The sequence below is a fragment of the Clostridium frigoris genome, from assembly GCF_018861865.1.
Lineage (GTDB): Bacteria > Bacillota > Clostridia > Clostridiales > Clostridiaceae > Clostridium_AD > Clostridium_AD frigoris.
This window is the reverse complement of sequence record NZ_JAHLDV010000020.1, coordinates 1-51,781: the sequence shown is the minus strand read 5'-3', so window position 1 is coordinate 51,781 and position 51,781 is coordinate 1. Positions and strand designations below refer to the sequence as shown.

The following is a 51,781-nucleotide window of genomic DNA, read 5'->3' as shown; positions in this document are numbered from 1 at the left end:
GAAACATATTTATTAAAACATTAATTTCTATTGAACCGCCGTGTACCGAACGGTACGCACGGTGGTGTGAGAGGTCGCTAAATAAACTAATTATTTAGCTCCTACTCGATTATAGAATAATAAAATAAGTACAGTATCATAGAAATAGTTAGGGCATAGTGATATTTAAACTATAATTGGTTTTTAGAAGGAGATATAAAAAAAAGCCTTAGTAAATCCATTACGATTTACTAAAACCCTTGCTATAACTGGTGCCGGAGGCGGGAATCGAACCCGCACGGTATTGCTACCACTGGATTTTGAGTCCAGCGCGTCTGCCAGTTCCACCACTTCGGCATGTCTGACAATAAATATTTTACCATATACATATGCATATTGCAATAGGTATATGTATATTTATTAAAATTAAATATAAAATTAATGATAAAGTTCCTTACTTTTAGGGTATATTATTGTTATAATACAATAGAAACTGTTTTAATACGGAATATAGCGTTATATATAAAGTTACAAACATAGTAGAAAGAAGGGATTTAAAATGTCTAAGGAAAGACTACTAATTTTAGATGGTCATAGTCTTATGTATAGGGCTTTTTATGCATTACCAGCCTTAACAAATTCGGATGGTATATACACTAATGCAGTTTATGGTTTTACAACTATGCTTTTAAAGATGAAAGAGGAGTTTGAGCCTGATTATATTGTCACAACATTTGATAGGAAGGCACCTACTTTTCGTCATGAAGAATATAAAGATTATAAGGCAGGTAGAAAAAAAATGCCTGATGAACTGCAAGGACAGTTTGCTATAGTTAGGGACCTTTTAGAGAAAATGGCTATAGATATATTTGAATTAGATGGGTTTGAAGCAGATGATTTAATAGGTACGTTATCAGTGTTTGCAGAGAAGCAAGGACTGGAAGTCTTTATAATAACAGGAGACAGAGATGCACTTCAACTTGCAACGGATAATGTAAAGGTAGTAATAAATAAAAAAGGAATGTCAGAAAAGGAAATATACGATAGAAACCGTATAACCACGGAATTCGGAGTAACTCCAACAGAATTTATAGATGTAAAAGGTCTGATGGGAGATGCTTCTGATAATATACCTGGTGTTCCAGGAATTGGTGAAAAAACTGCATATAAGCTTATTAAAGAATATAAGAGTATAGAAAATCTTCTTATGAATATTGATAAGGTTAGTGGTAAAAAGCTTGTTGAAAATTTAAACACATATAGTGAACAGGCTATTTTCAGTAAAAAATTAGCAACCATTATTACTTGTGTGCCTATGGAAATGGATCTAAATTCAATTAAATCAAAAGAAAATTATGATGTACGTGCTGTAAAAGATTTATTTTATAAATTACAGTTTAAGTCATTAATAGACAGAATATCTGTAGATGATGACTCTGTTCAGGAAATATTTTCTGCAGAATATGAAGTAATAGATAAGTTGCAGGAGCTTTCAGAGCTTACTGCGAAAATTAAGGATACTATCTATATAATTTTTGACATAGCGGACACAAATGTCTTTTCTAAAATGCGCTTAAATAACATATACATTAATTATAAAGAAAAAAACTATCTCCTTAAGCTTGATGATTTATTTAAAGAAGATGAAGAAAAAACTATAAGTTATTTAAAAACTATACTTGAGAGTAATGATATTAAAAAAGTAAGTTATGCTGTAAAAAATGCATATACTGCTCTTAATAAAAGAGGTATCAAATTACATGGAATACAATTTGATATAGAGCTTGCAGCTTATCTGCTAGACTCTGCAAAAAAGGAATACAGCCTAGAAACTCTTATGGATACAAATCTTAGAATTAGCATTACAGGCGAAGGTCATGCAAAGGAAATTAATAAAGTTGCATTACTAAAGGGGCTTTATGAGATATTAGAGCCTAAAATTAAAGAGTATGAAATGGAAGAACTTCTATATAAGGTTGAACAACCATTAACAGAGTCTATATCATATATGGAGGCCGAAGGATTCACAGTAGATAAAGCAAATTTGGATGAACTAGGAGTTAAATTTGCTGCAGATATAGCGAAACTTGAAAGTACTATTTTTGTTTTAGCTGGAGAAGAATTTAATATAAAATCACCAAAACAATTAGGAAAAATATTATTTGAAAAATTAGATTTACCTGTTATAAAAAAGACAAAAACAGGATACTCAACTAATGCAGAGGTTCTAGATGCACTAGTAGATAAGCACCCTATTATTGCAGAAGTTACAAAGTATAGACAAGTAACAAAGATCTTTTCTACATACATAGAGGGGTTAAAAGCTGTAATTGATACAGATTCAAGAATACATTCAAACTTTATGCAAACAGTTACGACAACAGGAAGATTATCTAGTACAGAACCTAATTTGCAAAATATTCCTATAAGGCATGAAATGGGTAGGGCTATTAGGAAAGCATTTATACCACACAATGATCAATGTGTTATATTATCTGCAGATTATTCACAAATAGAGCTTCGAGTACTCGCACATATTGCTGGGGATGATAATTTAATTCAAGCGTTCATTGATCACAGTGATATTCACACTAAAACAGCATCTGAGGTATTCAACGTACCAATGAACGAGGTTACAAAACTTATGAGAAGTAATGCAAAAGCTGTAAATTTTGGTATAGTATATGGTATTGGTGAGTTTAGCCTTGCAAATGATTTAAATATATCAAGAAAAGAAGCTAAAACATATATAGAAACTTATTTTGAAAGATACCCCAGTGTAAAGAAATACATGAAAGATATAGTTACCCAGGCTGAGGAAAATAATAGTGTAACTACAATTATGAATAGGCGTAGATTTATACCTGAAATAAATTCAGCGAACAAAATTGTAAAGGCTGCAGGTATAAGGCTAGCGATGAATACACCTATACAAGGAAGTGCAGCAGATATTATAAAACTTGCTATGGTTAACGTATTTGATAAATTAAAGGAAGCGGGATTAAAAAGTACTTTAATTCTACAAGTACATGATGAATTAATATTAAACGTATATAGAGATGAGCAAAAGCAAGTTGAATCTTTAGTTAAGGATCAGATGGAAAATGTTATTAAGCTTTTAGTTCCGCTTGAAGTAGAAATTAGCATTGGAGAAACATGGTATGAGGCTAAGTAGTTGAGATTATTGGGTATGAGTTAAGCCCATAATGTTATACATTCAATTTTTAGTTATAAAAAAGTAGGGGAGAAGATAATGCTAAAAGTTGGAATAACAGGTGGTATTGGTAGTGGAAAGAGTACAGTAACCAATATGTTAAAAGATGATGGGTTTTCTATTATCGATGCAGATATTGTAGCTAGAGAGGTTTTCATAATATATCCTGAGATAATGGAAAAAATCAAAGGTGAATTTGGATATGAATTTTTTGACAGTGAAGGTAAACTTAATAGAAAAGAGTTTGGAAATTATATATTTAAGAGTGATTTGCGTAGAAAAAAACTTGAAAATATAATGATACCTTTTATAACAAAAGAAATACGTCATAGAATAAAGATGTGTGAAGAAGATAACTGCAAATTATGTTTTTTAGATGCACCTACTTTAATAGAGAACAATCTCCATACTAGTATGGATATAACTATTTTAGTATGGGTATGTAGTGATATTCAAATACAAAGAGTTATGCTTCGTGATGATTTAAATTTAGATGAAACAATGGATAGAATAAAAGCCCAAATGCCTATAGATGAAAAGAGAAAATTTGCGGATTTTATTATTGATAATGGAACAAGTGTTGGAGACACAAAGTTGCAGCTAGATTTAATTATCTCACAGCTCGAAAGGTTAGATGTGAAGTTATGAAAATTTCAAAAATTATAAAATTATTAATATTAATTCTATTGGTTATTATAGTAATTAATATAAAAAGCATTTTAAAAACTTTTTACCCAATAAAGTATGAAAATCAAATAATTACATATTCGAAGAGGTATAATGTAGATCCTTATTTGGTTGCGGCTGTAATAAGAACAGAGAGCAATTTTGATGTAAAAGCTGTTTCTAGTACAGGGGCCTATGGACTTATGCAGATAATGCCTGATACTGCACTATGGATTGCTGGAAATATGAAATTAAAAGACTTTAATACTGAAAAATCTTTTGACTCTGAAATTAATATTGCTATGGGATGTTGGTATCTGGACGATTTAAACACTGAATTTAATGGTGATTTAGAATTAGTACTTGCAGCTTATAATGGTGGACGTGGAAATGTTAAAAAGTGGCTTCAAAATAAAGAATATTCTAGTGATGGTAAAACAATTAATAATATACCATTTGGAGAAACAGATAAATATGTAAAAAAGGTAAAGATAAATTACCGCATTTATACAAAGTTGTATGGTAATGAAATTGAACAAAATAAATAAAAACTATTGACAATTTGTACAAAACTAATATATAATTAATCTTATAGTTATTAGATTAACAAGTCTATATGACTATAAGATTTTATCCTTTACAGTAAAATATATTTGCGATAGTGGCGGAATGGCAGACGCGCACGTTTAAGGGACGTGTGGGAGACCATACGGGTTCAAGTCCCGTCTGTCGCACCATATGAGGTTAGTAATATCAACACTTACAATAGTGTTGATATTTTTTTTATTGAAAAAATAACTCCAAAACTTATAGATAAAAATTTTATAAGAAATGAATTATAATAAGAAATAAGGAAAAACTAAAAGTAGAAAGAGGTGTTGTTTATGAAAAATAAAAATAATAATGATAATGAAAATCAACAGAAATCAAACAAAAGTAAAGAAGAAAATCCTGTGATTATCAATGGAGATACTAATATGAGAAAGCCTGTACGTGGATTAAGTAAATAGTGGCATAAAGAGGATGTATTACATCCTCTTTATTTTTTTTATAAAACTAGTATCAAAACTTTACATTTGGCATAAATTGTTAATGTATTAATAATATTGGAATGGGAGGGTAATTATGAAAATAGAGGACAGCAGTAGTGAAGATATAGACATGAATGAAGAATATGACATGGTTCCACTACAATCTATGATGTATGGATATGACCAAATGAATATGATGTCAAATATGGGAGTGCCCATGGGATATATGCAGGATATGAATTCTAATATGGGGATGAACCAATACAGGCAGATAAATCCATGCATGGGTATGGATCAATTTAAGTATTCAAGGTCCATGAATGAACTTAATCAACTCAATAGAATGTATAGAAATGAAGCTATGGAAGATTATGAGGAGGCAAATACAAATCTAGGTCAGACTGATAAGTATCAGGATGCAGATCAATCTGATAGACCTAGTATGACGTCTACACCTAGTCTACAATGTAATGATGTAGATTCTATTGTAAAAAGAATTGAAAGATATAACCCTGCAATATTTAGACACTTGACTAGGTATGGAAATCCTTATATAGATGCAAGAGAACTAGTTACAAGAATTGTTAAAGTGTCGCTTATGTACAAAGATGAATAAAAATAATATTTATTCAACATAAAAACAAAATTCATTTTAACTATAACCCTATAGATTTATAGGGTTATTTTATTTATATTATATATATTTGTTTTTTCATTCTAAAATAAAGTTTTAAATAATAACATTATAAATAAGGACTTATTAAGTTAGGGGATGTTAAAGTGAGATATACAAGGTACAATTACAAACCACCTAAGAAAAATAATAGTTTCATGATTGTTATTACATTAACATTAATAGCTGCAATTGCTTTGGGTACTGTTTTTTCAAAGCTTATACCTAATAATAGTAAAATAGCGAGCACAGACAATAAAATCACTAAAATAAGTTTAGAAAAGGATACAAAAACAAATCCTGTTAGTACAGATGTTTCTAAAGATATATCTCAAAATAATATTAAAGATTATGTAGCATTACAATGTGGTGTTTTTACCAAAATGGAAAGTGCAGTGGTTCTCAAAAATAGTTTAGCGGAGTATGGTACACCATTTATTATTGTGGAAAATAAGTTGAATAAAGTTTTGCTCGGTGTATATCCTAAAGGTGTGGCTGATAGTATTATTAAAGAGCTTACGGCAAAAAAAATAACTTACGCGAAAATCAATTTTCAATTGGATGGTAAAGATTTAACAAGTGCACAAACTAACGAAATGATTAGTGCAGATATTAAAATATTAAATAAACTTTCGGAAAAAAATACTAAAGCATATACAACTGCGGAATTGAAAAAATGGGTGGGTGCTTTAGCTGGTGCAGATAAGACAAATAAAAATTATGCTTCAATGACTACGATAAAATCATATTTAACGACTTTGCCACCAGTATTAGAAAAAGACAAAGCAGAAGCTGGATATATATATATATATAAATTTATAAAGAAACAGATATAATTGTTAATTTATATGTTTATTTTACATACGAGTTTGCGAAAATTAATCAAAAATGATTAAGAATAGTCAAAAATAGTAAAATACAAATAGAGTACTAAATCTATTTGTATTTTTTATGTTCAGTTAATGGTGTAAATGTATCAATTAAATGAAAATAATTATAAATTTTTTTTGAATTATAATTTTATGCACTTGTGTATGAATTTATTAAATGTTAAAATGTATAAGATATATAAGTAAGGTGGGGGGTACAATTTGAAAAGTGCAGAAAGGAAAAATCCATATTTTGTTTTTTTTATAATTATAGGAGCTATTTCTGGAAGTTGCATAGGTGAACTATTAGGAGACAATGTGGTCGCACTTAAATTTTTGAAGAGTACATACACCATAGGTACGAGTAATCCTATGCTTATAGATTTTAGAGTATTTGCAGTAACTTTCGGTATAAATTTTAATATTAATATTATGACTATTATAGGAGTTATTTTGGCAATAATATTATATAGAAAATATTAGGAGTGATGTAGTGGATATTATTTTAGCTTCTGCCTCGCCGCGAAGGGCGGAACTCCTAAAAAAGATAACTAGTAATTTTGAGATAATGGCAAGTGACTTTGAAGAGAGTGACATATTATTTTCTGGAAATTGTGGGGAATACGTTATGACCTTAGCAAAAGGCAAGGCTATGGCTATTTGTAGTAGCGTGAAAAAACCAACTGCTATAATAGGTTGTGATACTGTTGTTTATTTTAAGGGTGAAGTGCTCGGAAAACCTAAAGATAATTACGAGGCTTTCAAAATGCTTAGTAATTTAAGTAACAATACTCATGAGGTATATACAGGAATTGCGGTAATAAACACAATGACTAAAGAAATCAATACTGAGTATGTTTGCACAAAAGTAAAATTTTCAAAGTTATCAATTAAAGAAATAAATAATTACATAAAAACAAAAGAACCGTTAGGTATGGCTGGAGCTTATGCGATACAAGGAGGAGCATCTTTATTTGTTAAAGAATTAAAGGGCTGTTACTATAGTGTGGTGGGGTTGCCAGTGAACAAATTATATTATATGCTAAGGGAGATGGGGGTCAATCTATAAAGGAGTTGTTTATGGGTATGACGTTCAAAATTATGGATTTGCCTCAAAATGAAAGACCAAGAGAAAAATTGTTAAGATACGGTGCTGAAACTTTATCCAACAATGAACTATTAGCTATAATACTTAGAACCGGATCGAAAAATGAAAATATTATAAGTCTTTGCAGTAGAATAATTTCGCAGTGTGGCGGATTAAATGGACTTTTTAGTTCAAGTGCAGAGGAATTTATGAATTTAAAAGGTGTTGGAAATGCCAAAGCAACACAACTTTTAGCACTTATAGAAATTTCCAAAAGATTTAGAAGTTTTAAATCAGGAGAAGAGTATAAAATTACATCACCAAAAGATATTGCAGAGTATCTTATGGAGGAGATGAGATACTTAAAAAAAGAGTATCTTAAATTAGTTATGCTTAATACAAAGAATGTAATTATTAGCATAAAAGATATCTCAATTGGTAATTTGAATACTTCAATAGTGCATCCAAGAGAAGTTTTTTACGAAGCTATAAAAAAGTGTAGTGCTTCCGTGGTTATTTGTCACAATCATCCTTCAGGAGACCCAACTCCTAGTAAGGAAGACATAAACATTACCATAAGACTTAAAGAATGTGGTAAATTACTAGGAATAGAGCTGCTTGATCATATAATTATTGGTAATGGGGTTTATACAAGTTTAAAAGAAAAAGGAATGCTTTAGATAAGAAAGGAGAAATTATAATGGGAATATTCGGAACGTCTCGTGATATGGGAATAGATTTAGGAACAGCAAATACATTAGTTTATTTGAAGGGGAAGGGAATTGTACTAAGAGAGCCTTCGGTTGTAGCTATAAATATAAATACTAATAAGGTTCTAGCCGTTGGTGAAGAAGCTAAACAAATGATAGGTAGAACTCCAGGTAATATAGTTGCAATTCGTCCTATGAAGGATGGAGTAATTGCAGATTTTGATATTACTGAAAAAATGCTTAGGCACTTTATAAACAAAGTTAGTCCAAAAGGATTTACAAGTCCAAGAATTGTAGTTGGATATCCGTCTGGTGTAACTGAAGTTGAAAAAAGAGCAATAGAGGGAGCAACTAAAAGTGCAGGAGCAAGGGACGCATATTTAATGGAAGAACCTTTTGCAGCAGCTATTGGAGCAGGACTTCCTGTAAATGAGCCAACTGGGAGTATGATAGTGGACATTGGAGGCGGAACTACAGAGGTTGCTATAATATCCCTAGGTGGAATTGTAACGTGTAAATCTTTAAGAGTTGCAGGTGATGAGTTCGATCAAGCTATAATAGCTTTTGTTAAGAAACAATATAGTCTTATGATAGGTGAGAGAACTTCGGAAAATATTAAAATGGAACTTGGATCAGTATACGAACAAGAAGATGACGATATGAGCATGGAGATAACAGGAAGAGATTTAATAACAGGACTTCCAAAAGTTATAGTAGTAACACAAAAAGAAGTAAGAGAAGCATTAAGCGAACCAGTACAATCAATAATTGAAGCAATAATAACAACCCTAGAGAAAACCCCACCAGAGCTTGCATCAGATATAATGGAAAAAGGAATTATGTTAACTGGCGGAGGAGCGCTTCTAAAAGGAATAGATGCACTTATCAACCGGGAAACACATATGCCTGTACACATAGCTGAAAACCCACTTGATTGTGTTGCTATTGGAGCAGGAAAAGCTCTCGATAATATAGATGTCATGAGTAAAAGAAGGTAAATATGAGATTTTTAAAAAACAAACTGGCAGTAGTTATTATATTACTGTCAGTTACCTTTTTATCACTAATTGGTTATAGTGTAAACCGAGATAAAATGTCTTTTGTAGAAAATGGTGTTGGGGTAACAATAAATTCAGTACAAGGTATAATTTTTAATGGCTTTTTTAAAATGAAAAATTCTTTTAAGTTTATAACGAATATATCAGATGTTAAGAAAGAAAACGAAGAACTTAAAAAGACGAACAGTGAGTTACAATCTAAACAATTAGAATATACTGCTTCAATAAAAGAAAATGTGAGATTAAGGAAAATGCTTAATTTTTCATCTCAAAAAGAGCAATACAATTACGTAGGTGCTGATATAAATGGATTATGTGGAAATAGTTTTTCAGATGGATTTACAATAAACAAGGGTGAAAATAAGGGTATAAAAAAAGGAATGGTTGCTATGACTGGAGATGGGCTTGTAGGTCAAGTTACATCAGTCGGTGATAATTGGTCGATAGTGCAATGTTTATCTAATGAAAATATTGCAGTGGCAGGTCTTGTTGATAGAACAAGAGATAATAATGGTATTGTTAAAGGATATACAGATGAGAAGAATAAATCACTTGCACAAATACAACGTCTTTCTTTAGATTCAAAAATAAAAAAAGGTGATGTAATAGTAACATCTGGACTTGGAGGCATATATCCAGCTGGAATAAGAATTGGAAGTGTTTTAAGTGTACACGAGGATAAAGGCGAAGTAATGAAGAGTGCCATAATAAAACCATATGTTGATTTTTCAAAAATTGAAGAAGTTTTTATTGTGGTACCTACAGATACAAAAGCTGGAGAAATAAAATATTAGGGGTTGGATTATGAAGAGGATATTAACAATAGTGCTTTTATGTATTCTATTTCTAATATTAGATAATACTTTAATGCCTTTACTTAAGATAAATGGTGCGTGTCCAAGCCTACTATTTATATTTGCACTGTGTTACTCTATTGTTAGTTCTCCAAGAGATGCACTGATAATTGGGGTTTTCACTGGTGCACTTCAGGATGTGTATTTCTTAAATGTGTTTGGAATCAATATGATAAGCAATATGCTTATGTGTTTTGTAGCTGCAAATATAGGTAAAAGCATATTTATTGAAAAATCATTTTTCCCAATAATATCATCTTTTGTGTTGAGTTTAGTAAAGGGGTTAATAGTATTTTCTATATTGTTTTTTATAAAACAATATATATATATGGGAGTAATAGTATATATAGCAATATACAATTTAGTAGTTTGTATTTTTATGTATAAGTTTACATATAAACTATCCCAAAAGGAATATATGAAACGTGAGTGGAAATTTTAATAAGACTATTTTAGTTGAATTAAAAGGTTGATATAATACTTAATAAATAAACTCTGACAAATTTGTTTGTTGGAGTTTATTTGGTTTAAGAAGCATGAATATAGATAAAAAAATATTAATATTAAAATTAAGCAGGAATTTACTTGCATTATGTTGAAATAATAAGATAAGTTATTTTATGTAACAGTTCAACTATGGAGTAAAATAATTTATAATTCATTTAGGGACTTTTCATTTATTTTAGTGTCCCGCACACCCCAGATGAGAGCTAGGAGGTTAAAATTATGGTTACAGATAAAATAGTTATTAAAGGAAATAGAGAAGGATTAAATGTAGTTATAAATATGGACCATTTTAGTGATTTTGATGATATGCTAGAGGCTTTAATTGATAAACTTGCGCAGGGAAGAAAATTTTACAAAGGTAGCACTTTGAAAATAACTACTGAACTTAAGTACATAAATGAAAGGGAAAGTAGGAAATTAAAGGAAGTATTATTTGATGAATTTCTAATTAGTGATTGTATTTTTCAAAATCAAGAAGAACCTATTGGAAACGTGTTTACTGGAATATATGAGGGAAGAACTAAATTTTTGAGAAAAACAATAAGAAGTGGACAAAGCATAAATTATCCTGGTAATATAATTATAATTGGTGATGTAAATCCAGGAGCTGAAATATACGCAGCAGGAAATATAATTGTATTTGGTACTTTAAGAGGAGTTGTTCATGCGGGTTCTAATGGAAATGAGAAGGCTATAATTGCTGCATTTAGGTTAGAACCTCAAATACTTCAGATTGGTAGCGTTGTAACAAGGTCTCCTGAAGATGAAATTAAACCTAAATATCCTGAGGTAGCAAAAATTAAAAATGGAAATGTTATTGTAGAACCGTATTTACCTAATAAATATATATAATGGAGGGAATTCACATGGGAGAATCTATAGTTATAACTTCGGGTAAGGGTGGCGTAGGTAAAACAACGACCACAGCAAATATTGGAACAGCTATCGCATCAATGGATAAGAAGGTTGTAGTAATCGATGGAGATACAGGACTTAGAAACCTTGATGTGTTAATGGGACTTGAAAATAGAGTGGTGTTTACACTGGTGGACGTTATCGAAAAAAGGTGTAGACTAAAACAAGCTTTAATAAAAGATAAAAGATTTAGTAACTTATTTTTATTACCAACGGCTCAAACAAGAGATAAAAATGATATTAATATAAAAGATATGCTCATGGTTGTAAATGAGTTAAAAGAAGATTTTGATTATGTTATTATAGATTGTCCTGCTGGCATTGAGCAAGGATTCGAAAATGCTATAGTTGGAGCAGATAGAGCTATTATAGTTGTAAATCCAGAACTTACTTCTGTTAGAGATGCAGATAGGGTAATAGGAAAATTGGATTCTAAAGGAATTGATAGGCATGAGGTTATAATAAATAGAATGAATTATGAAATGACAAAAAATGGGGATATGTTGTCTGTAGATGATATTATAGAGTGCCTTGCAATTAAATTAATTGGAGTTGTACCAGACGACAGAAAGGTTACAATTTCCACCAATAAGGGTGAGCCGATTGTTTTAGATGACAAGTCGATTGCTGGACTAGCTTTTAAAAACATAGCAAGAAGAATAATGGGAGAGGAAGTAACCTATGCTTCATTAAATGGATCAGCAAGTGAGGCTGGATTTTTTGCTACTATAAAAAGAATGTTCAGAGCAATATAAAGGGGGGGACATAGATGAATTTATTTAAAATATTTTCTAACAAGATTTTCTCAAAGGATATTGCAAGTGATAGATTAAAACTAATTTTAATACATGATAGAGCAGACATTTCACCTGATTTTTTAGAAATGATCAAAAGTGATATATTAAAGGTAATTTCAAAATACGCTGAAATAGAAACTGGGGATATTGAGGTTAGATTAACAACAACGGATGAATATGAAGGAAATTCACCAGCACTAATTGCAAATATTCCAATTAAAAAAATAAAACGATAAGAGATTTTAGCTATGTATAATTATCAACTTATACATAGTTATTTTATTTTTATATGATATAATCATATTTGGGTGCGAGCTGCGAAGCAGCACGAAGATGGAGGTATGTTAAATCATGAAATTTTTACAAAGCCTAAGACTTAATAAGAAACTATTAAGAGAATTAGATTATGTTACAATTATAATTGCAATTTGTATTGTAACTTTTGGATGTGTCAATATTTATAGTGCTACACACAATAGTAGTACTGGAAATTACTACTTTGAAAAGCAAATTGCATCGATGCTATTAAGTCTTATTATAGTATATTTTCTTTTAGTGTTTGATTATATGGTAATAGAAAATTATGCGGTGATAATATATTGGGCTGGTATTGTATTACTAATAATTGGTGATGTCTTTGGGAAAGTTACTAATGGTGCGAATTCTTGGATAAATATTGGGCCGATAAATATACAACCTTCAGAATTTGCTAAAATTGGTATGATAATAATGCTTGCAAAGCAACTAGATGAAATGGAAGGTAAAATTAATAATCTCGAAAACTTTGTTCATTTGTTGTTTTATGCTGCAGTTCCAATGATTTTAATTGTTATTCAACCAGATATGGGAATGACTATGGTTAGTTTTTTCATAGTACTTGGGATATTTTTTTGTATAGGTCTCGATAGAAAAATAATAATTGGAGGAATAACTTCGATCCTTATTTTGGTTATAGGCGCATGGAACTCACCAATTTTTCAAACTTATTGGAAAGGGAGACTTACATCTTTTTTACATCCGGAGGAAAATGCAAGTGGTTCTGGACTTCAACTTATACAATCAAAACTTGCTATAGGTTCAGGAGGAATTTTTGGACGCGGTTTTGGAAATGGAGTGCAATTTAATTCTGTTCCAGAAAATCATACTGATTTTATATTTGCTGTTTTAGCAGAAGAGTGGGGATTTATTGGCGCGTTATTATTACTATTATTATATGGTATTCTCGTATATAGATTAATACAAATTGCGAAAGGTTCTAAAGATATTTTTGGAACTGTATTATGTATAGGGTTTATATCTAATTTATTGTTTTCAATAATGCAAAATATTGGAATGACAGTGGGACTTATGCCTATTACAGGAATAACACTTCCATTTATGAGTTATGGTGGAAGCTCACTTTTAACAAGCTTTATAGCATTAGGACTTGTTTTAAATGTAGGGATGAGAAGAAAGAAAATAAATTTCTGATAATATTTCAGCGCTTTATGCGATGATTTAATATACTTCATAAAAATTATATTAGGGGGAAACATATGAGAATAGCATTAGTAGCACATGATAAAAAAAAGGAAGATATGATTGATTTTGCTGAGCGTTATAAGGATATTTTATCTAAACATGAATTATATGGAACTGGTACAACAGGAAAATTAATAAATGAAAAAGTTGGTCTTTCAGTCACTAGATTTTTATCAGGACCACTTGGAGGCGATCAGCAAATAGGTGCTAAGCTTGCACAGGGGGAAATGGATATGATAATTTTCCTTCGCGATCCACTAACACCTCAACCTCATGAGCCAGATATTTCTGCACTTCTTAGGTTATGTGATGTACATTGCGTTCCTCTTGCTACCAATTTAGGTACAGCTGAAGTTTTGATGAGAAGTTTAAAAGATCGTGAATATTAATAATATATGATAAAGAGCAATGTATTTATACAGTGAGCAATGTATTTATACAGTGAGCGCTGCATTTATACAGTGCTTTTATTATTGTGGATGATTAATATATTTTTTATTATAATTTGTAATATAAATTATGAAAATTAAATATATATAGATAGTAAAAGACTGTATAAGGAGGGGCAAATGGGAAATTATAATACGCAATACCAAAGCTATTATAATAATTTAGCTAGAAGGCAAAGAGGTACAAATAAATTTCATAGTGAAAACAATAAACAAAAAAGTTTATCAAATTTATATATAAAGAGATTAACAAGGGAGTTAATTGGAGTACTTACATTATTTATTATTGTTTTGCTTCTCAAAGTAGTTATTACACCAAAAACACAATTTGTATATAATTATTCTAAGGAAGCGATAAATAAACAATACAATTATAGTGTTTTATTTGGGAAAGCTAAAGATATTAGATTCAAAGAGGTAGAAACAATTACTATAAAGTTTTTAGACAAAGTAAAAAGTATAATACCTGAGAAAAATGGAATAAACAATATTAATTTTTAGCAAATGGAGTGGTTTACAACATCTTAGTAATTGCTTTGGGGGATTAATTGATAAAAATAAGTAAATTATTTATACCGTATATTATTTTGCTAATAGTATTGGGATTTAAAGGTGAACTAGTAATATCTTTTGTTTTTGTATTCCTCCATGAGTTAATGCATTATTTAACCGCAAGAATTTTAGGCTTTTCTGGTTTTGATATAGAAATACTTCCTGTAGGCGCAGTGCTTAAGCTTAAAAATTTAGATGAAGCAAATGCCAAAGAGGATTTAATGATTTCTTTATCAGGACCATTACTAAACTTATTACTTGCATTCATTTTTTATATTTTATTTATAATATTCAAAAATCCATATTTTGATTTGATTTGCAATAGTAATTTAGCAATAGGTATATTTAATCTTATACCAGCTTTCCCATTAGATGGTGGGCGAGTTCTTCGCGATATACTTAGTTTTAATAATATCTATAGAAAAGCTAATGAGGCAACTATTAGGGTTAGCATGATTCTTGGAAGTGTTTTTATGTTTATATATTTTGTAAGTGTATCTGCCAATAAGGGTAATTTTAATTTAGGCTTAATTTCAATATTTATTTTAATATCTTCAATTAAAGAGAAGGAAAGGATAGTATATTTGATTATGGGTTATATTATTAAGAAAAAATATAGATTTATAAAACGAGGGTATGTAGAGAATAGAAGTATATCTATTTTTTGTGAGAAAAGTTTATTATATGTTTTGGGAATAATTGATAAAAATAAATATAATTTGTTCACTATACTTGACGGAAATATGTGTGTAATCGAGACATTGTATGAGGAAGAAATAATTGAGGCAATAAAAACATATGGTGATATAAGCTTACAAGAGTATATTGACATTAAAAAAATAAAACATAATTTATGATATATCTTACATCCAAATGACCAACCTATTATTAGGTTGGTCATTTTATTTTAAATGCTATAGTATAGTGGTTTGTTCAAAATGATAAAAAATTTTTAGTTTTGAGATTTAAGACTCATGTGTTAAAATAAAATAATGTAATGAACGTAAATTATTATCTACCGTAAATGAAAAAACGAGGAGTGGTTTCTATGAATAAAATTTCCGATGATATCTTATTTAAGGTTGAAAAACCTGCTAGATATATAGGTGGAGAATTAAATTGTTGTTATAAAGATATAGATAAAATTGATATAAGATTTGCTTTTTGTTTCCCAGATGTATATGAAGTAGGTATGTCACATTTGGGAAGTAGAATACTCTATCACGTATTAAATGAAAGAGTCGACACTTACTGTGAAAGGGCTTTTGCACCTTGGCCAGATATGGAAAAACAAATGAGAGATAATAATATATCTTTGTATGCATTAGAGAGTAAGGATTCTTTAAATGAGTTTGATTTTTTAGGATTTACGCTTCAATATGAGATGAGTTACACAAATATTCTTAACATGCTTGATATGTCAGGTATTACTATAAGAGCCTCACAGAGAGGCGACGATGAGCCTATAATTATGGCTGGTGGTCCATGTGCTTACAACCCTGAACCATTATACGATATAGTAGATTTCTTTGAGCTTGGTGAGGGCGAAGAGATAATGAATGATGTATTGGATGTTTATAAAAATTACAAAGGCAAGAAGAAAGAATTTTTAAGAGAGATATCTAAAATAAGGGGAGTATATGTGCCTTCATTATATGAGGTATCGTATAAGGAAGATAACACAATTCGTGAATTTAAACCTAAATACGATGATGTTCCTAAAATGGTTAGAAAAAGATTTGTGCCAAATCTTGATGAAGTTGCTTTTCCTGAAAAAATGGTAGTGCCTTATGTTGAAATAGTTCATGATAGAGTAATACTTGAGACATTTAGAGGATGCACCAATGGATGTAGATTTTGCCAAGCGGGGATGATATATAGACCTGTTAGAGAAAAAAGCACAGCTAACCTTATAGATACAGCAGATAAATTATTAAAAAGTACAGGGTATAGAGAAATATCTTTAAGCTCTTTAAGTATTTGTGATTATTCGGATATACGAAATCTTATAACAACACTTATAGAAAAATATAAAGAAGAACATATTAGTGTGTCCTTACCATCTATTAGAATAAATTCTTTCTCAGTAGACTTGATTAAGGAAATACAAAAGGTTAAAAAAACTGGTATAACTTTTGCACCAGAAGCTGGAACGCAAAGAATGCGAGATATTATAAATAAGGGTGTTACAGAAGAGCAAGTATTAGAAGCAGCAAGTAGCGTATTTGCTTCAGGTTGGTCAACTATAAAACTTTACTTTATGGTGGGGCTTCCATATGAAACATTAGAGGATGTTCGCGGCATTGCAGAGCTTGCGGATAAAGTCGCAGGGGAATACTTTAAAATTCCGAAAGAAACACGAAAAAGAGGATTAAGAGTTACTGCAAGTTCAGCTATATTTGTACCAAAACCATTTACTCCTTTCCAATGGGCGCCACAAAGCACAATGGAGGATGTAGCTGAGAAAATAAAAACGGTTAAATATGCTATAAAAAGTAAGGCAGTTATTTATAATTATCATGAATCAATAGTTTCATATTTAGAAGCAGTTATGGCTAGAGGTGACAGAAGAATTTGTGATGTTATAATAAAGGCATTTGAAAAGGGTGCAAAATTTGATGGTTGGGGTGAATATTTTAATTTTGATATATGGAAGGAAGCAATGCAGGAATGTGGAGTCTCTGGAGATTTCTATGCTTATCGCGAAAGAAGTTACGATGAGGTACTTCCTTGGGATTTCATAGATATTGGTGTAAATAAGGAATATTTAATACTCGAAAATGAAAAAGCTAAAAAAGTAGAATTAACTCAAAATTGCAAAGATGGCTGCACGCAGTGTGGTGTTAATGTTAACTTTAAAGAAGGGACGTGTTTTAAAGGTGCGTTATTTAATCAAGTACAGTAAGGAAAGTGAGATTAAATTTGTTGCTCACTTAGATTTAATGAGAACTATCCAAAAGATAATTAAGAGAGCAGAGCTTCCAATTGGGTATTCAAAAGGATTTAATCCTCACATGGCGGTATCAATTGCACAACCATTGTCAGTTGGAGTACATTCGAATGGTGAATATATGGATGTAGTACTTACCGAAGATATTAACGAAGAATATATTATGAATAAAATGAATGAGAACACACCACGTGGAGTTAAAATTTTAGATGTTGTAAAAGTAATTCCAGTTGAGGGAACAAAGCAAAAGCAAGCTATGGCAATTATTGATGCAGCTAGATACACTATTAAATTTAAATGCACTGATATAGAAAGTATTAAAGAAAAAATGGATGGTTTATGTGCTTTAGACGAATGGAATATTATTAAAACCAGCAAAAAAAGTGGAGAAAAGTTGGTTAATATAAAACCATTTATTCATGAGTTCGATTACAGCGTAGATAATTTTGTTATGTGTATTAAAGTACTTATTTCTTGTGGTAGTCGTGATAATTTATCTGCTAGTCTACTTTGTGAATATTTGGAGGAAAACTTACAGTTTATTAATAAAGATACGTTTGTTGATATAACCCGCATGGAAATGTATGCATATAAAGATGAAAAATTAGTCACTCTTAGCGAGTTTTTCTAAAATAGTAAAATAGGAGTGGGTCAAAATGAAAGAAATATATATTGAACGACAAGAAGAAATACTTAGAATAGCAATAAAGGAAAACAACAAATTAAAGGAATGTTTTATAGAGGAAGAGAATAGTGGACCAGTTCCAGGAGAAATCTATAAAGGTGTTGTAAAAAACATTGTTCCAGCAATTAAGTGTGCTTTTATAGATATTGGTCATAATAAAGATTGTTATATGTATCTTGATGAAAAATTTCATAATACCAAGGTAAAAAAAGGCGACGAACTTATAGTTGAAGTTTTAAAAGAGGCTATAGATAAAAAAGGAGCAAAAGTTACTAGTGCTTTTGGTATTCCGGGTACTTATTGCGTGGTTGTCAATATGAACAAAAACATTAGTTTTTCGAAAAAAATAAATAATCAAGCATTTGTAGCTTTGGTTGAGAGATCATTAATTAAACCAAAGGATATAGGAGTAATGATTAGGACTAACGCTGCCCAGGTCGATATTGACACTTTAAATAATGAGGTTGAAGCACTATATGAGATATATAAGAATGTTATTAATCGAGGCGAGTATTCAAGAAACCCTATTTTATTATTTAGTGATGCAGGGGCGCTAAACAGAACACTGCGTGATATTTTAGATAAAAATACTTTTAAAATAGTATTGAATAATGAAAGCGATTTTGAGTATACTAAAAAGCACACGCAAAATCGAACTGATATTGAGGTAAAGGTTGAACTTCATAATGAGAGCAGGATGTTATTTGATTATTATGGAATTGAAAAAGAGTTATTAAGTCTACGCAATCACAGAATTACATTAAAATGTGGTGGAAATATTGTCATTGATAAAACAGAGGCAATGTATGTAATTGATATAAATTCTGGTAAGAATATAAAAAGTCGATCACTTCAAAAGACCGCACAAACTACTAATATCGAGGCAGCAAAAGAAATAGCAAGGCAGATAAGACTTCGAAATTTAAGTGGAATAATTATAATAGATTTTATTGATGTTGATGACCCGGATGTTAGAAAAAACATATTAAGTGTTTTAAGAGAGGGATTCGAGGACGATAAAAATAAGACTGTGATTTATCCGTTTACGCAGCTTAACCTAGTTCAGATTGCAAGGAGAAGGCGAGGTAAGTCTATATATGAATTTATTGAGGAACCTTGCGCGGTTTGTGGTGGAAAAAGTAGTAGGGTTAAATTAGCTTATATGCAATTTTTAATAAGAAGTGAAATCTTTAAGATCAACAGTGAACAGGACCTATTAGACATATATATTGAAATTGGTGAAGTTTATAAAAAGGATATTATGGATAATGTTTTAGAATTTGCAAAGCAAATAGGGGCGATAGATAATAAAATTTATGTCAATTTTATTCCTCATTTAGAGCAATTTAAAGTAGAATCGCTAATTTTTGCAAATCAAATAAGAAATTTGCAAACATATAAGATATATGGATAAATATACTTTACAAAAATGTTCTAGTATGTTAAAATGTCCTTTGTAGACCGCACACGTAAGGTTATAAACATGCTTATTATTTATATTACATAAGGTGTGTACCTGGGATGGCGAGACTGGATCAAGGAGGTGTATTTTATGTACGCAGTTGTAGTAACTGGTGGAAAACAATACAGAGTTCAAGAAGGAGACGTTTTATTCGTTGAAAAATTGAATGCTGAAGTTGAAACAACAATTGAATTAAATGAAGTTCTTGCAGTAGGCAAGGAAAATGGGTTGGTAGTTGGAAAACCTGTAGTTGAAGGAGCTAAAGTTGTTGCTAAAGTATTAGCACAAGGAAAAGCTAAAAAGATTATAGTTTTCAAGTTTAAGAGAAAGTTAGATTATAGAAAGAAACAAGGACATAGACAATCATATACTAAAATTCAAATCGAGAAGATAGAAGCTTAGTTATGGTTAAAGTTGAATTTGTTCGAAGTCTTGGCAAATTAGTTTCTTTTAAAATAAAAGGTCATGCAGTGCCTAAAGAAAAACAGTTGGATGTGGATTTAATTTGTAGTGCTATTTCAGCAATTTCTCAAACTACAATTATTGGGATTGAGGAAGTTTTGAAAATTAAAGCAAAGTATGATATAGATGATGGATTTTTAAATTTAAATTTAGAAAATCAAACTCTAGAAGATATCGAAAGATGTCAAGTTTTACTTGAAACAATGGTACTTGGACTTAAAAGTGTAGAAATTACTTATGGTAAATATATAAAAGTAGAAATAGAGGAGGTGTAAGACTATGTTAGTTATGAACCTTCAGTTATTTGCTCATAAAAAAGGAGTAGGTAGCTCAAGAAATGGTAGAGACAGTGAATCAAAGAGACTTGGAGCTAAACGTGCAGACGGACAATTCGTTCTTGCAGGTAATATTTTAGTAAGACAAAGAGGAACAAAAATTCATCCAGGAAACAATGTTGGAATAGGTGGAGATGATACTCTTTTCGCTAAAATTAGTGGAATAGTAAAATTCGAAAGAATGGGAAAAATGAAGAAAAAAGCAAGCGTTTATCCTGTTGATGAAGAAATGTCTATTGCTGAATAATTTAAGGCACCCTTAAAGGGTGCTTTTTTAAAATTCTCTTTTGGAGAATATAAATTAATGAAGTATAAATACAATTTTACATAGAAAACAGAGATAAATGGCAATATATAAATATGAAAATATATAATCTAGGAATTTATATATGCTATTTTGATAATAATAAAACTTATATAATGAAACTTAAATTAAAATTTAAAAAGATTAAAAAAATAGAAAATGTGCTAAGGTAAGGTGAAATATATGTTTATTGATACAGCAAGGATTTTTGTAAAATCAGGAAACGGTGGTAATGGGTCTGTTTCGTTTAGAACAGAGAAATATATACCACTAGGTGGACCAGATGGTGGAGACGGTGGAGATGGTGGAGATGTAACATTTGTAGTTGATGCAAATATGACTACTTTATTAGATTTCTCATATGCAAGAAAATTTGTAGCTAAAAATGGAATGGGCGGTTCTGGATCTAAATGTTACGGAAAAGCTGGAGCAGATCTGTTTGTTAAAGTTCCAATGGGTACTATTGTACGTGATTTGGAAACAAATAAAGTAATGTATGATTTGGCTCATGATGGTGAAACTTTTAGGGTTTGTAAATCTGGAAAAGGTGGAAAAGGTAACGTTAAATTTTGTACACCTACAAGGCAAGCACCTAATTTCGCTGAACCAGGAATGCCAGGGGAAGAACGATGGATTAAACTTGAACTTAAGATTTTAGCTGATGTTGGGTTATTAGGATTTCCAAATGTAGGAAAATCTACATTGCTATCAGTTGTGTCAAAAGCAAGACCCAAAATTGCTAACTATCACTTTACAACTTTAAAACCAAACTTAGGAGTTGTAAGCGTTAAGGGTGCACAGCATTTTGTTATGGCAGATATTCCAGGCATAATTGAAGGTGCAGCTGAAGGAGTAGGTCTTGGAATAGGATTCTTAAGACATATTGAGAGGACTAGAATGCTTATTCATGTGGTTGATATTTCAGGAATAGAAGGTAGAGATCCTATAGAAGACTTTATAAAAATAAATGAAGAACTTCGTAAATATAGTGTTAAATTATGGGATAGACCTCAAATAATAGCTGCAAATAAAAGCGATTTAGTTTTTGATGATGAAGTGTTTGAAAACTTTAAGAAAAGATTAAATGAATTAGGCTATGACGATAGTAAGATATTTAAAATATCTGCAGCTACAAATCAAGGTGTAGAAGCTTTGATGAAAGAAGCGGCTAGAATGTTATCTACTATTCCAGTTACAGAACTTGTAATAAATGAAGAAGATAAATTTGTAGTAGAAGAAAAGAGATTTACGTATACTGTAGAGAAAGATTTTCAAGGTACTTTTGTTGTTGAAGGAAGTTTTGTTGATAGATTGCTTAGTGCAGTTAATGTAAATGAGCCGGATTCTCTTAGATATTTCCATAAAGTTTTAAAGAACAAGGGAGTTTTTAATACATTAACTGAAAAAGGAATTAAAGACGGCGATTTAGTAAGATTACAAAATTTTGAATTTGAATATTTAGAATAAAAGATAACAATTGTTTTTAACGACATTAAAGAAGGCACGTAGGAGGATATTATGATTACAAGTAAGCAGAGAAGTTATTTAAGAACTTTTGGTAATAAATTGCAACCTTTATTTCAGCTTGGTAAAGCGGGAGTAGAACAAAATTTTTTAAAGCAAGTAGAAGAAGCATTAGAAGCTAGAGAGATCATTAAAATTAAGGTTCTAAATAATAGTGGGTTAACTGCTAGAGATGCTTCAGATATAATTTGCGAATCCATAGGTGCTGAGGCAGTTCAAAGCATTGGTAGCAAATGTGTACTGTACAAAAGATCTATAAAAAAACCTATAATAGAATTACCATAAAAGCATGTAATGTTACATGCTTTTTCTTCTATGCAAAGTTGAATTTTTTTTATTATCTTATTTGAATTGTCCTATTATAATATAAAGAAGGTGTTACAGTGAAAAAGGCCATTTTTGGGGGTACTTTTGATCCAATTCACATAGGTCACATTCATATTGCCTATGAAGCATTATATAGTTTGCAACTGGATAAAATTTTATTTATGCCAGCAGGAAACCCACCCAATAAGTTAAACAAACGAATTACAGATGCTAAAATCAGGTATGATTTAGTGAATAAGGCTATAGAAGGCGAGAGCAACTTTGAAATAAGTGATTATGAAATAAATAAAAAAGAAAATAGTTATACATATGAAACTATTGAACTTTTTAGTAAGTTTCAATCCAACATTGAATGGTATTTTTTGATTGGTGCGGATAGTTTAATAGACCTAGATAATTGGAAGAATGTAGATAGAATTTTAAATGCTTGCAGGTTGGTGGTTTATAATAGGGCAGGATTTGACTTAGAAAAAATACTTACACAAAAGAAGTATCTAGAGAGTAAATATAATAAAAAAATAATTTTTCTTGATATGCCAATTATAGATATATCATCAACAAGTATTAGAAAAAGTATAAAAGAAGGCAGAAATATTAATTATCTTCTACCTAAAGGTGTAGAAAAAATTGTTGATAAGCTTAAACTATATGAATAATATTTAGATTTACAAAAAAAGTAAAATATATTAATAAAATAGATACATGATTTTTCTTTCTGTGTTAAAGTAATATTAGGGGGTGGGGCTTAAATGTGGAATGAAAAGGAAATGCTTAATTATATAAAGAAAAATTTAAAAGAAAGTCGATTTAAGCACAGTGTAAGCGTTAGTGAAACTGCAATAGAACTCGCAACTATATATGGACAAAATATAGAAAAAGCAAGGATTGCAGGATTAGTTCATGACTGTGCTAAAAATTTAGCGGATGATCAACTTATGAAGATGGCTATAGACCATAGAATAGAGCTTGATGAAGTTAGCAAACAAAGCCCACAAATTATTCATGGATTAGTAGGAAGTATAATAGCGAGAGACATAATGGAAATTCAGGATGAGGATATTTTAAATTCTATTAGGTACCATACTACTGGAAGAAAAAATATGAGTATTTTAGAAAAAATAATATTTATATCAGATTATATTGAACCATTAAGGACATTTAAAGGCAAAGAAGAGGTAAGAAGTTTAAGTAGAGTGAATTTGGATGTTGCTGTAATGATGTGTCTGGAGAATACTATAAAATATGTTATAAGCAAAAAACAATTACTGCATATAGATACAGTTTATGCGAGAAATTATTTATTAAGTGAAAATAGTAGGAGAAAAGATGAGTAATAATAAAAAACGAAAAAAAACATTTAATTATAAAAAATATGCAGTTAGAATTGTTCTTTTTTTGGTTGTAATTCTTGTGTTTGTTTCTGGATGGCTTTATTTATATTTAGCTGGTTTTAATAATAGCGCAGTAAAGTTATCATCAAGTCTAAGTAGTGATGATGTAAAGATTCAGTCAGATAGTAAATCTAGTAATATATTGGTAATGGGTGTAGATATAGGTACAACTGGTTCTACAAATGCTAATGATCCTAAGAGAACAGATACAATGATATTAGTACATTATAATGCGGTTGATAAGAAAGTTAGTTTGATATCTATTCCTAGAGATACTCTAGCAGTTGTAAATGATAGAAATCAGAAGATTAATGCTGCACATGCTATTGGTGGTGTTGATTATGCAGTAGCTGCTGTAGAAAAATTAGTAGGTGTTAAAATTGACTACTATGCAAAAATTAATTATAAAGGCTTTGATGAATTGATTGACGCTATTGGTGGTGTTGATATAAATGTAACAAGAAAAATGGATTATGATGACCCAACTCAAGATTTGAGTATTCATTTTGAAAAAGGTCTAGTTCATATGGATGGCAAAAAAGCCGAGGAATTTTTCAGATGGAGAAAAAATTCTGATGGTTCAGGTTTGGCAAATGGTGATTTAGGAAGAATAGAAAATCAGCATATATTTATCGCAAAGGTTATGGAAAAAGTAAAAAGTCCATTTATAATATTTAAAATTCCAAGTGTTTTAACAGCTGTTAAGAATGCTATAGAAACTAATATGGATGCTAACGAGATACTTAAGTTTGGATTTATATTTGCTACCATTGATAATGATAAACTTTCTATGGAAACACTTAATGGAGTAGAAAAATATGTAAATGGTGTATCATATGTAGTTTATGACGAAGATCTTAATAAAGAGGTTATTTCAGAGTTAAGTGATAATAAAGCCCCGATTGTTAACAAGTCAAAGCTTAAGATAAAGGTGATTAATGGTACCCAAAAAACAGGATTAGCCAAGGATTTTTCTACTTATCTTACTGAAAAGGGTTATAATGAAGCAAAGACGGAAACTGGTGAAGCTACTTCTAAAAGTAAGATTACAGTTTATAATGGCAGCAAAGATATGAAGGCTGATCTACAAACGGATTTTAAAATAGATAATATTGAATTCTTATCATCAAGTAATAAAAGTTTTGATATAGTGGTTACTTTAGGTGATGACCATGAACTAATGCATTAATATAAAATTATTAGGAGGAGAAAAAAATGGAAAAACTTATAATAAACACAAAAAAAGCACCCGCAGCTCTTGGCCCATATTCTCAGGCAGTTAAGGTTGGAAATGTATTATATACTTCGGGACAATTAGCAATAAATCCAGCTAATGGAGAATTTATAAATGATGATATAAAAAAAGCTACAGCACAATCTTTAGATAATGTAAAAGCAATATTAGAAGAAGCAGGTTCTAGTTTAGACAAGGTAGTAAAAACTTTAGTTTTTTTAAAAGATATAAATGATTTTGATTCTATGAATGAAATATATTCAAAATATTTTACTACAAATCTGCCAGCTAGATCTTGCATTCAAGCAGGAAAACTTCCTAAAGATGCATTAGTAGAAATAGAAGTAATTGCAATTGCTTGATAATAAGTTAACTTATGTAGTTGGTGTAGATGTTAAAGATGCAAAACTGAGAGATTATTTAAAGCATAGGGAGAAACTATCAGGTAGGTTTGTTAAAAGTTCAGGCCTTAATGGTAAAATAAGGGTCAATAATAATGTTGTGAAGCTTAATCATAGAATAAGTTCAAATGATGTAATTGATATTGATATGAAGACAGATGAGCATCAGAATATTGAACCGGAGAAAATGGATATAGATGTAGCATATGAGGATATAGATCTTATTATTGTAAATAAGAGGCCAGGCATAGTTGTTCATCCAACTCGTGGATATCCTTGTGGAACTCTTGCTAATGGAGTTTTGTATTATTTTAAAGAAAAAAATGAAAAATGCATTGTAAGATTGGTGAGTAGGTTAGATATGGATACTTCTGGTCTTATAATAATTGCAAAAAACCAATATTCGCATATGGCGCTTGCGAGAGATATGCAGAGCAAGGATGTGAGTAGTAAAGAGTCAGATAATAAAGACTTAAATAATAAGACTTTTGAGAAGAGTTATATAGCTGTTGTACATGGTAATATGGAAAACAACTCAGGAACTATTGATTTGCCCATTGGGAATCCAAATCAGGATAGTGCAAGGAGAGAAGTTTGTGATGAGGGACAAAGAAGTATAACCCACTACGAAGTTATTGAATCTTTTAAGAATGGTGATTTATTAAAAGTTACTTTGGAAACTGGTAGAACACATCAAATTCGTGTTCATTTAAGCCATATTGGTCATCCGCTTTATGGGGATAGTCTTTATGGGGTAGCTGAAAGTGAGTATATTGATAGGCAAGCATTACATGCTTATAAGCTAATTATCCCACATCCAAGAACTGGTGAGAGGCTTACAATTGAGTCAAATATACCAGAAGATATAAATAACTTAATAAGTAAACTAAAATCTGAAACATAAATTTAAAAATAAGATATAAAAAACACTAGATGTAAACTATTAAGTTAGTTTATATCTAGTGTTTTTTTACCACTTTTTATTTTTACGATTATAGATAAACCTATTTCTTATTTTTCGTATTTTTCTTCGCCTAAGAATTCTTATTCTTAAAAAGACTATTAATAATACTAAGATAATAAGAACATATTTTATTATGTTTTTAAAAACAGAAAATGAATTAGAACTTGGTAAAGCATCATTTAAAATTGTGTTTTTAAGAGCAGAAGTATTTTTAGTATAATTAATTCCACTAGTTAAATCTAAAGGATAGGAGTTTTCACCAAAAGAAATTACGGCTTTGTTTACTAAATCGCCTTTCTTGATAGATGAAGAATTTATTTTCTTTTGCTCAATTTTAGTAGTTGAAGTTGAAGTTGAGTTTTTAGCTTTAACGATATATAAATCCTTTGAAGCAAGAAGTGGAAGCACCGTGCCATCCTCTAACGTTAATTTTGATACAACATCATTCTTACTGAATTGTTTTACAAGCTCAAAATTCTCAAATCCATAATCTAGCAGTTTTCTGCTATCCGGGAAAAAAGTTTTTTTAGAGTCATGTACAAGAACTACGATAAGTCTTTGTCCGTTTCTTGTAGCCACAGCAATATATGAATGTTGTGATTCAGTAGTATAACCTGTTTTTCCACCTTCGCAGCCTGAATAATAGTTAGGGTCATCCTTATGTATTAGTCTATTCTCATTCCAGAGAGGGCGTTTTATCTTTGACTTATTTGTTGATGCCATTTTATAGGATGGAGTTGTTGCAATAACCTTGAATTCGGGATGTTTTGTAAGCTCTTGCATAATCAATGATAAAGCATAAGCTGAAGTTTTATGTTTTATGTTATATAATCCGTTAGGATTTACAAAATTGGTATTTTTGCAACCTAAAGCATCCGCCTTTGAATTCATAAGTTTTGCGAATTTTTGTGTGGTACCACTTACATGTTCAGCTAGAGCTACTGCGCAGTCGTTGGCTGAAGCTAATATTAATCCATATAACAATTCTTTTACAGTGAGTTTCTCGCCAGCAACAAGGTATATTCTTGAACCTTCAGTAAGTGATGCATTTTTACTTACTGTTACTATATCGTTTAAATTAGAGTGTTCTAAAACTAAAAGTATAGTCATTATTTTAGTTGTTGATGCTGGAGGATAAGCAGAATCCTTATTTTTCTCATAGAGCAGTTTACCAGTAGTGGCGTCAAGTAAAACTACACTGTCGGCAGAAATCCCTTTGGGGGGTGACTTTACTGATGCTTTCACCGTTGTTGCTATATTATAAGATAAAAAAAGTGACGTAAGTAGTATTGCGATTAACTTCTTCATAGGTACCTCCAAGTTTTTCAATGTGTACATTATATCAAAAAAATCATTTCTTAGCGATAGTATTTACGTAAAGTTGTCAATAATTCTATATGTAAGGGAAAAACAGGAAGTAACTATTTTGTTATTATAGGTGATGCCAAGGAGGAAATATGAAAAAGAAAGAGAAAATAATTGGGTCTATAGCTATTTTGTGCATAAGTATTGTCTTTATAATTATTGGTTATGTTTTGTCAACTCCAAAACAAAACGCTACTACTTCAGATTATAAAGATGTATTTGTTGATACAGATAAAACATCACAAACCAATAATGCTGGTGAAGGTAATACATCTTTACCTAAGAAAGTAGAAAATAGTAATGCTAAAACAGAAGATAGTATTATTAAAGTGGATATAAAGGGAGCTGTAAAAAGCCCTGGCGTTTATGAAATAAAAAATGGAAGTAGAGTAACTGATCTCATAAAACTTGCAGGGGGAGGTGCAAAAGATGCGGACCTTGATGCTACAAATCTTTCGAAAAAATTAAAAGATGAAGATTGTATTGTAATTAGTAAAAAAGGAGAGGGTAACAAAGCACAAATGCCTAATGGTAGTGTATCTAATAGTGGTACTCCAAATTCTTCTGTTTCAAGTTCTGATAATAAAGCAGAAGATGTTATCGTTAATATAAATACTGCAAGTAAAGAAGAATTAATGACACTTACAGGTATAGGGGAGTCTAAAGCAAATGTTATAATAGAATATAGAGAGCAAAATGGAGGATTTAAGTCAGTAGATGAACTTACCAAAGTAGGTGGTATAGGAGAAAAGACATTAAGTAAATTTGTAGATAAGATAGATATAAAATAATTAATTTTAAATTATGTGGAATAGTTGTATTTTTATATGAGTTTAGGATAGAATATACAAATGAGTAAGAAAAATTAGAATAATCATGGTTAGAATTGAATAATTCGACAAAATTCCTCATATTGTTATTGAATGCAATTGTATTATATGTTATACTAAGTATAGTGGTTAAGGGGTAAGTAGTTGCTTAACTCACTCAAATTCCTAAAAATTAAATAGACATATTGCGGCTTAGATACATAGTTTTATGTTATCTGAGCCGCTTTTTATTTTACTTTATAAAAAAAAGAGCTCTTAGCTCTTTTTTTTAATTCTCTTGGAGATTATTTAAAGCATTTTCCTCAGTGTTTTCGGAAAGGTTTTTATCAATATGTTCTATTCCGCTTGTCTCAATTTTATAATTACCTCTAACTGCTTGTTTTGTTATGAACCTTTTTTTCATTAAAGATTCAAGAGACGCTTTTAATACTCGAATATTACCTTTACCATTACCTAAATTAATTGCAAGCTTTATTTTAGATATGCTTTGTGGTGATGATGCTTTATTTTCATAAAGATATTTTAATACATTATCTTCAGTTTCTTTTATATTATCTTTCATAAAGATCCTCCTTCATTAGTATATTTCATCATAATATATAATTATACTACATGCATTAGTGAATAAAAAGAAAAATATTTATTAGCGAATAGTTAGATAATAACAGTAAAAATGAAAACGATTAATTTTTTAGTTTAATTTTAATAAAAGAATATTCAAACTATTATAAACGTGTTATAATAATCTTAATAGAGGAGGATAAAATTAGGAGATTTTGATTGAAGTTAAAGTTAGCAAGCAAAATGGTTAAGTATAAAAAATTTAAGTTAAATTACAGTTTAGTTTTAAATAATATATGTAGAATATATAATTATGAACAAAATTTTAAATAAATAATAAGAGGTGGAGTATGGAAGAATACAGGGGTTACGTAATAGAAGTTGTAGAGAATAATGAAAAACAATATCCATATAAAGCAATTGCAACAAAGGAGGAGAAGCAGATAAAACACAAGGGATATAGTAAACTACAAGCTATTGATCTTGTCAAAGGTACTATAAATTTAGAAATAGCTAGGCAATGTAAACAATAGACAACTGGTATCTTTCAGAAGCATTTTATATAAAAGTATTTTATATAAAAGTATTGCATATTAACAATATCTATGTTATTCTTAATGAGTTGGGATTGCAAAATCAACAACATCAAGATTTGATATGATTAAAACATTACCTTTTTAGGCATATAAAGTAAATCAAATCTTAAATCTTAATATAAATAAAAAGGAGACATGTTTAAAATGACAGATAAGACTATTGTATGTAAAGATTGTTCACAAGAATTCGTATTCACTGAGGGTGAACAGGAATTTTATAAAGAAAAAGGATTTGAAAATGAACCACAAAGATGTCCTGATTGTAGAAGAGCTAAAAAACAACAGAACAACAGAGGATTTCAAAGATAATATAATTTAAAAAAATTACCCATAGGAATTTATTCCTATGGGTTTTATTCTGTCCAAATTTATAACATAACTTTTAGATAAATGTAATATAGTATATTGAAGATGGGGATACTTAAGTAGAAGGAGAGATATAATATGAAAAATATAAGACTAAGTAAAGTTACTTTAGATAAAATCAAACTAAATAATATTAATTTAAATAAAAATAATAAAGTTAATGATGAACCTAATCATGTTCATGGCGGAAACTATGTAGGGGAGAGAATTAATGGCATTAAACAGGGGACTGGAACTTTCGTTTATGCTGATGGAAGTAAATATGTAGGAAATTGGAGTAATAACAAAATGAGTGGTCAAGGTACTCTTACTTTTTCTTGTGGAGAAGAATATATTGGAGGATGGATTAATGATGAAAAACATGGATATGGAATATATACTTGGCCGGATGGTGAAAAATACATAGGACAGTGGGATAATGGTGAGAAAAGTGGTCAAGGCATATGCACGTGGCCTACTGGAGACATATACGTGGGAGAATTTCAAGATGGACTTAGACATGGAATTGGAATTCATACCTATTCTGGTGGAGAAAGATACATGGGTCAGTGGGAAAATGATGAAAGAAAAGGGCAAGGAATGTATATTTACTCTAATGGAGAAATAAAAATAAAAAAATAACAGATAAATAATTCTGTTATTTTTTTATTCCTATTTTTTATTTGTAACGTTTTTATCGTAAATGTAATATCATATACCAACAAAAGAAAGAAATAGAAGGAAACTTATGATAAAGTGGACAAACTTATGAGAAAAAATTATATAAGGATATTTGCCTTCAGAGAGGGGGGAAATATGTATGTGTTGTTGGTGGTTAATATTATTGTTACTAGTTGAAGACGATGGATTTTGTGGAAACAATAGATGTGGAAACAATAGATGTAGAAACAATGATTGTTGTTGTACCAATACTATTATTATAAATAGAAATAGGAAATGCCATAAGAAAAACCGAAATGTATGTTCTGATTAAGAACAGTATAACGTGTTTTTGTATCAGAAAATTAAATTAATTATTTAGAAACAAGGAGATTTTAGTAGCATATGCTAAAGTCTCCTATTTATTGTACGAAGATTATAAAAGGTAAAAACTTAAAAGGATAGGTTGGGTAATATGAAAAAATGGTATGGAAAAACAATGACAAAGGTAATTAAAATGCTTAATTCTGATATTGATTTGGGGCTAGATGAAGAAAAAATAAAATATATGAGAGAAAGCTATGGTGAAAATACTATATTGAAGCCTAAAACTGAAAGCCTTTTAACTTTGATAGTTAATCAAATAAAGCAGTTATGGTTTTTTGTATCGCTAGCATGTATAGCTATGTTATTTTATAATAAATTACTTATTATAGGTTGTTTTGTAACTTTGATAATAATACTTAGTGTTATGCTTTTAATAAATGGGGATTATAAAGAGAAAAAAAGTTTAGTGGCAATAGATAATTTAAATACAACCCAGTCTAATGTAAAACGTTTTGGAAAGATAATTAAAATAAATTGTGAAGAAATGGTGGTTGGAGATATTGTTTTTCTTGAAAAAGGTAGATATGTTTCAGCAGATATTAGAATACTCGAATGTGAAGATCTCAAGGTAGTAGAAGTTTCGGTAACAGGTGAAAAATATGAAGTTGAAAAATACTCTATGAAGATAGAGGAAGAGGTTGTGAATCTTTCTGAAATAAAAAACATTGTGTTTAAATCTTCATTTATTACTGAAGGTTCTGGCCTCGGTATAATTATTGCTACTGGAATGAATACACAAATTGGAAAGATTATAAAGGTGTTACTTGAATCTAAAAATAATAGCAGTTCATTTAGTAATAGTTTAACAAAAGTTGTTAATAGAGGTTCAATAATTACTTTAATAGTAGGATTAATTACATTGATTTTTACAACATATAAAAATAATGGAATTCATGAAACTGTAAATTCACTTATTTATATTTCTATGACGTTTAATTCTTCAATGTTTATTATAATACTTTATTTATTTTTTTATATTTTTTTTAGTAAATTAAATAAAAAAAATATATATGTAAAAAGTATTGCTACTATATATACACTTACTAATATTTCTGCAATATTCATGAAGAAAATTGGGGCTGTTTCTGAGAATAGACTTATTCTTTGCGAAGTTTATTGTGATGGTAGGCATATTGATATGAAGGACCATAAACTTGAAACTGAAGAAGCTATAGAGAAAATAATTAGTATAGCATTACTTTGTAATGATTCTAAGCTCTTTAATAAAAGCTCGAAGCATTTGAGAGATCTTAATTCTATTGAAAATTTGGAAGAACATGAAATACTTGAATTCTGGAATAAAAATTTTGCTAAAAATAGTAAGATTGAGACAAAGCATAGGAGAATATTTAAGATTGCTTATGATTCTGATAAAAGGATTAAAACAGTTGTGAATAAAATAGATGATAAATATAGAGCTAATGTAAAAGGCGTACTTGATGGAATGTTAAGTAGATGCACTCATATTTTAATTAATGGTGTAGAAAAAGAAATTAATGAGGATGACATCGTGAATATTATAAATGTTCATATAGATATGTCAAATAAAGCATATAACGTTACCGGGTATGCGTATAGAAATTTTAGTTATAAACCTAGCATTGATGAAAATATTGAGAGTAATTTAGTGTTTGTAGGGTTAATAGGTTTTGAGAATCCCATAAAGAAAAACTCGTATATCGCAGTGAACACTTGTAGAAAAATTGATATTAGAGTTATCATAGATCAAGAAGATAATAAATTAGCCTCTTTTGCATTCGGAGAATTAATAGGGTTAACTTGCAAAAAAGAAGAAATTTTATCAGGTATAGAGATGGACTATATGAGCAAAGATGAGTTTGAAAAAAACATTGAGAACGTTAGTATTTTTTCTAAGATTTCACCAAAACATAAAAGTGAAATTGTTAGTGTTTTAAATGAAAAAGGTCATTCGATTGCATCGGTAGGAGATACGTTGACTGATTTAGAGTACCTTAATAAGTCTGATATATCTATTTCAGTAGGGAGTGAATGTAGCAATGTAGTAAAAAAACTTTCAAATATATTTTTGGAGGAAAATGATTTTGGAGATATAGTAAATTTAATACAGGATAGTAAAAAAATTATTAACAATATAAGTAGAGTGGTTTTATTTATAAGCACTTTAGCAGTAAGTGAAATATTTATAATATTATTAAGTATAATTATCAAGAATGGAATGCCATTTACACTTATTTCTAGTTTATCTTTAAATTTTATATTGTTACCTTGTTGTTGCCTTGCAATTTTATTACAAAATATAAATACAGATATAACACTCAAAAATATTGACTATGTTTATATAAAAAATATTTCTATAAGAAATTCATTTGTTATTAGTATTATATATATATTTATTATTGTTATCAAACATAAATTTGTTATTATAAATGTTATGGATACTATATTTATTGCGTTTGTTCTTGTAGAAAATATATTTTGTTTATCGCTATTATGTGAAAAACATTTTTTAAAAAATATAGGGGCTTATACCTTAGTAATATTCAATTTATTATTACAATTTATATTTGTTATTTTAAAATAGAACCTACTTAAAGAAATATTAGCAAATAGAGAGGGTGATTATTTAAAAGATTTATTGGATAAAATAAGGCTGTGGAGGTATATAATACTTGGAAATATATTTAAAACATTGATTATGGTATAATAGAAAAGTACAGAACAAATTTATATGTTCTACTTACGTAAATGATTTTTCAAGTATAATATTTTATTATGGCTAGACCTTTAGTGTATTATGCAGTAACGATATTTATGGGCTGTATTACTTGCTTAATTTTAATAAATAACCCTATTGTAGGTGCATGTATAGCTGTGATTTTTTTAGCTACTATGTATTTTACTATAGATAAGAAGTTTTTTTGCCTAGTAGTTTGTTTTTTCATTATTGGTATTATAAATTACTACTCTTATTTTAATGTTAATTTACCGAATGGACAAAAGCTTAAAGTGAGAATATCAGATAAAAGTACATATTATTGCTCAGCAAGATATAATAATAAGAAGATTAATTTAAAAGGCAATATATTTGAATTCAGTGAAGGAAGAAATGTATGGATAAATGGTAATTTTAAAAAGGAAGCAGTATATGAAAAGGGTACAGTTGGAACATATACAGTTAAAAGCTACGAGATTTGTGATGAAGATATAATATCTAAAATTGAAAGTTTTAGAAAAGGGTTATATGAAAAATTTTCAGAAAGTTTAGGAAAAGAAAAGGCGGCCCTAGTTATGGGGGTATGTTTTGGAGATAGTGGATACATAGAAAAAACGCAAAAAGAAGATTTTAAAAAACTTGGTATTAGTCATGTTATAAGTGTATCAGGTCTTCATATGTCAATAGTATATAAGGTTTTAGAAACTGTTATTGGTTATAAAATAGCTTTATTGTTCTCTTTTGGATACATGATATTCACAGGAGGACAATCATCAACAATAAGAGCTTTTATAATGATTTTTATATTAAAAGTAGCTAGCAAAGTATATAAAAAATATGATAGTCTCTCATCTGTTAGTTTGGCTGCAATTATAATATTGGTATTTAGACCTTTTTATATTCTTGATATAGGATTTATGCTTTCTTTTCTTTGTGTTCTTGGTATTATAGTTTTTAACAAGAAAATAAGGAAGGTGTTATATAAATTACCTTCTACTTTAAATGAATCTTTCAGTTTGAGTATAAGTTCCCAAATATTTTCTACGCCTTATGCAGTTGTAGCTCTTAAAACTTTTAGTTTAGGCTCCTTTATTAGTAATTTGCTGTTGCTGCCGTTATATACAGTAGTTGTGGTGCTTGGGAATATGGGGCTTGTGTGTAATGTCTTTTATCCATTATTTAATTTGATAAATTATGGATTGTTTACTGTCTTAATGATTATAGAATTTATTCAAAAGGTGCTTGCAGCATCACTACCAGAAATGCTTTACTTTTCTTTTATAGAAAGTTTAGTTGTATTCGGATTATATCTATGTTATCTTGGAATAAAAAAAGGTTATATGCAATTTAAGTATGTTCCAATCTGTATTATTTTTGTTTTAGCATTTCAAAGTTATAAGGTTTTCCCAGAGGTTAGTTATATAAGCGTAAATAAGAATAACGTGGTTTTAATACAATATAAAAGGACAACGATTGCGGTTACCACAGGAAATATTAATGGAAATGATTTAAAAGTGCCGGCTAATATAGATAGAGTTTTTGAAAATTATACTGGTGAATCTACTATAAGTCTTTCACAAAGATATACTATTAGAATGATAAGTTATCGTGATAAATTAGAAGCACAAGTATGTTTTACACAAGAGACAAGTAAAAAACAGGATATAGTATTACTTAAAAGTGAAACCGATGAAACCACACCATTTAAAGATATAATAAAACTAGAAAATGATGAAACATATGTGCCATCAGGAACAATTATTAATAAATACATAATTATAGGAAATAAAGTTTTAAAATTTTCACAAGGGTTGGAGGAAATAATTGATTAACTATGCAGAGCTTGAGAAAAAGATTAAAAAACATGAATTAGATAATTGTTATATATTTTGTGGGCCAGATGAAAAGTTAATAAAAGATCATGTCGATTATATAACAAATAGCGTACTTGACAAGAATTTTATTGACCTTAATTATTCGAAATTTGATGGTAGTAAAATAGATTTCGAGACAATTAGTGATGCTTGTGAAACTATGCCATTTATGAGCGATAAAAAGGTAGTGGTTGTATATAGGGCGACTTTTTTAGAAGATAATTCAGGAACTAAGAATTCTAATGATTTAAAAAATAAAAATTTTATTATGCTAAATGAATATTTAAAAAATCCACCGCCACAATGTATCTTGATTATATATTATACGTTTTTAAGCGATAGGGAAAAACCGAGTAACAAAATTAAAAAACTAGATAAAAAAGCATGTGTTATAAAAGTTGATAAATTAAAGGGCGAATCTCTTCAGAAAATTTGTAAAAACTTATTTGAAGGTGCTGGAGCCAAAATTGGAAAATCAGAACTTATTTTATTTTGTTCTCAGGTAGATAACAATATGAATATTGTATCAAATGAAGTAGAAAAACTAGTATCATTTGCAAACGGAAGAGAGATTACTAAAAAAGATATTTTGGCAATGATGCCTCAAAAGAGCGAAAATGATATTTTTAATTTAGTTGATTATTTATCTCAAAAGAATATTAAGAGGGCTCTAGACATATTAAATGAACTTATATACAGGGGAGAGAAAATACCATTTATATTATTTATGGTAACAAGGCAGTTTAATCTTTTATTTAATATTAAATTGGGTACTGAAAGTGGGAAAACAAAGGAAGTTTTGGTTAGCGAATTAAGACTTCATCCATATGTTTGTGAAAAAATGATTACCCAAAGTAATAAGTTTACTTTAAAAAGGTTGAAAAGAAATATTGAACTATGTCTTGAAACAGAAAAAGTTTTAAAAAGTACTTCAACTGATGATAAAATAAATATTGAAGTCTTTATGGTAAAGACCGTAATGTAGAGTTAATATTTCAGCAATCAAGGATATGATTTAATTTGAAAAGTAAATAATAAATAAGCAAAAAAATAAAAAAACCGGTGTAAATCACCGGTTTTTTATTATGCTGCTAAACTTAAAGCATTTAATTTTGCTGCAAGTCTTGACTTTCTTCTTGCTGCTTTGTTGATGTGAAGTATTCCTTTTGTTACAGCCATATCTAAAGCTTTTACCACACTTGCATATGTAACCTTAGCTTCTGTAATATCACCAGTAACTAGCGCTGTTTCAAATTTTTTAACCTTAGTTTTTAAAGCAGATTTAATCATTGTATTTCTTTCTGTTTTAACTGCAGTAATTTTAATTCTTTTTTTTGCTGATTTAATATTTGCCATTAATTTTCACCCCCCTTTATATTTAATAACGTGTCAGCAGTTTTGGGGAAACTGCATACGAGTCTATTTAATTAATCAACTAATATTATAGCATTAAAATATAAGCACTTCAAGGGTAAATTCATGGATATGCATAAATTTTAGTAAAGACTTGTATAAATGAGGTATAAAGCCTAAAATAAACATTTTTAAGAATAAGAAAATACTATTAGGAAAGGATAATAATAAAAATGTAGTTGAGGTGAAAATATGATAAGTATAAGAACAGATTTGGCTGTGGAGGCTAAAGAAATATACAAAGAGGAAAACAATGTTGAAATATCTGGTGTTGATGTGGAGGAGTACAATAAGGGAGATATTAAAATTACCAATGTAAAAATAGTAAGCGATATTGGAGAAAAAATGATGGGAAAACCAAAAGGTACATATATAACTATTGATATCCCTGAATTTGTTCACTATGATGGTGATGCTATGGACAGAGTAAGTGTAGTAATGGGAGAGGTTCTATCACCCCTAATAAAATTGGATGACAGTATGACGGCTCTAGTAGTTGGACTTGGCAATTGGAATGTTACTCCTGATGCTGTAGGACCCAAAGTTGTATCGAAAATAATGGTTACTAGGCATTTAAAACAATTGGTACCAGATTCTATAGACGAGGGCATACGTCCAGTATGTGCAATATCTCCAGGAGTTCTTGGAATAACAGGTATGGAAACTGGCGAAATCATTCGTGGTATTGTGGAGAGGATTAAACCCAATTTAGTGATTTGTATCGATGCATTAGCTTCTAGAAAAATGAATAGGGTGAATAGAACTATTCAAATAGGGACATCTGGAATTTCTCCAGGAGCAGGAATTGGAAATAGGAGAATGGAAATAAGTGAGAAAACGTTAGGTGTACCAGTCATTGCAATTGGTATTCCGACAGTAGTAGACGCTGCAACACTTGCAAATGATACTATTGATTTAGTACTTGATGAGATGATTAAATCTGCAAATGAAGGCAAAGAATTTTACAATATGCTAAAATCCATTGATAAAGCAGAAAAACAAAAAATGATTGCTGAAATATTAAATCCTTATGTAGGCAATCTTGTTGTTACACCAAAGGAAATAGATATGGTTATAAACTCTGTTTCTAAAATAATTGCTAATGGCATCAATATAGCATTGCAACCAGCATTAGACCTAGAGGACATAAATAAGTATTTAAATTAGTAATAACTATTTAAATCCCCTCATATATATTGTATAAACAGGGGGGATGAAAATGAGTTACAGAGGTATAAAATTTAAACACAAACATAAGATTATGCCAAGCGAAAAAATGAATTCCTTTAAAAATTCTATTAAAAAAAGTAGTAATGTGAGAATGTTTTTTTGTGTTTTCACATTGCTCATTATTTTTTTATTAGGAGTAATTATGCCTAAAAGCGCGAAGGCTGGTAGTGAAGGGAATTATAGAAGCTATTTTTATATTGGTGTTATTAATAATGTTTTATCTGTAATCAAATCCTCTAGCGTAAAGGGACAAGATACAAATAGTGAAAACACAGAAGGCTTATCAGTTTTGTCATTTTTAGGAGTAGATACTTCTAACCCTATATCAATAGTAGTAAAGGAAATTGCTTATTTAGATAAAAATGAAGTTAGCGCGGATGCAGATAATTCAAAAAAAATTAGTCTTAATCCTTTTAACTTAGATGATAAGCAGGTAAGTAAGTCTAAGGCTAATGTTACCAATGTGGTAGCAAAACTTTATGATCCTAGTTTGAAAGGTACATTAAATAAGGCAAAGCCTCGGGTACTTATATATCATTCTCATACATCTGAAGCTTATCGCACCTCAAACAAGGATACATCAACAACTACTGCTAGTCCAGATCAATCACGTAATGTTGTTGCGGTAGGAGATGAAATAACTGAAGAATTAGAAAATAAATATGGAATTTCGGTTATACATGATAAGAACGTAAATGATACAGGAGATTACAATAATGCTTATAAAAAGTCTGGAGTTACTTTAGATAAGTACTTAAAGCTATACGAAAAATTTGATTTAATTATTGATTTACATAGAGATAGTGTAGTAAATAAGAAGACAGTACTTACAAAATTAAATGGTGAGGATGTTGCGCAATTTATGTTCGTTGTAACAGATAAGAATCCTAGATATACTGAGCAGAAGAAATTAATAAATTCTATGATGTCAATTTCAAATAGATTATATCCAGGACTTATACGTGATAACCCTATTTGGGCTTATCACTGGGGTATGGGCTTTTATAATCAAAATAGAAGTAATAATGCACTCTTAATTGAGGTAGGCACGTATACTAATAGTATACAAGAAGTAAAAAATACAGGTAAATATCTATCAAGAATAATCGCAGAGCAATTAAATGGGAAAAAGTGAATAATTTATTATAAAAAGTGCATCCTTACTAAGGAGAAGATAATAATTAATTGTTATCTATTCCAGAGAATTGTAGGGGGTATTTTTTTATGTTTAAAAAAGGCATTATTAAATATATGTTTATAATAGTCATTTGTTTTTCTATATTTATTTATGGATTTATTGAAGTTAATATTAATAAGCCTGAACTTGTAAAAGAAAAGTCGAAATTTACAATAAACTTAAAATTAAATCCTGTAGATTTTAGAATAGAGACTAATGCATATGTTTTTTATGCAAATGGTAAAATTTTTTATAACATGAAAGAAAAATGTATTGACACTTATAATGATATTTTTATGAATTAAACAAAGTATCATGTAAAATCACAATGCATTGACAAAAACATATATAATTATGATATAATTTAAATAGATGTATAAAAATAAAAAATATTTAAGATATAGTACAATGGGGGTAAAAATTAATGCAGAGCAATAGACAAAAACATATAAGAAACTTTGCGATAGTTGCACATATTGATCACGGCAAGTCTACTCTTGCAGATAGATTACTAGAAAAGACAGGTACTTTAACTAAAAGAGAAATGGAAGAGCAAGTACTTGATAATATGGATTTAGAAAGAGAAAGAGGAATCACAATAAAATCTCAACCGGCAAGGCTAGTTTATAAGAGGGAGAATGGAGAAGAATATATATTCAATCTTATAGACACTCCTGGTCATGTAGATTTTAATTATGAGGTTTCAAGGAGTTTAGCTGCTTGTGAGGGAGCGGTACTTGTAGTTGATGCATCACAAGGAATTCAAGCTCAAACTTTAGCAAATTGTTATCTTGCATTAGATAATGACCTTGATATTGCGCCAGTTATTAATAAAATAGACCTTCCGAGTGCAAGGCCAGATGAGGTAATTAAGGAAATTGAGGATGTAATAGGTATTGAAGCTATTGATGCTCCACGAATTTCTGCGAAAACAGGACTTAATATAGAAGATGTTTTAGAAGCGGTAGTAAATAAAATTTCACCACCTAGTGGTGATGAAGAAGCACCACTTAAAGCTTTAATTTTTGACTCTTTTTATGATAGTTATAAAGGAGTAGTATGTTATGTAAGAATTAAAGACGGCAAAGTTAAACATGGAACAAAGATTAAATTAATGAATACTAATAAGGTATATGAGGTAGTAGAAGTTGGAGTGTTTGTTCCAAACTATCTTCCAGTGCAAGAGTTAAGTGCCGGTGATGTTGGATATATAACTGCATCTATAAAAAATGTTAGGGATGCACGTGTTGGTGATACAGTAACGCAAGCTGATAGACCGGCATTAAATGCACTAAAGGGATATAAACCAGCGATTCCAATGGTGTTTAGTGGTATTTATCCTATAGATGGTGCAAGGTATGAAGAATTAAAAGAGGCATTAGAGAGACTTCAGTTAAATGATGCAGCCTTAGGATTTGAACCAGAAACATCTATTGCTTTAGGTTTTGGATTTAGATGTGGATTTTTAGGTCTTCTTCATATGGAAATAGTACAAGAAAGAATTGAAAGGGAATTTAATTTAGATATCATAACCACAGCACCTTCTGTTATATATAAGGTAATGAAAACTAGTGGAGAATTAATAGAGATAACAAACCCTACAAATCTTCCAGAACCTACGGAAATTAGTTATATGGAAGAACCTATAGTTAAGGCGTCTATCATAACACCATCAGAATACTTGGGATCAGTTATGGAGTTATGCCAACAAAAAAGAGGCGTATACCTTGATATGAAATATATAGAAACTACGAGAGTTGTGCTAAATTATGATTTGCCACTTAATGAAATAGTATATGACTTTTTTGATGCATTAAAATCAAGAACAAAAGGTTACGCATCCTTTGACTATGAATTAAAGGGATATGTGACTGCAACTCTTGTAAAGTTAGACATTTTACTTAAAGGAGAAAAAGTTGATGCTTTGTCCATGATTGTTCCAGAGGAATCAGCTGCGCATAGAGGAAGAGCTATGGCTGAAAAATTAAAGGAACACATACCAAGACAAATGTTTGAAATACCAATACAAGCATCTATAAATTCAAAGGTAATTGCAAGAGAAACTGTAAAAGCTCTTAGAAAAGATGTTTTAGCTAAATGTTATGGTGGAGATATTTCAAGAAAGAAAAAATTATTATCTAAGCAAAAAGAAGGTAAAAAGAGAATGCGACAAGTTGGAAGTGTAGAAGTTCCACAAGAAGCATTCATGGCTATACTTAAAGTAGACTAGTAGCTTCGAAGAAGATAATTAACACTTTGAAAAAGATGATTAGTAGCTTCGAAGAAGATAACTAACACTTCGAAGAAGATAACTAGTAGCTTCGAAGAAGATAATTAATAGCTTTGAAAAAGATAATTAAAGTGAGGATAAAATATGAAGAATGTTGCTTTATATATACATATTCCCTTTTGTAAGCAAAAGTGTTTATATTGTGATTTCCCATCACTAGCTGGCAAAGAGGATTGTATGATTGATTATGCTGCAGCACTCGCAAAAGAAATATATAGTATAAAGAATAAAAAAATAAAAACTATTTTTATAGGTGGGGGAACTCCCACCTATTTATCTTTAGCGGGCTGGAAAATAATAAGAAAAAGTATTGATGCATTAGATAAATGTGATGATTTAGAGTTTACAGTGGAGGGAAATCCAGGAACATTCACAAAAGAAAAATTGAACTTTCTAAAAGAAATGGGAGTAAATAGACTTAGTATTGGACTTCAAGCGTGGCAGGATTCACTTTTAAAGCAGCTAGGAAGAATTCATACTATAGAAGATTTTAAACAAAGCTTTGAAATGGCTAGAAAATTAGGATTTGATAATATAAATGTTGATTTGATGTTTGGACTTCCATCTCAAACTTTCAGGCAATGGGAAGAGACACTACAGAATGTAACTAAGCTTAATCCAGAGCATTTATCTTGTTATAGTTTAATTGTAGAAGAGGGAACGGAGTTTTATAAAAGATTTGAAAAAGGTACATTAAATCTCCCAAATGAAGAAATAGACAGAGCTATGTATGCTAAAACAATAGAAGTTTTAAGGGAAAAAGGATATACACAATATGAAATATCGAACTTTTCAAAAAATAATAAGCAATGTAGACATAATGTAGTATATTGGGAATTGGATGAATACATTGGTTGTGGAGCTGCTTCGCATTCTTACAGTGGAGGCTATCGGTATAGAAATGAAGAAAATATAGAAAAATACATTGAAAAAATGAATCATGATAATAATGCAATAGTTGAAAGAATAAAAAATTCATTTAAAGATAATATGGAAGAGTTTATGTTCATGGGACTTAGAAAGACAAAAGGTGTAAATAAAAGTGAATTCAAGAAAAGATTTGATAAAAACATTAGTGACGTTTACTTCGATGTAATTAATAAATATACAAGCACAGGTTTTATGAAGGAAACTCCCGATAGTATTTTTTTAACCTTCGATGGTATTGAAGTATCAAATGTAATTATGGCAGATTTTCTATTATAAATTATCGTAATATTTCAGCGACCCAGGAGATGATTTAACAGGTTAAGTAGGAAATCGAAGATAAATAGAGCATTTGAAATATAATTTAAAATAAACGATATAAAATAGCCATAATGAAAAAACATGCTTATTGACAAAATTCATAATAAATGATAACTTAAATGTATACCCGTTAGCACTCAACGGAAGCGAGTGCTAATAAAAGAGGTGATATTATGGAAATGGATGAAAGAAAAATAAAAATACTTCAGGCTATAATAACAGACTATATAAACAATGGTGAGCCTGTAGGGTCCAGAACCATAGCTAAAAAGTATGATTTAGGTATTAGTTCAGCTACAATAAGAAATGAAATGTCAGACCTCGAAGAAATGGGATATATTGAACATATACATACCTCGTCTGGTAGAAAACCATCAGATAAAGGCTATAGGTTATATGTTGATAGACTTATGGAACTTACAAAATTATCTTCTGAGGAAGAATATATGATTAAAAATCATCTTATTAATGCTGCACTATACGAAGTTGATAAAATTGTTAAGCAAGCAACACAAATGCTTTCGCTTCTTACAAATCTTACATCTATAATGAAAGCACCTTCTGTTCAAAAAAGCTGTATAAAATATATCCAGCTAATGAATTTAGATTCTATAAGTATTTTGTTTGTAATTATTACAGACAGTGGTATTATTAAAAACAATGTTATAAAGGTTAGTAAGCCAATGAGCACTGCTACTATAGAAAAACTTACCAATATACTTAATTTTAGATTGGGAAAACTTACTATCGAGCAGATAAACTTAGAAGTTATTAACAATTTGAAAAGTGATTTAGCTTTTTATGAAGAAATATTTGCAGGTATTATTCCGGCCTTATATGATAGTTTATCTGGGGTTAAATCTTCAGAAGTGTATATTCAAGGTGCTGCTAATATATTTAATTACCCAGAATATAACAATATAACTAAAGCTCGAGAGTTTTTAGTCTTAGTAGATAATAAAGAGAGTATAAATAGTTTACTAGGTACTAATGACAATACTTCTAAGATTACGATTAAAATCGGTGGTGAAAATTTTGTTGAGTGTGCGAGAGAATGTAGTATCATAACCGCAGTTTATAGCGCTTCTGGAGTACCACTTGGATCCATCGGAGTTATAGGACCAACAAGAATTCCCTACGGAAAAGTTATATCAGTATTGAAGGAAGTAGTTAAAGAATTAAATGATAATATAGCTCAAATTTATAATGATCATAGATGAAATTTTAAGTTAATATGTTTTTTTTGAGCGAGATTTGGAGGAATGATTTAGTGAATACGAATAATGAAGAAATGGTAGATGAAGAAAATATAGAATGTTCAAATGAAGATTCTAATTCAGTAGGTGACACGAGCGAAGTTAAGGAAAGTAATGAAGAGACTGAGAATATTGTAGATGAAACACTAGAAGAAGCTGAAGTGTTACAAGATGCTGAGATAGTGGAGGAAGATGAAGAAGTTGAAGAACTTTTAGAAAGTGATAAAGAAAAAGATATGAGAAAAAGTAAAAAGAAATTAGAAGCAGAAAACAAAAAATTACAAGATGATGTGGATGGTTTTAAAGATAAATTTTTAAGGACAACTGCAGAGTATGAAAACTTTAGAAAAAGGACAATAAAAGAAAAGCAAAACATATACACAGATGCTTGTGCAGATGTTTTAAAAGAACTTCTACCAGTACTTGATAACTTAGAAAGAGCACTTTCAGTTGAAGGTGGTGGGGAGGAATTAAGAACTGGTGTAGAAAATACAGTTAAATTATTTAATACTGCATTTAAAAAATTAGGTATTGAAGAATTATCTTCAACAGGCGAATTTGATCCTAACTTACACAATGCAGTAATGCATGTAGAAGATGAACAATATGGAGTTAATCAAATAGTAGAAGTATTACAAAAAGGATATAAAAAGGAAAATAAGGTATTAAGACATAGTATGGTTAAAGTTGCAAATTAAACTTTAATAGATGTTAAAACCTTTAATAAATATAAAATATAAATATCATATCAATAGTTATTGAAATGATATAAAAGGAATATAGGGAGGAAATAATAATGGGAAAAATTATAGGAATAGATTTAGGTACAACCAATTCATGTGTAGCAGTTATGGAGGGTGGAGAACCCGTAGTAATTTCTAATTCAGAAGGTGCAAGAACTACACCATCTGTAGTATCATTTCAGGCTAATGGGGAAAGACTAGTAGGTCAAGTAGCTAAAAGACAAGCAATTACAAACCCAGATAAAACAATAATGTCAATTAAAAGACAAATGGGTACTGATCATAAAGTAGATATCGATGGAAAATCACATACACCACAAGAGATTTCAGCATATGTTTTACAAAAAATAAAAGCTGATGCTGAGGCTTATTTAGGAGAAACAGTTACAGAAGCTGTTATAACTGTACCTGCATATTTCAATGATAGCCAAAGACAAGCAACAAAAGATGCAGGAAAAATAGCTGGACTTGAAGTTAAAAGAATAATAAATGAACCAACAGCTGCAGCATTAGCTTATGGATTAGACAAAATGGATGTTAACCAAAAAATATTAGTATATGATTTAGGTGGCGGTACATTTGATGTATCTATATTAGAACTTGGTGATGGATTATTCGAAGTTAAATCTACTAATGGAAATACTAAACTTGGTGGAGATGACTTTGACGAAAAGGTTATGAATCATATTGCAGATACTTTTAAAGCAGATAATGGAATAGATTTAAGAAATGATAAAATGGCACTTCAAAGACTTAAAGAAGCTGCTGAAAAAGCAAAAATAGAATTATCATCTTCAACACAAACAAATATTAATCTACCATTTATTACAGCTGACGCAACAGGCCCTAAGCACATAGATATGAATTTAACAAGAGCAAAATTTAATGAATTAACTCATGATTTAGTTCAATCTACAATCGAACCTATGAAAAAAGCAATTGCAGATGCAGGTTTATCTCTTAATGAAATAGATAAAATTGTACTTGTAGGTGGTTCAACAAGAACACCTGCAGTTCAAGATGCAGTTAAAGAATTTACTGGTAAAGATCCTTCAAAGGGAGTAAATCCAGATGAATGCGTTGCACTTGGTGCAGCAATTCAAGCAGGAGTATTAAGTGGAGAAGTTAAAGATGTTTTACTTCTTGATGTAACTCCATTAACTCTAGGAATTGAAACTCTAGGTGGAATAGCTACTCCTCTAATTGAGAGAAACACTACTATCCCAGCTAAAAAGAGTCAAACATTCTCAACAGCTGCAGATGGTCAAACATCAGTTGAAATTAACATTGTTCAAGGTGAACGTCAAATGGCTGCAGGTAATAAATCTTTAGGAAGAGTTACTTTATCAGGAATTGCATCAGCACCAAGAGGTATTCCACAAATAGAGGTTACTTTTGATATAGATGCTAACGGCATTGTTAATGTATCAGCTAAAGATAAAGGAACAGGAAAAGAAGCTAAAATAACAATTACAGCATCAACTAATTTAAGTGATGATGAAATTGATAAAGCAGTAAAAGAAGCAGAAAAATTTGCAGGAGAAGATAAAACTAGAAAAGAAGAAATAGAAATTAAAAATAATGCAGAACAGTTAGTATATCAAACTGAAAAAAGCTTAACTGACCTTGGAGAAAAAGTATCAGAGGAAGATAAGAAAGATATAGAAGAAAAATTAGAAGCTCTTAAAAAGCTTAAAGATGGAGACGATACTGAAGCTACAAAGAAATCTACAGAAGAATTAACACAGGCATTTTATGCAGTAACTACGAAAATATATCAAGCTGAAGCAGAAACAGCAAAAGCTGGAGAAGCTGCTCAAGGCGCTGATAATGCTGATGGAAACGCAGAATCTGACGACAATGTAGTTGATGCTGATTATAAAGTAGAAGAAGAAAAGAAAGAAGAAGAAAAAAAAGAAGAAGAAAAAAAACAAGATAAATAATTATTAAAACAACTAAATTAGGGATGGGTAACTACCCTTCCCTAATTTAATTTGCTTTAAGTAAAACAGTATTATCAATTGTTATAGAATAACTATATAATAATAAGAGTTGTATTATTTTAGGGATTAGTTATAATATATAAGTATATATATTTTAGGTGGTGAAGAGTAGAATGGCAAATAAAGATTATTATGAAACACTTGGCGTAGGTAAAGATGCCGGTGAAGAAGAAATTAAGAAGGCTTTTAAAAAAGGTGCATTAAAGTACCATCCAGATAGAAATCCAGATAATAAAGAAGCTGAAGATAAATTCAAAGAAATGAATGAGGCATACCAAGTTTTATCTAATTCAGAAAAAAGAGCTAGATATGATCAATATGGCACAGCTGATGCTAATGGATCAGGATTTGAAGGTAGTTCTGACTTTTCTGGTTTTGGTGGTTTTGGAGATATATTTGGAGACATATTTGGAGGCGGATTCTCGTCAAGAAATCAGAATGGTCCTAAAAAAGGTGCGGATTTAGAATATAATATAAATCTAACTTTTGAAGAGTCCGTATTTGGTGTAGAAAAAGATGTGTCAATTACAAGAAATGAAAAATGTGGAGATTGTAACGGTAGTGGTGCTAAAGCTGGTACAACTCCTAAAACTTGTGATAAGTGTGGTGGAAATGGACAAATAAAAGTTCAGAGAAATACTGCATTTGGAAGTTTTGCTAGCATGAGCACTTGTGATAAGTGTGGAGGTAGTGGCAAGATAATTTCTGAACCATGTAAAACTTGTCATGGCTCTGGAAAACAAAGAAAAAATAGAAAAATTAAAGTTAATATTCCTGGTGGAGTTGATACCGGAAATGTTATGCCACTAAGAGGCCAAGGAGAACAAGGTGAAAAAGGCGGACCAGCAGGAGATTTATATATAAATATCAGAGTAACACCTCATAAAACTTTTAAGAGAAAAGGAATTGATATTCATATAGAATCACATATAAGCTTTGGTTATGCATCCATGGGTACTGAAATTAAGGTGCCAACGGTAGATGGTGATGTTAAATACAAAGTTCCTGGTGGAACGCAATCTGGCACTGTATTTAGGCTTAAGGGCAAGGGTATACCTAGAGTAAACGGACACGGAAGAGGAGATCAATACGTAAAGGTTATTGTTGATATTCCAAAATCTTTGAATGATAAACAAAAGGAAGCACTTAAAGTATTTATGCAGGCTAATGGTGAGAGTGTAGAAATTTTTGAAGAAAATAAAAAGTCCTTTGTAGATAAAATATTAGGTAAATAATAATAAAAACCTCGTTTTGTAAAACGGGGTTTTTTATTTTAAATAAGGAGAATATAAATGGATAAAGATTGGGTTGAGGTAACTATAATAACAAGTACAGCGGCAGTTGAGGCTGTGTCTGCAATGCTATATAATACTGGAGTGGAGGGGGTTTCTATTTTAGATCCTTTAGATTTGATTTATAGAAGGGATCATACTACGGATTGGGACTATTTTGATGAAAGTATTATTGACACAAAGAGTGGAGTTGTAATTAAGGGATATTATAAAAAAGATCAACATTTCAAGAAGCATTTAGAGGAAATTAAAACAGGGGTAAATAATTTACCAAGTTTTGGACTAGATAAAGGTGTAGGGTCTGTTACTGCAGAGAAGGTAAATGAGGAAGATTGGGAAAATAACTGGAAAAAGTATTATAAACCATTAAAGGTGGGAGAAAAAATAGTTATAAAACCTATATGGGAAAAGTACAATGAAAACCCTGGTGAAATAATTGTACAGCTAGATCCAGGAATGGCTTTCGGTACTGGTTCTCACGAGACTACCAGAATGTGCATAAAGGCACTAGAACGATACGTAGACGATAGTTCGACTGTTTTTGATATAGGTACAGGGTCGGGAATATTAGCGATCACAGCGGCTAAGCTTGGTGCTAAGAAAACTGTAGGAGTTGATCTGGATCCAGTTGCTGTAGATTCTGCAAAACAAAATGTTTCATATAATGATATAAATAACATTGAAATATTATATGGAGACTTACTTGATGTTGTAAAAGGGAAGGCTAATATAGTTGTAGCAAATATAATGGCTGATATAATTATGTTTTTGACGGATCAAGTTAAAGAAGTTATAACTAAGGGTGGATATTTTATATCTTCAGGAATAATTTTATGTAAAAAAGAGGAAGTAATAAATAAGTTAACAAAGTGCGGATTTACAATTGAAGAGATAAATATCGAGGGAGAATGGGTTTGTATAGTTGCAAAACTATAAAAAATGTCTAAGCTCGGGGAGGATAAACAATGCATAAATTTTTTGTACCCAAAAGTAGTATAGATGATAATAAAGCTATTATAGAAGGCGAAGATGTAAAACATATATATAAGGTATTAAGACTTCAGGTTGGTGAGATGGTAAGTGTTAACAATTCTTGCGGCACGGAATACATAGGTGAAATAACTTATATAGATAAGAGTGTTGTAAATATAAATCTTCTTAAAGAAAATCCTATAAATAATGAGAGTCCTGTTGAAGTGTACTTGTTTCAAGGTATGCCGAAATCTATAAAAATGGATTTAATAGTTCAAAAGAATACTGAACTTGGAGTTAAAGAGATAACCCCTATAATTACAAAGAGGGTAGAAGTTAAAATTGAAATAATGGAAATTAAAAAAGCTAAGGAGCTTGATAAAAAGATAGTTAGATGGAATAGGATAGCCCTTGAAGCTTCTAAGCAAAGCAAGAGAAGTTTAATACCCGTAATTAATCCCCCTATAGAGTTTGATAATTTACTTGATAAGTTAAAAGCTATGGATTTAGTGGTAGTTCCCTATGAGAATGAAGAGGGCTATGGCATGAATAAATTAGTTAAAGAAATAGACAAAGAGAATATTAATAAAGTTGCAATTGTCATAGGACCTGAGGGTGGATTTGAGGAATTTGAAATATCAAAACTTAAAGAGATAGGAGCAAAAATAATCACTTTAGGACCAAGAATACTTAGGACTGAAACAGCTGGGTTTACATGTTTAAGTTTAATAATGTATGAGCTTTCTGACCTTGGTGGAAGTGTAAAATAAATTCTAATTAATTTATTTAAAAGGAAAATTAGCATTTATGTTGAATAATATAGTATAAGATGAATTGGAGGTGATTATGTGGAAAAGGAAGATTGTCTTTTTTGTAAAATTATAAAAAAGCAAATCCCATCAGAAATGCTATATGAAGATGATAAAGTTATAGTTATTAAAGATATAAGTCCTCAGGCACCTGTACATGTTATAATTATTCCAAAGCAACATATTGATAATTTAAATTGCCTAAAACAAGATCAATCAGAAATAATAGGTCATATATTTATGGTTGCTACTAAGGTTGTACAGACTTTGGGAATTGCAAAGACTGGCTATAGAATTGTTTCTAATTGTGGGGAGCAAGGGGGTCAAACCGTTCAACATATACATTTCCATTTGCTCGGTGGGAGATTACTTGAGTGGCCACCTGGTTAATTTATAATTAGTTGATAAATTGAATTTTTGATAATGTTTTATAAAAAAACGTTATATATATAACAAAACAGCAATGAAAATGTTGACATTATGTAAAGCAGTGTTGTATAATAAAAAATGTGCTATTTAGGCCCCGCATTAGCTGCTTTTAAATTGAATTGAGCTAGCGGAGGGAGGGATAATGATGTCAGAAATTAAAGTTGGAACAGACGAGACAATTGAGAATGCTTTAAGAAGGTTTAAGAAAAAGTGTGCAAGAAGTGGAGTGCTCGGAGAAGTAAGAAAAAGAGAACACTACGAAAAACCAAGCGTTAAAAAGAAATTGAAATCAGAAGCTGCAAGAAAGAGAAAATTTAAATAGATTTTTAAAATTGAGAAAGACAAGATTTGTTTTTTTATGTAAAAATCTTGTTATAATACCTTCCTCAGCAGTAACTAAATCAGAAATTTAGAGCTATTCAAAAAAGCAGTGGTGGGATTGGGATTTAATAGTATGGAAACGTAAAAAAAAGTTATGTTTACCTTATAACCTAAAGTTAAAGGTTAATTAGATGGTAAATTTGATTGCAAAATAATATTTTAATGAATAAGAGATTCAGCATTTGCTGAGTCTTTTTTTGTACGTCCAGCATGTTAGCTGAGCCGATAGGCTGAAAGAAGCCTATGTCGCCTAACCAACGGGAAGACAACCTGAGAGCAAGGGATTTACTGGCAACGGTAGGGT

General features: G+C 30.1%; 56 protein-coding genes and 2 tRNA genes. 54 read left to right on the top strand and 4 right to left on the bottom strand.

Going from position 1 to position 51,781, the window contains the following annotated elements:
• Window positions 1–249 precede the first annotated feature (249 nt).
• Window positions 250–336, bottom strand: a tRNA-Leu gene (locus KPL37_RS10345).
• A 202-nt stretch (window positions 337–538) separates the two neighbouring features.
• Here KPL37_RS10345 and polA point away from each other — a divergent pair.
• The 33 genes from polA to KPL37_RS10185 all read left to right on the top strand — a co-directional run bounded on the left by polA (window position 539) and on the right by KPL37_RS10185 (window position 26,861).
• A complete protein-coding gene (gene polA / locus KPL37_RS10340) occupies window positions 539–3,154 on the top strand; it encodes a DNA polymerase I (RefSeq protein ID WP_216149037.1) in 2,616 nt (871 codons plus the stop codon).
• A 78-nt stretch (window positions 3,155–3,232) separates the two neighbouring features.
• The gene (gene coaE / locus KPL37_RS10335) at window positions 3,233–3,841 is read left to right on the top strand and encodes a dephospho-CoA kinase (RefSeq protein WP_216149035.1); all 609 of its coding nucleotides are present in this window, start codon (window positions 3,233–3,235) and stop codon (window positions 3,839–3,841) included.
• The gene (locus KPL37_RS10330) at window positions 3,838–4,407 is read left to right on the top strand and encodes a lytic transglycosylase domain-containing protein (protein WP_216149033.1); all 570 of its coding nucleotides are present in this window, start codon (window positions 3,838–3,840) and stop codon (window positions 4,405–4,407) included. The genes coaE and KPL37_RS10330 overlap by 4 nt, the downstream gene beginning before the upstream one ends.
• Before the next feature lie 107 nt (window positions 4,408–4,514).
• Window positions 4,515–4,596: transfer RNA gene (locus KPL37_RS10325), tRNA-Leu, on the top strand.
• A gap of 147 nt (window positions 4,597–4,743) precedes the next feature.
• Window positions 4,744–4,869, top strand: a complete 126-nt coding sequence (locus KPL37_RS20080; protein WP_281418661.1) for a hypothetical protein — start codon at window positions 4,744–4,746, stop codon at window positions 4,867–4,869.
• 115 nt (window positions 4,870–4,984) lie between these two features.
• Window positions 4,985–5,506 (top strand): hypothetical protein, encoded by a 522-nt coding sequence (locus tag KPL37_RS10320; RefSeq protein ID WP_216149031.1) that lies wholly within the window; start codon window positions 4,985–4,987, stop codon window positions 5,504–5,506.
• A 164-nt stretch (window positions 5,507–5,670) separates the two neighbouring features.
• Window positions 5,671–6,399 (top strand): hypothetical protein, encoded by a 729-nt coding sequence (locus tag KPL37_RS10315; RefSeq protein WP_216149029.1) that lies wholly within the window; start codon window positions 5,671–5,673, stop codon window positions 6,397–6,399.
• Window positions 6,400–6,654: 255 nt separating this feature from the next.
• On the top strand, window positions 6,655–6,915 hold the full coding sequence (locus KPL37_RS10310; protein WP_216149028.1) for a DUF4321 domain-containing protein: 261 nt from the start codon (window positions 6,655–6,657) through the stop codon (window positions 6,913–6,915).
• 10 nt (window positions 6,916–6,925) lie between these two features.
• The gene (locus tag KPL37_RS10305; protein WP_216149026.1) at window positions 6,926–7,501 is read left to right on the top strand and encodes a Maf-like protein; all 576 of its coding nucleotides are present in this window, start codon (window positions 6,926–6,928) and stop codon (window positions 7,499–7,501) included.
• An 11-nt stretch (window positions 7,502–7,512) separates the two neighbouring features.
• A complete protein-coding gene (gene radC / locus KPL37_RS10300; RefSeq protein ID WP_216149024.1) occupies window positions 7,513–8,199 on the top strand; it encodes a RadC family protein in 687 nt (228 codons plus the stop codon).
• A gap of 20 nt (window positions 8,200–8,219) precedes the next feature.
• Complete coding sequence (locus KPL37_RS10295; protein WP_216149022.1) at window positions 8,220–9,227, top strand: rod shape-determining protein; 1,008 nt, start codon at window positions 8,220–8,222, stop codon at window positions 9,225–9,227.
• 2 nt (window positions 9,228–9,229) lie between these two features.
• A complete protein-coding gene (gene mreC / locus KPL37_RS10290; protein WP_216149020.1) occupies window positions 9,230–10,081 on the top strand; it encodes a rod shape-determining protein MreC in 852 nt (283 codons plus the stop codon).
• A 10-nt stretch (window positions 10,082–10,091) separates the two neighbouring features.
• Window positions 10,092–10,583, top strand: a complete 492-nt coding sequence (gene mreD, locus KPL37_RS10285; RefSeq protein ID WP_216149018.1) for a rod shape-determining protein MreD — start codon at window positions 10,092–10,094, stop codon at window positions 10,581–10,583.
• A gap of 284 nt (window positions 10,584–10,867) precedes the next feature.
• Window positions 10,868–11,500, top strand: a complete 633-nt coding sequence (gene minC, locus KPL37_RS10280) for a septum site-determining protein MinC (RefSeq protein WP_216149016.1) — start codon at window positions 10,868–10,870, stop codon at window positions 11,498–11,500.
• 14 nt (window positions 11,501–11,514) lie between these two features.
• Window positions 11,515–12,318, top strand: coding sequence for a septum site-determining protein MinD (gene minD, locus KPL37_RS10275; RefSeq protein ID WP_216149014.1), 804 nt, complete (start codon window positions 11,515–11,517; stop codon window positions 12,316–12,318).
• Window positions 12,319–12,332: 14 nt separating this feature from the next.
• Window positions 12,333–12,596 carry a cell division topological specificity factor MinE gene (gene minE, locus KPL37_RS10270; protein ID WP_216149012.1) on the top strand — a complete coding sequence of 88 codons (264 nt, stop codon included), beginning with the start codon at window positions 12,333–12,335 and terminating at the stop codon, window positions 12,594–12,596.
• A 115-nt stretch (window positions 12,597–12,711) separates the two neighbouring features.
• Window positions 12,712–13,830 (top strand): rod shape-determining protein RodA, encoded by a 1,119-nt coding sequence (gene rodA, locus KPL37_RS10265; RefSeq protein ID WP_216149010.1) that lies wholly within the window; start codon window positions 12,712–12,714, stop codon window positions 13,828–13,830.
• 65 nt (window positions 13,831–13,895) lie between these two features.
• Window positions 13,896–14,270, top strand: coding sequence for a methylglyoxal synthase (mgsA, locus tag KPL37_RS10260; RefSeq protein ID WP_216149008.1), 375 nt, complete (start codon window positions 13,896–13,898; stop codon window positions 14,268–14,270).
• Between the two features lie 180 nt (window positions 14,271–14,450).
• Window positions 14,451–14,831 carry a hypothetical protein gene (locus KPL37_RS10255; RefSeq protein WP_216149006.1) on the top strand — a complete coding sequence of 127 codons (381 nt, stop codon included), beginning with the start codon at window positions 14,451–14,453 and terminating at the stop codon, window positions 14,829–14,831.
• Between the two features lie 47 nt (window positions 14,832–14,878).
• Window positions 14,879–15,739: a M50 family metallopeptidase gene (locus KPL37_RS10250; protein WP_216149004.1), complete on the top strand. Its 861-nt coding sequence runs from the start codon at window positions 14,879–14,881 to the stop codon at window positions 15,737–15,739.
• Window positions 15,740–15,930: 191 nt separating this feature from the next.
• Window positions 15,931–17,787: a TIGR03960 family B12-binding radical SAM protein gene (locus KPL37_RS10245; protein ID WP_216149002.1), complete on the top strand. Its 1,857-nt coding sequence runs from the start codon at window positions 15,931–15,933 to the stop codon at window positions 17,785–17,787.
• Window positions 17,762–18,463, top strand: a complete 702-nt coding sequence (locus KPL37_RS10240; protein WP_343216249.1) for a TIGR03936 family radical SAM-associated protein — start codon at window positions 17,762–17,764, stop codon at window positions 18,461–18,463. Before KPL37_RS10245 ends, KPL37_RS10240 begins: the two co-directional genes overlap by 26 nt.
• A 25-nt stretch (window positions 18,464–18,488) precedes the next feature.
• The gene (locus KPL37_RS10235; RefSeq protein ID WP_216148996.1) at window positions 18,489–19,931 is read left to right on the top strand and encodes an Rne/Rng family ribonuclease; all 1,443 of its coding nucleotides are present in this window, start codon (window positions 18,489–18,491) and stop codon (window positions 19,929–19,931) included.
• Window positions 19,932–20,069: 138 nt separating this feature from the next.
• Window positions 20,070–20,381, top strand: a complete 312-nt coding sequence (gene rplU, locus KPL37_RS10230; RefSeq protein WP_216148993.1) for a 50S ribosomal protein L21 — start codon at window positions 20,070–20,072, stop codon at window positions 20,379–20,381.
• A gap of 2 nt (window positions 20,382–20,383) precedes the next feature.
• A complete protein-coding gene (locus tag KPL37_RS10225; protein WP_216148990.1) occupies window positions 20,384–20,716 on the top strand; it encodes a ribosomal-processing cysteine protease Prp in 333 nt (110 codons plus the stop codon).
• 4 nt (window positions 20,717–20,720) lie between these two features.
• Entirely contained in the window at window positions 20,721–21,023 is a 303-nt protein-coding gene (gene rpmA, locus KPL37_RS10220; RefSeq protein WP_216148987.1) for a 50S ribosomal protein L27, read from the top strand.
• Between the two features lie 240 nt (window positions 21,024–21,263).
• Entirely contained in the window at window positions 21,264–22,547 is a 1,284-nt protein-coding gene (gene obgE / locus KPL37_RS10215) for a GTPase ObgE (RefSeq protein ID WP_216148984.1), read from the top strand.
• Between the two features lie 51 nt (window positions 22,548–22,598).
• Window positions 22,599–22,889 (top strand): YhbY family RNA-binding protein, encoded by a 291-nt coding sequence (locus tag KPL37_RS10210; protein ID WP_216148982.1) that lies wholly within the window; start codon window positions 22,599–22,601, stop codon window positions 22,887–22,889.
• 98 nt (window positions 22,890–22,987) lie between these two features.
• Entirely contained in the window at window positions 22,988–23,587 is a 600-nt protein-coding gene (nadD, locus tag KPL37_RS10205) for a nicotinate-nucleotide adenylyltransferase (protein WP_216148979.1), read from the top strand.
• 93 nt (window positions 23,588–23,680) lie between these two features.
• Window positions 23,681–24,265, top strand: a complete 585-nt coding sequence (gene yqeK / locus KPL37_RS10200; RefSeq protein WP_216148976.1) for a bis(5'-nucleosyl)-tetraphosphatase (symmetrical) YqeK — start codon at window positions 23,681–23,683, stop codon at window positions 24,263–24,265.
• Complete coding sequence (locus tag KPL37_RS10195) at window positions 24,258–25,511, top strand: LCP family protein (RefSeq protein ID WP_216148973.1); 1,254 nt, start codon at window positions 24,258–24,260, stop codon at window positions 25,509–25,511. Before yqeK ends, KPL37_RS10195 begins: the two co-directional genes overlap by 8 nt.
• A gap of 26 nt (window positions 25,512–25,537) precedes the next feature.
• Window positions 25,538–25,918: a RidA family protein gene (locus KPL37_RS10190; RefSeq protein WP_216148971.1), complete on the top strand. Its 381-nt coding sequence runs from the start codon at window positions 25,538–25,540 to the stop codon at window positions 25,916–25,918.
• The gene (locus KPL37_RS10185) at window positions 25,911–26,861 is read left to right on the top strand and encodes an RluA family pseudouridine synthase (RefSeq protein ID WP_216148968.1); all 951 of its coding nucleotides are present in this window, start codon (window positions 25,911–25,913) and stop codon (window positions 26,859–26,861) included. The genes KPL37_RS10190 and KPL37_RS10185 overlap by 8 nt, the downstream gene beginning before the upstream one ends.
• A gap of 66 nt (window positions 26,862–26,927) precedes the next feature.
• Here the strand turns inward: KPL37_RS10185 and KPL37_RS10180 are convergent, their stop codons facing one another.
• Window positions 26,928–28,229 carry a D-alanyl-D-alanine carboxypeptidase family protein gene (locus KPL37_RS10180; protein WP_216148965.1) on the bottom strand — a complete coding sequence of 434 codons (1,302 nt, stop codon included), beginning with the start codon at window positions 28,227–28,229 and terminating at the stop codon, window positions 26,928–26,930.
• Window positions 28,230–28,378: 149 nt separating this feature from the next.
• Here KPL37_RS10180 and KPL37_RS10175 point away from each other — a divergent pair, with 149 nt between their 5' ends.
• Window positions 28,379–29,077, top strand: coding sequence for a helix-hairpin-helix domain-containing protein (locus KPL37_RS10175; protein ID WP_216148962.1), 699 nt, complete (start codon window positions 28,379–28,381; stop codon window positions 29,075–29,077).
• Window positions 29,078–29,384: 307 nt separating this feature from the next.
• Here the strand turns inward: KPL37_RS10175 and KPL37_RS10170 are convergent, their stop codons facing one another.
• Window positions 29,385–29,678, bottom strand: a complete 294-nt coding sequence (locus tag KPL37_RS10170) for a hypothetical protein (RefSeq protein ID WP_216148959.1) — start codon at window positions 29,676–29,678, stop codon at window positions 29,385–29,387.
• 349 nt (window positions 29,679–30,027) lie between these two features.
• Here KPL37_RS10170 and KPL37_RS10165 point away from each other — a divergent pair, with 349 nt between their 5' ends.
• The 7 genes from KPL37_RS10165 to holA all read left to right on the top strand — a co-directional run bounded on the left by KPL37_RS10165 (window position 30,028) and on the right by holA (window position 37,219).
• Complete coding sequence (locus KPL37_RS10165; protein WP_216148956.1) at window positions 30,028–30,210, top strand: hypothetical protein; 183 nt, start codon at window positions 30,028–30,030, stop codon at window positions 30,208–30,210.
• A 207-nt stretch (window positions 30,211–30,417) separates the two neighbouring features.
• Window positions 30,418–30,582 carry a zinc-ribbon domain-containing protein gene (locus tag KPL37_RS10160; RefSeq protein ID WP_071613616.1) on the top strand — a complete coding sequence of 55 codons (165 nt, stop codon included), beginning with the start codon at window positions 30,418–30,420 and terminating at the stop codon, window positions 30,580–30,582.
• A gap of 135 nt (window positions 30,583–30,717) precedes the next feature.
• The gene (locus tag KPL37_RS10155) at window positions 30,718–31,260 is read left to right on the top strand and encodes an MORN repeat-containing protein (protein WP_216148953.1); all 543 of its coding nucleotides are present in this window, start codon (window positions 30,718–30,720) and stop codon (window positions 31,258–31,260) included.
• 178 nt (window positions 31,261–31,438) lie between these two features.
• Window positions 31,439–31,612: a hypothetical protein gene (locus KPL37_RS10150; protein ID WP_216149043.1), complete on the top strand. Its 174-nt coding sequence runs from the start codon at window positions 31,439–31,441 to the stop codon at window positions 31,610–31,612.
• Window positions 31,613–31,753: 141 nt separating this feature from the next.
• Window positions 31,754–34,228 (top strand): P-type ATPase actuator domain-containing protein, encoded by a 2,475-nt coding sequence (locus tag KPL37_RS10145; RefSeq protein WP_216148950.1) that lies wholly within the window; start codon window positions 31,754–31,756, stop codon window positions 34,226–34,228.
• 191 nt (window positions 34,229–34,419) lie between these two features.
• Entirely contained in the window at window positions 34,420–36,192 is a 1,773-nt protein-coding gene (locus KPL37_RS10140) for a ComEC/Rec2 family competence protein (RefSeq protein WP_216148947.1), read from the top strand.
• Window positions 36,185–37,219 (top strand): DNA polymerase III subunit delta, encoded by a 1,035-nt coding sequence (gene holA / locus KPL37_RS10135; RefSeq protein ID WP_216148943.1) that lies wholly within the window; start codon window positions 36,185–36,187, stop codon window positions 37,217–37,219. The genes KPL37_RS10140 and holA overlap by 8 nt, the downstream gene beginning before the upstream one ends.
• Before the next feature lie 98 nt (window positions 37,220–37,317).
• Here the strand turns inward: holA and rpsT are convergent, their stop codons facing one another.
• The gene (gene rpsT, locus KPL37_RS10130) at window positions 37,318–37,590 is read right to left on the bottom strand and encodes a 30S ribosomal protein S20 (protein WP_216148940.1); all 273 of its coding nucleotides are present in this window, start codon (window positions 37,588–37,590) and stop codon (window positions 37,318–37,320) included.
• 249 nt (window positions 37,591–37,839) lie between these two features.
• Between rpsT and gpr the strand changes: the two genes are divergently transcribed.
• From gpr to rpsU, 13 genes are all read left to right on the top strand, one after another.
• Entirely contained in the window at window positions 37,840–38,814 is a 975-nt protein-coding gene (gpr, locus tag KPL37_RS10125) for a GPR endopeptidase (protein WP_216148937.1), read from the top strand.
• A gap of 52 nt (window positions 38,815–38,866) precedes the next feature.
• Window positions 38,867–40,012, top strand: a complete 1,146-nt coding sequence (locus tag KPL37_RS10120; RefSeq protein WP_216148934.1) for a stage II sporulation protein P — start codon at window positions 38,867–38,869, stop codon at window positions 40,010–40,012.
• Between the two features lie 89 nt (window positions 40,013–40,101).
• Window positions 40,102–40,359, top strand: coding sequence for a hypothetical protein (locus tag KPL37_RS10115; protein WP_216148931.1), 258 nt, complete (start codon window positions 40,102–40,104; stop codon window positions 40,357–40,359).
• A gap of 119 nt (window positions 40,360–40,478) precedes the next feature.
• Complete coding sequence (gene lepA, locus KPL37_RS10110; RefSeq protein ID WP_216148928.1) at window positions 40,479–42,284, top strand: translation elongation factor 4; 1,806 nt, start codon at window positions 40,479–40,481, stop codon at window positions 42,282–42,284.
• A gap of 144 nt (window positions 42,285–42,428) precedes the next feature.
• The gene (gene hemW, locus KPL37_RS10105; RefSeq protein ID WP_216148924.1) at window positions 42,429–43,550 is read left to right on the top strand and encodes a radical SAM family heme chaperone HemW; all 1,122 of its coding nucleotides are present in this window, start codon (window positions 42,429–42,431) and stop codon (window positions 43,548–43,550) included.
• Between the two features lie 215 nt (window positions 43,551–43,765).
• Complete coding sequence (gene hrcA / locus KPL37_RS10100; protein ID WP_216148921.1) at window positions 43,766–44,812, top strand: heat-inducible transcriptional repressor HrcA; 1,047 nt, start codon at window positions 43,766–43,768, stop codon at window positions 44,810–44,812.
• A gap of 71 nt (window positions 44,813–44,883) precedes the next feature.
• Entirely contained in the window at window positions 44,884–45,546 is a 663-nt protein-coding gene (grpE, locus tag KPL37_RS10095) for a nucleotide exchange factor GrpE (protein ID WP_216149041.1), read from the top strand.
• A 98-nt stretch (window positions 45,547–45,644) separates the two neighbouring features.
• Window positions 45,645–47,534: a molecular chaperone DnaK gene (gene dnaK, locus KPL37_RS10090; protein ID WP_216148918.1), complete on the top strand. Its 1,890-nt coding sequence runs from the start codon at window positions 45,645–45,647 to the stop codon at window positions 47,532–47,534.
• A gap of 173 nt (window positions 47,535–47,707) precedes the next feature.
• The gene (gene dnaJ / locus KPL37_RS10085; RefSeq protein ID WP_216148915.1) at window positions 47,708–48,829 is read left to right on the top strand and encodes a molecular chaperone DnaJ; all 1,122 of its coding nucleotides are present in this window, start codon (window positions 47,708–47,710) and stop codon (window positions 48,827–48,829) included.
• A gap of 57 nt (window positions 48,830–48,886) precedes the next feature.
• Window positions 48,887–49,822, top strand: coding sequence for a 50S ribosomal protein L11 methyltransferase (gene prmA / locus KPL37_RS10080; RefSeq protein ID WP_216148912.1), 936 nt, complete (start codon window positions 48,887–48,889; stop codon window positions 49,820–49,822).
• Window positions 49,823–49,851: 29 nt separating this feature from the next.
• Complete coding sequence (locus tag KPL37_RS10075; RefSeq protein ID WP_216148909.1) at window positions 49,852–50,628, top strand: 16S rRNA (uracil(1498)-N(3))-methyltransferase; 777 nt, start codon at window positions 49,852–49,854, stop codon at window positions 50,626–50,628.
• Window positions 50,629–50,763: 135 nt separating this feature from the next.
• Window positions 50,764–51,057: an HIT domain-containing protein gene (locus KPL37_RS10070; protein WP_216149039.1), complete on the top strand. Its 294-nt coding sequence runs from the start codon at window positions 50,764–50,766 to the stop codon at window positions 51,055–51,057.
• 184 nt (window positions 51,058–51,241) lie between these two features.
• Entirely contained in the window at window positions 51,242–51,418 is a 177-nt protein-coding gene (gene rpsU, locus KPL37_RS10065; RefSeq protein ID WP_071613601.1) for a 30S ribosomal protein S21, read from the top strand.
• Window positions 51,419–51,781: the final 363 nt, after the last annotated feature.

What these genes read in the sequence shown, in the direction of transcription:
- polA (WP_216149037.1), top strand. Translation starts at nt 539, where the DNA reads ATGTCTAAGGAAAGACTACTAATTTTAGATGGTCATAGTCTTATGTAT.
- coaE (WP_216149035.1), top strand. Translation starts at nt 3,233, where the DNA reads ATGCTAAAAGTTGGAATAACAGGTGGTATTGGTAGTGGAAAGAGTACA.
- KPL37_RS10330 (WP_216149033.1), top strand. Translation starts at nt 3,838, where the DNA reads ATGAAAATTTCAAAAATTATAAAATTATTAATATTAATTCTATTGGTT.
- KPL37_RS20080 (WP_281418661.1), top strand. Translation starts at nt 4,744, where the DNA reads ATGAAAAATAAAAATAATAATGATAATGAAAATCAACAGAAATCAAAC.
- KPL37_RS10320 (WP_216149031.1), top strand. Translation starts at nt 4,985, where the DNA reads ATGAAAATAGAGGACAGCAGTAGTGAAGATATAGACATGAATGAAGAA.
- radC (WP_216149024.1), top strand. Translation starts at nt 7,513, where the DNA reads ATGGGTATGACGTTCAAAATTATGGATTTGCCTCAAAATGAAAGACCA.
- KPL37_RS10295 (WP_216149022.1), top strand. Translation starts at nt 8,220, where the DNA reads ATGGGAATATTCGGAACGTCTCGTGATATGGGAATAGATTTAGGAACA.
- mreC (WP_216149020.1), top strand. Translation starts at nt 9,230, where the DNA reads ATGAGATTTTTAAAAAACAAACTGGCAGTAGTTATTATATTACTGTCA.
- mreD (WP_216149018.1), top strand. Translation starts at nt 10,092, where the DNA reads ATGAAGAGGATATTAACAATAGTGCTTTTATGTATTCTATTTCTAATA.
- minC (WP_216149016.1), top strand. Translation starts at nt 10,868, where the DNA reads ATGGTTACAGATAAAATAGTTATTAAAGGAAATAGAGAAGGATTAAAT.
- minD (WP_216149014.1), top strand. Translation starts at nt 11,515, where the DNA reads ATGGGAGAATCTATAGTTATAACTTCGGGTAAGGGTGGCGTAGGTAAA.
- minE (WP_216149012.1), top strand. Translation starts at nt 12,333, where the DNA reads ATGAATTTATTTAAAATATTTTCTAACAAGATTTTCTCAAAGGATATT.
- rodA (WP_216149010.1), top strand. Translation starts at nt 12,712, where the DNA reads ATGAAATTTTTACAAAGCCTAAGACTTAATAAGAAACTATTAAGAGAA.
- mgsA (WP_216149008.1), top strand. Translation starts at nt 13,896, where the DNA reads ATGAGAATAGCATTAGTAGCACATGATAAAAAAAAGGAAGATATGATT.
- KPL37_RS10255 (WP_216149006.1), top strand. Translation starts at nt 14,451, where the DNA reads ATGGGAAATTATAATACGCAATACCAAAGCTATTATAATAATTTAGCT.
- KPL37_RS10245 (WP_216149002.1), top strand. Translation starts at nt 15,931, where the DNA reads ATGAATAAAATTTCCGATGATATCTTATTTAAGGTTGAAAAACCTGCT.
- KPL37_RS10235 (WP_216148996.1), top strand. Translation starts at nt 18,489, where the DNA reads ATGAAAGAAATATATATTGAACGACAAGAAGAAATACTTAGAATAGCA.
- rplU (WP_216148993.1), top strand. Translation starts at nt 20,070, where the DNA reads ATGTACGCAGTTGTAGTAACTGGTGGAAAACAATACAGAGTTCAAGAA.
- KPL37_RS10225 (WP_216148990.1), top strand. Translation starts at nt 20,384, where the DNA reads ATGGTTAAAGTTGAATTTGTTCGAAGTCTTGGCAAATTAGTTTCTTTT.
- rpmA (WP_216148987.1), top strand. Translation starts at nt 20,721, where the DNA reads ATGTTAGTTATGAACCTTCAGTTATTTGCTCATAAAAAAGGAGTAGGT.
- obgE (WP_216148984.1), top strand. Translation starts at nt 21,264, where the DNA reads ATGTTTATTGATACAGCAAGGATTTTTGTAAAATCAGGAAACGGTGGT.
- KPL37_RS10210 (WP_216148982.1), top strand. Translation starts at nt 22,599, where the DNA reads ATGATTACAAGTAAGCAGAGAAGTTATTTAAGAACTTTTGGTAATAAA.
- yqeK (WP_216148976.1), top strand. Translation starts at nt 23,681, where the DNA reads ATGTGGAATGAAAAGGAAATGCTTAATTATATAAAGAAAAATTTAAAA.
- KPL37_RS10195 (WP_216148973.1), top strand. Translation starts at nt 24,258, where the DNA reads ATGAGTAATAATAAAAAACGAAAAAAAACATTTAATTATAAAAAATAT.
- KPL37_RS10190 (WP_216148971.1), top strand. Translation starts at nt 25,538, where the DNA reads ATGGAAAAACTTATAATAAACACAAAAAAAGCACCCGCAGCTCTTGGC.
- KPL37_RS10180 (WP_216148965.1), bottom strand. Translation starts at nt 28,229, where the DNA reads ATGAAGAAGTTAATCGCAATACTACTTACGTCACTTTTTTTATCTTAT.
- KPL37_RS10175 (WP_216148962.1), top strand. Translation starts at nt 28,379, where the DNA reads ATGAAAAAGAAAGAGAAAATAATTGGGTCTATAGCTATTTTGTGCATA.
- KPL37_RS10170 (WP_216148959.1), bottom strand. Translation starts at nt 29,678, where the DNA reads ATGAAAGATAATATAAAAGAAACTGAAGATAATGTATTAAAATATCTT.
- KPL37_RS10165 (WP_216148956.1), top strand. Translation starts at nt 30,028, where the DNA reads ATGGAAGAATACAGGGGTTACGTAATAGAAGTTGTAGAGAATAATGAA.
- KPL37_RS10160 (WP_071613616.1), top strand. Translation starts at nt 30,418, where the DNA reads ATGACAGATAAGACTATTGTATGTAAAGATTGTTCACAAGAATTCGTA.
- KPL37_RS10155 (WP_216148953.1), top strand. Translation starts at nt 30,718, where the DNA reads ATGAAAAATATAAGACTAAGTAAAGTTACTTTAGATAAAATCAAACTA.
- KPL37_RS10150 (WP_216149043.1), top strand. Translation starts at nt 31,439, where the DNA reads ATGTGTTGTTGGTGGTTAATATTATTGTTACTAGTTGAAGACGATGGA.
- KPL37_RS10145 (WP_216148950.1), top strand. Translation starts at nt 31,754, where the DNA reads ATGAAAAAATGGTATGGAAAAACAATGACAAAGGTAATTAAAATGCTT.
- KPL37_RS10140 (WP_216148947.1), top strand. Translation starts at nt 34,420, where the DNA reads ATGGCTAGACCTTTAGTGTATTATGCAGTAACGATATTTATGGGCTGT.
- rpsT (WP_216148940.1), bottom strand. Translation starts at nt 37,590, where the DNA reads ATGGCAAATATTAAATCAGCAAAAAAAAGAATTAAAATTACTGCAGTT.
- gpr (WP_216148937.1), top strand. Translation starts at nt 37,840, where the DNA reads ATGATAAGTATAAGAACAGATTTGGCTGTGGAGGCTAAAGAAATATAC.
- KPL37_RS10120 (WP_216148934.1), top strand. Translation starts at nt 38,867, where the DNA reads ATGAGTTACAGAGGTATAAAATTTAAACACAAACATAAGATTATGCCA.
- KPL37_RS10115 (WP_216148931.1), top strand. Translation starts at nt 40,102, where the DNA reads ATGTTTAAAAAAGGCATTATTAAATATATGTTTATAATAGTCATTTGT.
- lepA (WP_216148928.1), top strand. Translation starts at nt 40,479, where the DNA reads ATGCAGAGCAATAGACAAAAACATATAAGAAACTTTGCGATAGTTGCA.
- hemW (WP_216148924.1), top strand. Translation starts at nt 42,429, where the DNA reads ATGAAGAATGTTGCTTTATATATACATATTCCCTTTTGTAAGCAAAAG.
- hrcA (WP_216148921.1), top strand. Translation starts at nt 43,766, where the DNA reads ATGGAAATGGATGAAAGAAAAATAAAAATACTTCAGGCTATAATAACA.
- grpE (WP_216149041.1), top strand. Translation starts at nt 44,884, where the DNA reads ATGGTAGATGAAGAAAATATAGAATGTTCAAATGAAGATTCTAATTCA.
- dnaK (WP_216148918.1), top strand. Translation starts at nt 45,645, where the DNA reads ATGGGAAAAATTATAGGAATAGATTTAGGTACAACCAATTCATGTGTA.
- dnaJ (WP_216148915.1), top strand. Translation starts at nt 47,708, where the DNA reads ATGGCAAATAAAGATTATTATGAAACACTTGGCGTAGGTAAAGATGCC.
- prmA (WP_216148912.1), top strand. Translation starts at nt 48,887, where the DNA reads ATGGATAAAGATTGGGTTGAGGTAACTATAATAACAAGTACAGCGGCA.
- KPL37_RS10075 (WP_216148909.1), top strand. Translation starts at nt 49,852, where the DNA reads ATGCATAAATTTTTTGTACCCAAAAGTAGTATAGATGATAATAAAGCT.
- KPL37_RS10070 (WP_216149039.1), top strand. Translation starts at nt 50,764, where the DNA reads ATGCTATATGAAGATGATAAAGTTATAGTTATTAAAGATATAAGTCCT.
- rpsU (WP_071613601.1), top strand. Translation starts at nt 51,242, where the DNA reads ATGTCAGAAATTAAAGTTGGAACAGACGAGACAATTGAGAATGCTTTA.